Origin of the sequence: Thermoanaerobacterium thermosaccharolyticum DSM 571, from assembly GCF_000145615.1 — a bacterium.
Taxonomy (GTDB): Bacteria; Bacillota; Thermoanaerobacteria; order Thermoanaerobacterales; family Thermoanaerobacteraceae; genus Thermoanaerobacterium; species Thermoanaerobacterium thermosaccharolyticum.
Window position 1 is genome coordinate 2,402,572 of sequence record NC_014410.1, and the last position, 57,671, is coordinate 2,460,242.

At 34.8% G+C, this 57,671-nt stretch carries 59 protein-coding genes, 1 pseudogene and 1 other annotated feature (1 of these 61 running past the window's edge); of the genes and pseudogenes, 15 read left to right on the forward strand and 45 right to left on the reverse strand.

Going from position 1 to position 57,671, the window contains the following annotated elements; all coding sequences use genetic code 11:
• From TTHE_RS11920 to TTHE_RS11975, 12 genes are all read right to left on the reverse strand, one after another.
• On the reverse strand, positions 1-1,151 hold the 5' portion of the coding sequence (locus TTHE_RS11920; protein WP_013298818.1) for a tagaturonate reductase. 301 nt of this gene lie to the left of the window's left edge; 1,151 of the gene's 1,452 nt are visible here — the first part of the coding sequence; the start codon lies at positions 1,149-1,151; the stop codon falls past the left edge of the window.
• 100 nt (positions 1,152-1,251) lie between these two features.
• Positions 1,252-2,610, reverse strand: a complete 1,359-nt coding sequence (locus tag TTHE_RS11925) for a family 4 glycosyl hydrolase (RefSeq protein ID WP_013298819.1) — start codon at positions 2,608-2,610, stop codon at positions 1,252-1,254.
• Positions 2,611-2,634: 24 nt separating this feature from the next.
• Positions 2,635-4,194: a glycoside hydrolase family 28 protein gene (locus tag TTHE_RS11930; protein ID WP_013298820.1), complete on the reverse strand. Its 1,560-nt coding sequence runs from the start codon at positions 4,192-4,194 to the stop codon at positions 2,635-2,637.
• A 23-nt stretch (positions 4,195-4,217) separates the two neighbouring features.
• Positions 4,218-5,123 (reverse strand): carbohydrate ABC transporter permease, encoded by a 906-nt coding sequence (locus TTHE_RS11935; RefSeq protein WP_013298821.1) that lies wholly within the window; start codon positions 5,121-5,123, stop codon positions 4,218-4,220.
• The gene (locus tag TTHE_RS11940) at positions 5,123-6,004 is read right to left on the reverse strand and encodes a carbohydrate ABC transporter permease (protein WP_013298822.1); all 882 of its coding nucleotides are present in this window, start codon (positions 6,002-6,004) and stop codon (positions 5,123-5,125) included. Before TTHE_RS11940 ends, TTHE_RS11935 begins: the two co-directional genes overlap by 1 nt.
• Before the next feature lie 93 nt (positions 6,005-6,097).
• On the reverse strand, positions 6,098-6,277 hold the full coding sequence (locus TTHE_RS11945; RefSeq protein WP_013298823.1) for a hypothetical protein: 180 nt from the start codon (positions 6,275-6,277) through the stop codon (positions 6,098-6,100).
• Positions 6,278-6,315: 38 nt separating this feature from the next.
• Positions 6,316-7,401 carry a glycoside hydrolase family 88/105 protein gene (locus TTHE_RS11950; RefSeq protein ID WP_013298824.1) on the reverse strand — a complete coding sequence of 362 codons (1,086 nt, stop codon included), beginning with the start codon at positions 7,399-7,401 and terminating at the stop codon, positions 6,316-6,318.
• A gap of 125 nt (positions 7,402-7,526) precedes the next feature.
• Positions 7,527-8,528, reverse strand: coding sequence for a LacI family DNA-binding transcriptional regulator (locus TTHE_RS11955; RefSeq protein ID WP_013298825.1), 1,002 nt, complete (start codon positions 8,526-8,528; stop codon positions 7,527-7,529).
• A gap of 39 nt (positions 8,529-8,567) precedes the next feature.
• Positions 8,568-9,968, reverse strand: a complete 1,401-nt coding sequence (gene uxaC / locus TTHE_RS11960) for a glucuronate isomerase (RefSeq protein ID WP_013298826.1) — start codon at positions 9,966-9,968, stop codon at positions 8,568-8,570.
• A gap of 136 nt (positions 9,969-10,104) precedes the next feature.
• A complete protein-coding gene (locus TTHE_RS11965) occupies positions 10,105-10,545 on the reverse strand; it encodes a type II toxin-antitoxin system VapC family toxin (protein WP_041587482.1) in 441 nt (146 codons plus the stop codon).
• A 139-nt stretch (positions 10,546-10,684) separates the two neighbouring features.
• Positions 10,685-10,918 (reverse strand): type II toxin-antitoxin system Phd/YefM family antitoxin, encoded by a 234-nt coding sequence (locus tag TTHE_RS11970; RefSeq protein WP_013298828.1) that lies wholly within the window; start codon positions 10,916-10,918, stop codon positions 10,685-10,687.
• 152 nt (positions 10,919-11,070) lie between these two features.
• Positions 11,071-11,421: a LysM peptidoglycan-binding domain-containing protein gene (locus tag TTHE_RS11975; RefSeq protein ID WP_013298829.1), complete on the reverse strand. Its 351-nt coding sequence runs from the start codon at positions 11,419-11,421 to the stop codon at positions 11,071-11,073.
• 204 nt (positions 11,422-11,625) lie between these two features.
• On the opposite strand from TTHE_RS11975, the gene TTHE_RS11980 reads away from it, so the two are divergent.
• Positions 11,626-12,054 (forward strand): PPC domain-containing DNA-binding protein, encoded by a 429-nt coding sequence (locus tag TTHE_RS11980; RefSeq protein WP_013298830.1) that lies wholly within the window; start codon positions 11,626-11,628, stop codon positions 12,052-12,054.
• A 42-nt stretch (positions 12,055-12,096) separates the two neighbouring features.
• Here TTHE_RS11980 and TTHE_RS11985 read toward each other — a convergent pair whose 3' ends face one another.
• The 4 genes from TTHE_RS11985 to TTHE_RS12000 all read right to left on the reverse strand — a co-directional run bounded on the left by TTHE_RS11985 (position 12,097) and on the right by TTHE_RS12000 (position 15,759).
• Complete coding sequence (locus TTHE_RS11985; protein WP_013298831.1) at positions 12,097-13,152, reverse strand: NAD(P)/FAD-dependent oxidoreductase; 1,056 nt, start codon at positions 13,150-13,152, stop codon at positions 12,097-12,099.
• A 35-nt stretch (positions 13,153-13,187) separates the two neighbouring features.
• Complete coding sequence (locus tag TTHE_RS11990; RefSeq protein ID WP_013298832.1) at positions 13,188-14,264, reverse strand: FAD-dependent oxidoreductase; 1,077 nt, start codon at positions 14,262-14,264, stop codon at positions 13,188-13,190.
• Positions 14,261-14,722: a ferritin family protein gene (locus TTHE_RS11995; RefSeq protein WP_013298833.1), complete on the reverse strand. Its 462-nt coding sequence runs from the start codon at positions 14,720-14,722 to the stop codon at positions 14,261-14,263. Before TTHE_RS11995 ends, TTHE_RS11990 begins: the two co-directional genes overlap by 4 nt.
• A gap of 101 nt (positions 14,723-14,823) precedes the next feature.
• Positions 14,824-15,759, reverse strand: coding sequence for an L-lactate dehydrogenase (locus tag TTHE_RS12000; RefSeq protein ID WP_013298834.1), 936 nt, complete (start codon positions 15,757-15,759; stop codon positions 14,824-14,826).
• A gap of 186 nt (positions 15,760-15,945) precedes the next feature.
• On the opposite strand from TTHE_RS12000, the gene TTHE_RS12005 reads away from it, so the two are divergent.
• On the forward strand, positions 15,946-16,479 hold the full coding sequence (locus TTHE_RS12005) for a hypothetical protein (protein ID WP_196793684.1): 534 nt from the start codon (positions 15,946-15,948) through the stop codon (positions 16,477-16,479).
• A 154-nt stretch (positions 16,480-16,633) separates the two neighbouring features.
• Positions 16,634-17,368, forward strand: coding sequence for a DUF881 domain-containing protein (locus tag TTHE_RS12010; RefSeq protein ID WP_013298836.1), 735 nt, complete (start codon positions 16,634-16,636; stop codon positions 17,366-17,368).
• A gap of 39 nt (positions 17,369-17,407) precedes the next feature.
• Here the strand turns inward: TTHE_RS12010 and TTHE_RS12015 are convergent, their stop codons facing one another.
• The 5 genes from TTHE_RS12015 to galT all read right to left on the reverse strand — a co-directional run bounded on the left by TTHE_RS12015 (position 17,408) and on the right by galT (position 22,985).
• Positions 17,408-18,520 carry a GNAT family N-acetyltransferase gene (locus TTHE_RS12015; protein ID WP_013298837.1) on the reverse strand — a complete coding sequence of 371 codons (1,113 nt, stop codon included), beginning with the start codon at positions 18,518-18,520 and terminating at the stop codon, positions 17,408-17,410.
• Positions 18,493-19,113, reverse strand: a complete 621-nt coding sequence (locus TTHE_RS12020) for a DedA family protein (RefSeq protein ID WP_013298838.1) — start codon at positions 19,111-19,113, stop codon at positions 18,493-18,495. The genes TTHE_RS12015 and TTHE_RS12020 overlap by 28 nt, the downstream gene beginning before the upstream one ends.
• 136 nt (positions 19,114-19,249) lie before the next feature.
• Complete coding sequence (gene glgA, locus TTHE_RS12025) at positions 19,250-20,416, reverse strand: glycogen synthase (RefSeq protein WP_013298839.1); 1,167 nt, start codon at positions 20,414-20,416, stop codon at positions 19,250-19,252.
• On the reverse strand, positions 20,409-21,977 hold the full coding sequence (locus tag TTHE_RS12030; RefSeq protein WP_013298840.1) for a hypothetical protein: 1,569 nt from the start codon (positions 21,975-21,977) through the stop codon (positions 20,409-20,411). The genes glgA and TTHE_RS12030 overlap by 8 nt, the downstream gene beginning before the upstream one ends.
• Positions 21,978-21,995: 18 nt before the next feature.
• Complete coding sequence (galT, locus tag TTHE_RS12035; RefSeq protein ID WP_013298841.1) at positions 21,996-22,985, reverse strand: galactose-1-phosphate uridylyltransferase; 990 nt, start codon at positions 22,983-22,985, stop codon at positions 21,996-21,998.
• 449 nt (positions 22,986-23,434) lie between these two features.
• Here galT and TTHE_RS15035 point away from each other — a divergent pair, with 449 nt between their 5' ends.
• The gene (locus TTHE_RS15035) at positions 23,435-23,515 is read left to right on the forward strand and encodes a putative holin-like toxin (protein WP_223814574.1); all 81 of its coding nucleotides are present in this window, start codon (positions 23,435-23,437) and stop codon (positions 23,513-23,515) included.
• A gap of 452 nt (positions 23,516-23,967) precedes the next feature.
• Positions 23,968-24,951 carry a sodium:calcium antiporter gene (locus tag TTHE_RS12040; protein ID WP_196793685.1) on the forward strand — a complete coding sequence of 328 codons (984 nt, stop codon included), beginning with the start codon at positions 23,968-23,970 and terminating at the stop codon, positions 24,949-24,951.
• Here TTHE_RS12040 and TTHE_RS12045 read toward each other — a convergent pair whose 3' ends face one another.
• The 4 genes from TTHE_RS12045 to TTHE_RS12060 form a co-directional block, all read right to left on the reverse strand.
• Positions 24,952-25,455 carry a flavin reductase family protein gene (locus TTHE_RS12045; RefSeq protein WP_013298843.1) on the reverse strand — a complete coding sequence of 168 codons (504 nt, stop codon included), beginning with the start codon at positions 25,453-25,455 and terminating at the stop codon, positions 24,952-24,954.
• A gap of 107 nt (positions 25,456-25,562) precedes the next feature.
• A complete protein-coding gene (locus TTHE_RS12050; RefSeq protein WP_013298844.1) occupies positions 25,563-26,495 on the reverse strand; it encodes an SPFH domain-containing protein in 933 nt (310 codons plus the stop codon).
• Between the two features lie 2 nt (positions 26,496-26,497).
• Positions 26,498-26,911 carry an NfeD family protein gene (locus TTHE_RS12055; protein WP_041587483.1) on the reverse strand — a complete coding sequence of 138 codons (414 nt, stop codon included), beginning with the start codon at positions 26,909-26,911 and terminating at the stop codon, positions 26,498-26,500.
• A 220-nt stretch (positions 26,912-27,131) separates the two neighbouring features.
• Complete coding sequence (locus TTHE_RS12060; protein WP_013298846.1) at positions 27,132-28,529, reverse strand: family 4 glycosyl hydrolase; 1,398 nt, start codon at positions 28,527-28,529, stop codon at positions 27,132-27,134.
• 540 nt (positions 28,530-29,069) lie between these two features.
• On the opposite strand from TTHE_RS12060, the gene TTHE_RS14420 reads away from it, so the two are divergent.
• Both TTHE_RS14420 and TTHE_RS14425 read left to right on the forward strand, forming a co-directional pair.
• Entirely contained in the window at positions 29,070-29,807 is a 738-nt protein-coding gene (locus TTHE_RS14420) for a transposase (RefSeq protein ID WP_223814568.1), read from the forward strand.
• 79 nt (positions 29,808-29,886) lie between these two features.
• A complete protein-coding gene (locus TTHE_RS14425; protein ID WP_231292762.1) occupies positions 29,887-30,324 on the forward strand; it encodes a transposase in 438 nt (145 codons plus the stop codon).
• A 154-nt stretch (positions 30,325-30,478) separates the two neighbouring features.
• Here the strand turns inward: TTHE_RS14425 and TTHE_RS15040 are convergent.
• The 8 genes and pseudogenes from TTHE_RS15040 to TTHE_RS12110 form a co-directional block, all read right to left on the reverse strand.
• Positions 30,479-31,839: pseudogene (locus TTHE_RS15040) on the reverse strand (sigma-54-dependent transcriptional regulator).
• A 207-nt stretch (positions 31,840-32,046) separates the two neighbouring features.
• Positions 32,047-32,457, reverse strand: a complete 411-nt coding sequence (gene hepT / locus TTHE_RS12080) for a type VII toxin-antitoxin system HepT family RNase toxin (protein ID WP_013298847.1) — start codon at positions 32,455-32,457, stop codon at positions 32,047-32,049.
• A complete protein-coding gene (gene mntA, locus TTHE_RS12085; protein ID WP_013298848.1) occupies positions 32,450-32,860 on the reverse strand; it encodes a type VII toxin-antitoxin system MntA family adenylyltransferase antitoxin in 411 nt (136 codons plus the stop codon). The genes hepT and mntA overlap by 8 nt, the downstream gene beginning before the upstream one ends.
• Positions 32,861-33,082: 222 nt before the next feature.
• A complete protein-coding gene (locus TTHE_RS12090; RefSeq protein WP_041587484.1) occupies positions 33,083-34,660 on the reverse strand; it encodes an oleate hydratase in 1,578 nt (525 codons plus the stop codon).
• Between the two features lie 124 nt (positions 34,661-34,784).
• Positions 34,785-35,351 (reverse strand): dihydroxyacetone kinase transcriptional activator DhaS, encoded by a 567-nt coding sequence (dhaS, locus tag TTHE_RS12095; RefSeq protein WP_013298850.1) that lies wholly within the window; start codon positions 35,349-35,351, stop codon positions 34,785-34,787.
• Positions 35,352-35,356: 5 nt separating this feature from the next.
• A complete protein-coding gene (larAH6, locus tag TTHE_RS12100; RefSeq protein ID WP_013298851.1) occupies positions 35,357-36,610 on the reverse strand; it encodes a nickel-dependent malate racemase, LarAH6 family in 1,254 nt (417 codons plus the stop codon).
• Positions 36,611-36,635: 25 nt separating this feature from the next.
• Positions 36,636-39,098: an MBL fold metallo-hydrolase gene (locus tag TTHE_RS12105; RefSeq protein WP_013298852.1), complete on the reverse strand. Its 2,463-nt coding sequence runs from the start codon at positions 39,096-39,098 to the stop codon at positions 36,636-36,638.
• 11 nt (positions 39,099-39,109) lie between these two features.
• A complete protein-coding gene (locus TTHE_RS12110) occupies positions 39,110-39,838 on the reverse strand; it encodes a fumarylacetoacetate hydrolase family protein (RefSeq protein ID WP_013298853.1) in 729 nt (242 codons plus the stop codon).
• 140 nt (positions 39,839-39,978) lie between these two features.
• Positions 39,979-40,209 (forward strand) — a binding site (T-box leader).
• Positions 40,210-40,257: 48 nt separating this feature from the next.
• On the opposite strand from TTHE_RS12110, the gene aroF reads away from it, so the two are divergent.
• Positions 40,258-41,262, forward strand: coding sequence for a 3-deoxy-7-phosphoheptulonate synthase (gene aroF / locus TTHE_RS12115; protein WP_013298854.1), 1,005 nt, complete (start codon positions 40,258-40,260; stop codon positions 41,260-41,262).
• Between the two features lie 109 nt (positions 41,263-41,371).
• On the opposite strand, the gene TTHE_RS14255 is transcribed toward aroF, so the two are convergent.
• The 7 genes from TTHE_RS14255 to TTHE_RS12145 all read right to left on the reverse strand — a co-directional run bounded on the left by TTHE_RS14255 (position 41,372) and on the right by TTHE_RS12145 (position 46,053).
• A complete protein-coding gene (locus TTHE_RS14255) occupies positions 41,372-41,524 on the reverse strand; it encodes a hypothetical protein (protein ID WP_155812179.1) in 153 nt (50 codons plus the stop codon).
• 97 nt (positions 41,525-41,621) lie between these two features.
• Entirely contained in the window at positions 41,622-41,924 is a 303-nt protein-coding gene (locus TTHE_RS12120) for a type II toxin-antitoxin system RelE/ParE family toxin (RefSeq protein WP_013298855.1), read from the reverse strand.
• A complete protein-coding gene (locus TTHE_RS12125) occupies positions 41,914-42,201 on the reverse strand; it encodes a type II toxin-antitoxin system Phd/YefM family antitoxin (protein ID WP_013298856.1) in 288 nt (95 codons plus the stop codon). The genes TTHE_RS12120 and TTHE_RS12125 overlap by 11 nt, the downstream gene beginning before the upstream one ends.
• Before the next feature lie 245 nt (positions 42,202-42,446).
• Positions 42,447-42,917, reverse strand: coding sequence for a tRNA (cytidine(34)-2'-O)-methyltransferase (locus tag TTHE_RS12130; protein WP_013298857.1), 471 nt, complete (start codon positions 42,915-42,917; stop codon positions 42,447-42,449).
• Positions 42,918-42,932: 15 nt separating this feature from the next.
• Entirely contained in the window at positions 42,933-43,439 is a 507-nt protein-coding gene (locus tag TTHE_RS12135; RefSeq protein ID WP_013298858.1) for a DUF6106 family protein, read from the reverse strand.
• A gap of 96 nt (positions 43,440-43,535) precedes the next feature.
• The gene (locus TTHE_RS12140) at positions 43,536-44,903 is read right to left on the reverse strand and encodes an MATE family efflux transporter (protein ID WP_013298859.1); all 1,368 of its coding nucleotides are present in this window, start codon (positions 44,901-44,903) and stop codon (positions 43,536-43,538) included.
• A gap of 10 nt (positions 44,904-44,913) precedes the next feature.
• Complete coding sequence (locus TTHE_RS12145; RefSeq protein WP_041587485.1) at positions 44,914-46,053, reverse strand: DNA polymerase IV; 1,140 nt, start codon at positions 46,051-46,053, stop codon at positions 44,914-44,916.
• Between the two features lie 189 nt (positions 46,054-46,242).
• Between TTHE_RS12145 and TTHE_RS12150 the strand changes: the two genes are divergently transcribed.
• Complete coding sequence (locus TTHE_RS12150) at positions 46,243-46,608, forward strand: ArsR/SmtB family transcription factor (RefSeq protein WP_013298861.1); 366 nt, start codon at positions 46,243-46,245, stop codon at positions 46,606-46,608.
• 55 nt (positions 46,609-46,663) lie between these two features.
• Positions 46,664-48,757 carry a heavy metal translocating P-type ATPase gene (locus TTHE_RS12155; RefSeq protein WP_013298862.1) on the forward strand — a complete coding sequence of 698 codons (2,094 nt, stop codon included), beginning with the start codon at positions 46,664-46,666 and terminating at the stop codon, positions 48,755-48,757.
• 21 nt (positions 48,758-48,778) lie between these two features.
• On the opposite strand, the gene TTHE_RS14870 is transcribed toward TTHE_RS12155, so the two are convergent.
• The 4 genes from TTHE_RS14870 to TTHE_RS12165 all read right to left on the reverse strand — a co-directional run bounded on the left by TTHE_RS14870 (position 48,779) and on the right by TTHE_RS12165 (position 52,953).
• The gene (locus tag TTHE_RS14870) at positions 48,779-48,907 is read right to left on the reverse strand and encodes a hypothetical protein (RefSeq protein ID WP_013298863.1); all 129 of its coding nucleotides are present in this window, start codon (positions 48,905-48,907) and stop codon (positions 48,779-48,781) included.
• A gap of 107 nt (positions 48,908-49,014) precedes the next feature.
• Entirely contained in the window at positions 49,015-49,155 is a 141-nt protein-coding gene (locus TTHE_RS14430) for a hypothetical protein (RefSeq protein WP_013298864.1), read from the reverse strand.
• 122 nt (positions 49,156-49,277) lie between these two features.
• Positions 49,278-50,057 (reverse strand): serine hydrolase, encoded by a 780-nt coding sequence (locus tag TTHE_RS12160; protein ID WP_013298865.1) that lies wholly within the window; start codon positions 50,055-50,057, stop codon positions 49,278-49,280.
• A gap of 391 nt (positions 50,058-50,448) precedes the next feature.
• The gene (locus TTHE_RS12165; RefSeq protein ID WP_231292662.1) at positions 50,449-52,953 is read right to left on the reverse strand and encodes an ASKHA domain-containing protein; all 2,505 of its coding nucleotides are present in this window, start codon (positions 52,951-52,953) and stop codon (positions 50,449-50,451) included.
• A gap of 164 nt (positions 52,954-53,117) precedes the next feature.
• Between TTHE_RS12165 and nikR the strand changes: the two genes are divergently transcribed.
• From nikR to TTHE_RS12190, 5 genes are read left to right on the forward strand one after another with little or no spacing between them, the layout of a single operon-like run.
• Positions 53,118-53,534 (forward strand): nickel-responsive transcriptional regulator NikR, encoded by a 417-nt coding sequence (gene nikR / locus TTHE_RS12170; RefSeq protein ID WP_013298867.1) that lies wholly within the window; start codon positions 53,118-53,120, stop codon positions 53,532-53,534.
• A 13-nt stretch (positions 53,535-53,547) separates the two neighbouring features.
• A complete protein-coding gene (gene cbiM / locus TTHE_RS12175) occupies positions 53,548-54,240 on the forward strand; it encodes a cobalt transporter CbiM (protein ID WP_013298868.1) in 693 nt (230 codons plus the stop codon).
• Positions 54,237-54,554, forward strand: a complete 318-nt coding sequence (locus TTHE_RS12180) for a PDGLE domain-containing protein (RefSeq protein WP_013298869.1) — start codon at positions 54,237-54,239, stop codon at positions 54,552-54,554. Before cbiM ends, TTHE_RS12180 begins: the two co-directional genes overlap by 4 nt.
• The gene (gene cbiQ / locus TTHE_RS12185; RefSeq protein WP_013298870.1) at positions 54,547-55,377 is read left to right on the forward strand and encodes a cobalt ECF transporter T component CbiQ; all 831 of its coding nucleotides are present in this window, start codon (positions 54,547-54,549) and stop codon (positions 55,375-55,377) included. Before TTHE_RS12180 ends, cbiQ begins: the two co-directional genes overlap by 8 nt.
• Positions 55,368-56,096: an energy-coupling factor ABC transporter ATP-binding protein gene (locus TTHE_RS12190; protein ID WP_013298871.1), complete on the forward strand. Its 729-nt coding sequence runs from the start codon at positions 55,368-55,370 to the stop codon at positions 56,094-56,096. The genes cbiQ and TTHE_RS12190 overlap by 10 nt, the downstream gene beginning before the upstream one ends.
• Positions 56,097-56,124: 28 nt before the next feature.
• Here TTHE_RS12190 and TTHE_RS12195 read toward each other — a convergent pair whose 3' ends face one another.
• On the reverse strand, positions 56,125-57,270 hold the full coding sequence (locus TTHE_RS12195; RefSeq protein ID WP_013298872.1) for an MFS transporter: 1,146 nt from the start codon (positions 57,268-57,270) through the stop codon (positions 56,125-56,127).
• Positions 57,271-57,671 lie beyond the last annotated feature (401 nt).

Below are 57,671 nucleotides of genomic sequence, written 5' to 3' on the forward strand. Positions count from 1 at the left end.
AGCTTTCCAAATCTATTTATATATTCTAAAAGCGATGGCAACACTCTCGTCTCATATTTTGACATTGCATTAAGGGCTATGCTTGTCAGGTAGTGTTTTACGTATGGATTCTTAAACCTGTCAAAGACTTCTTTGACAAACTCTTTAATCTCATCTTCCGGCAAGTCTAAAGTTGGCATTATCTCCTCATATGCAGCATCTCTTATGAATTTGCCTACCACTTCGTCTTCTACAGCTTCCTTAACTGTATCTATACCATATAGATAAGCAACAGGTACCATTGTCGTATGAATCCCATTTAAGATTCTTACTTTTCTATCCCTGTATGGTGTTATATCATCTACAAATTTAACATTCAAGCCGATCTTGCTTGCAGGAAACTCTTCTTCAATCCATTTCGGTCCTTCAATAACCCATAAGTGGAATATTTCTCCTACATCTACCAGGCTATCTTCGTACCCTATCTCCTCCTGTATCTTGTCGATATCCTCTCTTGGATATCCTGTTACAATCCTGTCAACCAAAGTCGAGCAAAATACATTGTCATTTTCTACCCAGTCAACAAACCCTTTTTCTAGATTCCAGTAATCTGCGTATTTTAAAATCATTTCTTTAAGCTTCAAACCATTTTTGTCAATAAGTTCACACGGAATTACAATAAGACCTCTGTCACTTCTTCCATTAAAGTGCTTATACCTTCTATACATAAAGGCAGTCAATTTTGCCGGGAAACTATTATGAGGTGTAATGTCAAACCTGTCATTTTCATCAAATGCAATGCCTGCTTCAGTAGTATTTGACACCACAAACCTTATACTATCGCTTTCAGCTACAGAAAGAAAGGTTTCGTAATCGCTGTATGGATTTATTCCTCTGCTAATGCTGTTTACAACTTTATACGTCCTCTCAGCTTTTCCATCCCTTATCCCTTGAAGAATTAATGTATATAATCCATCTTGTTCATTTAATGCATTAACTAAGCCATTTTGAATAGGTTGGACGACAACGACACTTCCATTAAAAACGCCTTTTTCATTCATCTCATTAATCATCCAGTCGACAAATGCCCTTAGAAAGTTCCCTTCTCCAAACTGTACAACTTTTTCTGGGTATTTCTTATAATCCTTATAAATCTTTGACGATAACTTCATCAATTTCATCCTCCTTAGTACGATTTGTTTTAGCACACGTGAACATTTTATTTTAAAAAAAATATACTGTCGTGTATGCTATGAAAATTCTAATATTATATCAATGCCAATCCTTTAAATATTCCCTCGTGTTATCCATCATCTCATCAAACAACTTTTTACCATCTTCATATGTTAAATTGACAATAGGATCATTTAGCATAGCCTGAAGCGCCAAATCTTTATCTTTCTTTACTGCCGCTTCAAAAATCATCTTTTGATTCAATATATGAGGTCCCATGAGTAGTTTTACTCTATCGGGAATATTCCCAGCAAATATAGGGTATACTCCGTCTTTCGTAAACAAAGAGTTTGTCTCTACAACTGTATTAAAATCGACATTTCCAATCTGTCCTCTATTAGGAATATTTACATTTGTAATAAGGTCGCCTAGCCCTAAAAGTGCTTTTATTTGTTTCACTCCTTCTTCACCTGAAGGAACAGCCTTAAATTCTTCTTCCCCTTTCGCAATTCTTCTACTTTTTTCTATAAGATTTTCTCTATTCTTTATCCTCCATGATACAGGTGTCAAGTGAAATTTCCACTTTTCCACTGTCTCTGGATCTTTTAAATAGTCCTTAGGAGTAAATTCTGCAAGGTGCCTGTCACCTGCAGCTGCTATAAAACCGTATTTATCAAACAAATCAAATTTAACTAAATTTGCTGAATTAAAATAGCTGTCTTGCCAATCGCCCCTGTCTTCATATCCATCGTCTTTATGCTTTTCCACAAACTTCATATATACAGGAAATAAATCTATCTCTTTATAATGGGCCTTTGTTATCCAAGTAAAGTGATTAATTCCTAATACATTTGTATAGATGTCATCTCTTTTGCACTCTATTCCTTCCATTTCCTTAAGAGCCTTAGTAATAAGAGACTGTGTTGAAAAAACTTCATGACAGCAACCAAAAGCTTTTATGTCTGGGAAAGTCTCATAAAGTGTTCTGACGCACAACGCCATTGGATTTGTATAGTTAATTACCCAAGCATTTGGACAATACTCCTTGATTTTGTTAGCAAAATCAACATATATAGGTATCGTTCTTAAAGCCCTAAACAATCCACCTGGACCAGTTGTATCTCCAACAGATTGATATATTCCATATTTCTCAGGTGCATGAACATCTGACATCATTTCGTTAAATGTACCAGGAAGTATTGATATGACTACAAAGTCAGCATCTTTCAGAGCTTCTTCGATGCTTAAAACGCATTTATATTTCCACTGGCTGTTTAGCTTGTTTCCAATAGCCTCATTCAATCTGGCTGATTCCACATCTATATCATATAAATACACTGTTCCTTCCAAAGACTCCTCAAGTGCAAGGTCAGACATTAATTTTCTAGCCCATTCTTTAGAACCACCGCCAATGTATGCTATCTTTAAATCTACTGCTTTATCATCAACATACCTCATCAAAATGCCCCTTTTCTTTGATATTTACTCTACATATTCTTCATCGATATTTAACTTTATAAAAGGCTCTGTCGACGCATTTTCTACTATTACATTTTTTAATTTCAACTTTTTAATATTGTTTAAGTAAAAGCCATTTCTGCACATTTCATCTACAAAACTAAGCATCTCCGGATAATCAGGCTTTGCATTTAAATCAAATTTAATATAAATATTCTCCATCGTTACTTTCTCAATCTTTCTTTCTGGAAGTCCATACATGTATCCAGCAGCCACCTGCGTATCGTTGCACGTTATATCTTTTAGATATATATTGCCAATATAAGGCGTCCTGTCATCTACAGGGAGTTTTTCTTTGCTCCACACATATTCAGTCTTTCCATCCTCATCACAGAAGTAAAAGCTATTTATAGTAAACGGAGTCAATACCTTATCCATCTTTATATTTGACGCATGTATCTCATCAATAATGCCTGTACTCCCTCTTCCTCTTCTAGTCTTTATGCGTATTCCTCTATCTGTTTTTCTGAATACGCATCTATCTACATGCACATTTTTTACACCGCCAGACATTTCACTTCCTATTACAACTGCTCCATGACCATATTCCATCAGACAATTTCTGATGTATAAATTCTCAGATGAAACTGGCAGTTTTCGACTGGTCGCTAATTTCCCCGATTTTATGGCAATGCAATCATCGCCTACTGAAAATCTGGTTCCTAAGATGACAACATCTTTGCATGACTCTGGATCTAGTCCATCAGTATTTGGTGCATCTTTTGGATTTTCTATATTTAGATTGATAAACTTCAAATTTTGAGAAAGCAGAGGATGTATCGTCCAAGAAGGCGAATTTTTTATTGTAATACCTTCTATTAACACATTCTTGCACTTGTTTAAGAATATAGTTCTAGGTCTCCATGCGATTCTTTTGACCTTTGCGTCGTGCCACCATGTATCAAAGCTGGAATTGCCGTCAATTGTGCCTTCTCCAATAATATTCACATTTTCTACGCCAATTCCTGTTATTAAACTTGCAAAAATCTCTTTTGCTTCACCTTCCCATGAGCCTAAATAGCTGTCCTCAATCTTTTTGCAATCTATTTCTCCAGGAAGGATAGGGTACATCTCCCTCTCTTTTGCTCCTAATAAAACTGCGCCTTTTCCTAATTCCAACGTTATATTGCTTTTTAAAAAAAGTGGATAAGTCAAGTAGATACCTTCGGGGAAAAAAACCCTTCCTCCATCCGGGCAGGATATTATAGCCGCTTGTATGGAAAAAGTATCAATTCTCTTTCCATCACCATTTGCACCAAAATCCCTGACATTAATATATGCTGTCTCAGGTTTTGTCCTCAAAACAATTTCGTCCGCATCTCCAGTCTCAATATTTTTAATTGATACGCTATACTCTTTATCAGGATCTAAATTTTTAATCGTAAAAACATTTTTATCAACTTTACCTAAATCTGTAGAATTTAAATATAAAAGATATTTATTGCCGGTATAATAGGGCTCCCTTGTATTAATCTCAAATGATATGGTTCTCGATGTAACAGATACAACATTTAATTTTACCATTTAGCTCACTTCTCTCTATAATACTAACCTTTCAAACCGCTTGTAGATATGCCTTCAACAAAATACTTCTGCGCTGAGAAAAATACCACTATTGAAGGTATAAGAGCAATTACTGACATCGCTATAATCTTATTCCACTCAAAGTTACCTGATGTAGCATCCATTGCCATTTTTAATGCTATCGAAACAGGATATTTGCTGACAGAAGATATATAGATAAGTGGACCCATAAAGTCATTCATAGACCACATAAACTGGAATATTGTAACAGATACTATTGCTGGCGTTATGACAGGCAATAATATCCTTGTCAATATAGTGAATGAATTGCATCCATCGATCTTTGCCGCTTCATCAAGCTCTTTTGGTATACCTCTCATAAACTGTATAATCATAAATACGAAAAATGCTTCTGCTGCAAATATATCATTGGCGTACAGTGGAATGAACGTATCAAGTAAGTGCAATTGCTTCCAAAATAGATAAAGCGGTATTCTCAATACAATCTGTGGCAAAAACATAGTAGAAATCAGTATAGCAAATAACGGCTTTTTAAATGGAAAATTAAATCTTGAAAACCCATAAGCAGTCAAAACAGATGAAATGACCGTAAAAATTACTTTAGGAATCACATATTTAAAAGTATTTAAATAATACGTAGCAAATGTGTATTGGGTACCTGTTATCCATCCTTTTATATACGGTGTAAAGTCAATCCTTTTTGGTATAAAGCTAATTGAAGAAAATATTTCGCTATTTGTTTTAAACGATGCTCCTATAAGCCAAATAATTGGATATAGCATTATAAGTGCACCAACAGTCAAAATGGTATACCTTATTGCTAAGTTTACCCTCCTCCTAAGCTCTCTTTTTCTGTACCCTTTATCCATCTTAAGCTGCGTATTGTTTAAAGCAGTTTCACTATTCATTATGACTCTCCTCCTCCTTCATCTGAATAGAATACCCAGTACTTAGACGACGAGAATACAAACATCGTAAATATCATTATTATTATGAAGAGGAACCATGATATAGCACTGCCATAGCCCATGTTAAAGAACTTAAATGAATTATCGTATATCATCATAGGTAAAAGATAAGTCTTATAAAGTGGTCCACCTTGTGTTATCATGTAAGGCCCATTGAATTCTTGGAATGCTTGTATAAGCTGCATTACAAGGTTGAAGAATATAATAGGCGTTAAAAGTGGAATAGTAACTTTAAAGAAAGTTTTAATCTTTCCTGCACCGTCAACTGCTGCAGCTTCATAAAGCTCCTGCGGTATATCTTTTAATCCTGCAAGGAATATTACCATTGTTGAGCCAAACTCCCACACTCTTAAAGCACTTATAGTAAATATTGCACCTAAACCTGTTGAAAACCATCCTACTGGTTTAATCCCAAATAAGCCTAAGAACTGATTAACAAGTCCAGTATTTGCAAAGACAAACTTCCACAAAACTGCTATAGCTATATTACCGCCTAAAATTGATGGTACGTAATATGCTGTGCGGTAAAAATTTATACCTTTTAATTTATAGTTTAAAATAAAAGCTATAAAAAGTGAGAAAGTCAACTTAAGTGGAACAGTAATAACAACATACTCTAATGTTGCAGTAAATGACGTCCAGAATGTGCTGTCACGAAACATATTTACATAATTTTGAATACCAATAAATTTTGGCGCATTAATAATATTATAATTTGTAAAACTCAATATTAAAGAAGTTACAAAAGGATATATTGTAAATATCAAAAGACCAATTAGCCACGGCAGTATATACAATAACCCTATACGCTTATTTTCCATTTAAACCCTCCTATCAAAACACAATGAGAATTAATTAATGTGTGGAACTACAAATAATAATCTGTAGTTCCACATTGTTATCATCATTCGGTTTTATTTTGTTATCTGGCTCAGCACATTCTGAAGATTTGTGTACATCTCTTTTGCTGCCTGATCAACAGTCTGTTGGTTGTAAGATATCTTATCTATTGTCTGATCATATACTTGTTGTAACTTTGGATCTTCTAGATATGGACTTAATTCTAATCCAGGTTTTGATTCTAATATTTGCAATCCTTCATATTCAAGTCCTGATATTTTGCCATCTTTATTTATTTGAAATTTAGAACTTCACTGTACGCCATCATCAATGCTCCTACACCTTTAGGATCATCATACACAACTTTTTCTGATATATAATAATCGTAACTTCCATCTCTATAAGGGTTATTTCCTAATCCAGCAACACCGCATATGCCACCAAGTCTTAATTTTCCTTCATCTTCTACAAGGTATTTCCCTACAGTGCCGTCAAAAGCCCTAATTCCAAATTCCTTATATCCTAATGGCAGGATGTGGAGTCTTACTCCCTTTAATATGCTGTAAGATATCATAAGAGTTGCAGAAGTCTCCAGGTAATTTCCTTTTTCATTTCCTTTGTCTAAAACTTGATACCACATACCACTATTTTTATCCTGATACATTAAAAGTCCGTCAATAGCCTCTTTAAGAATTCTTGCAAGTGTATTTTTTTCAGATTCCATTTTTTCGTTCATTTCTTCCAGTACATCTACAAGGGCCATTACAAACCAACCTTCTGCTCTTCCCCAAAAATTCGGAGAAACACCAGTTTTTTTATCTGCCCATGCTTCTTTTTTGCTTTCATCGTATCCATGGTAGTAAAGTCTTTTCTCTTCATTCCACATGCGTCTTCTTACATTTAAGAATTGATTTAAAATATCATTAACTTCATCAATATTGCCAAAATCCTTGATATACTTAACATAGAAGGGCATTACCATATACAACCCATCAAGCCACACTTGATACGGATATATATCTTTGTGCCAGAAATTTCCTTCATTAGTCCTGGGCTGCATTTTAATTTGATTAAAAATACTTTCTATAGCCTTTCTATACTTTTCTTCATTGGTCAATTCAAGAACGTCAAATAATATCTTCCCCGAATTTATGTCATCTAAATGGTGATTATATGGCTTGTAGCCTTTAATGTTGCCATCTTCACTGATAAATTCATCAAGATAATTCAAAACGAATAATTTGAATTTTTCATTGCCTGTAGCCTTATATAAATCCCATGCACCTTTCAAAACGCATCCGTCTTCATAATTCCATGATTCCTTATAGCTATGATAATTTTTTATATAATTATCAATAAATTTATCAATCGTTTTCAAAACCTTCAATCCTCCAAATAAAACTATATAGTTTATGCTATAAAAAACTTATTTTATTTACATTGTCTAAAGATTTTAAAATTAATATAGGTGCACACGTTAACTATATACGCAAGTTAATTTTGTCATTTTAATTCTGCAACAGAATCCCTTATTTTTAGTATTGTAGGTATATATATTCTCTCTCCATCATTTTCATTGTTTTCCAGCATATTCATCAACTTCTCAGCACCTTTTTGGCTTACTTCCTTTATAGGTTTCCTTACCGTCGTCAAGGCAGGAATTATATATCTGCAAAATTCGCTATCATCAAACCCAATCACAGATATATCATTAGGTACTCTAAGGCCTTTTTCGTAAATAGCTTTTATCGCACCAACTGCCATATCATCATTGGAGCAAAATACGGCTGTAGGTATTTTAGGCAATTTCAATAACTTATTCATGGCGCTGTATCCACTTTCTATGTCGTATTCACCGCTTACAATATAATCATTGTTTATTAGAATTTTGCTCTCGATAAGCGCCTTTAAGAAACCGTCTTTTCTATCTATAGTAGATTTAAATCCTTCTTTACCTTCTATTATAGCTATATCTTTGTGGCCTTTTTCTATTAGAAATTTAACTGCATTGTACGCACCTGTTTTTTCTTCGCTTAGTATGTTTACAACCGACTTTTCGTTAACTTCTCTATTCAAAACGACTAAAGGTATATTTTTTCGCAATACATAATACATAAATTCATTATCACTTTCACTTTGACTTGTGAGAATGATTCCATCAAAACGGTTTTTTTCAATAGACGAGTAATCTTTGTACTCGTCTATTCCTCTTATTATCAAATTGTAGTTTTTCTTAATTACGCTATTAACACCTCGAACAGTCTCATAGAAAAAGCTAGGAGAAGTTCCTTTGAAAATCGTAGAAAAGAACAGCCCTATGTTGTAAGACTTATTAAGCACCAAACTTTTAGCATTGTAATTTGGAACATAATTAAGCTTCCTCGCAATTTCTTTGATCTTAGCCTTTGTCTCTTCTTTTATCTGTGGGCTGTCATTTAATGCTCTGGACACTGTAGTATGTGAAACATTTGCAAGTTTTGCTATATCTTTTATTGTAACGCTCATTTCCTGCACCTTCCAAATTGAATGTATAAATGTAATGAACTAAACTCCAAAATAATTTACTGCATTATTAAATGATATATCTTGAACTATCTTACCCAATAAACCTATGTCATCAGGCACTTCTCCTTTTTCTACCCATTCGCCAATCAAATTGCACAATATTCTTCTGAAATATTCATGTCTTGGATAAGATAGAAAACTTCTTGAATCAGTAACCATTCCAACAAACTTGCTTAGAAGCCCTACATTAGCAAGTGTCTTCATCTGCTCTGTCATTCCATCTATGTTGTCATTAAACCACCATGCAGAGCCAAACTGCATCTTACCCGGAATACCTTCACCTTGAAAACTGCCCATCAAAGCTGCTAAAACATAATTATCTTTAGGATTCAATGTATATAAAATAACTTTAGGAAGAGATCCTGTACTCTCCAATGAATCTAGAAGCTTCGAAAGTGGATATGCAATATTTACGTCATTTATGGAATCATAGCCAGTATCAGGACCTAACTTTTTAAACATTCTCGTATTTGTATTTCTCAGTGCTGCTATGTGAAGCTGCATCGCCCAGCCCAGCTCTTTATATCTCTTTCCTAAGAACTGAAGAACACTTGTCTTGTATTTATCTACTTCAATCTGAGACAACTTCTCGCCTTTTAATGCCTTTTTGAATATTTCATCGACTTCTTCCTTTGTACTTTCTTCATAAGCCACAAAGTCCAATGCATGGTCTGACAATCTGCATCCATAGCTATCAAAAAACTCCAATCTGCTGTTTAAAGCATCTAAGTAATCATCATAACTTTCAATAGCTTTGCCACATACTTCACCAAGCTTCTTAACCCAATCTTTAAAATCATCTTTATCAATATTTATACCTTTATCAGGTCTAAATGCAGGCAAAACCTTTACGTCAAAGTTATCATCTTCTTTTAAAAGCTTATGATACTCGAGGCTATCTGTTGGGTCATCTGTTGTACACAATATCTTTACATTGGATTTTTTTATAATATTTTTTACGCTGAATTCACTGCTGTTTAACATAGAATTAACTTTTTCCCATATCACTGGAGCCGTTTTCTCATTTAAAAGCTCATTTATACCAAAGTACCTTTGAAGCTCTAAATGTGTCCAATGATAAACAGGATTGCCAATAGCCATAGGTATCGTTTTAGCAAATTCTAAAAATTTGCTATAATCATCTGCATCACCTGTAATATACCTTTCATCTACTCCATTGCTTCTCATAAGTCTCCATTTGTAGTGATCGCCATATAGCCAAACTTCAGTAATATTTTTAAACCTTATGTCTTCATAGATATCTTTAGGATTCAGGTGGCAATGAAAATCAAAAATAGGCGATTTTGATGCATAATCATGAAATAGTTTAACAGCAGTTTCATTATTTAGAAGGAAATCTTCATCCATAAACTTTTTCATATAATCAGCTCTCTCCCATGAAAATTTGTTCACGTTAACATTAGATTTAATTTTATTATAGTACTGATGATTTTAAATGTCAAGTTAATGTTAAAAATTTTTTTGCTTAAATTTATCCTCTTTGAAATTTGAAAATTTATTTTGGCAGGCTTTCATCTTTAAAACTTTTTAGTACCCTTTGTACAAAATCTCTTGGTGAAATTGCCTTATCAGTCAACCTTTGAAATTTTTCATCTCTCGTTATTATAAAATTGCCTTTAACCTTTTTTAACGATTGCAGTTGTAAGGCATCTTCTAAATCATTAAATTCTGAAAAGGTCATTGCTTTTTCAATGTCTTGCTTTGTTACACTCACGACATTCATAATATTAAATAATGCTTTAATAGCCTTTAAACAAGTGTCATGATTAAGATTTTTATTAATAAAATAATATATGTCTGTAACCGCAAAAGCAGATATATAAGCCATTATAGTTTTTTCATCTGCCATCTTAAATATAGCATATGCATCCTCAGCAAAAGGCTCTCTTTTTAGTAGTACATCAAGTATAACGTTTGTGTCAATCAATATTTTCATCAGTTTGCACATTCATCTCCATAGATAGTATTGCATGATTGGAGATGAATGTGCTTTACCCCCTCTCTTTGTTTATCTATACAACAAAACTTGTGTTTTTTCACAAATTCACTTACAGCGGCTCGCCCTTTAGGTAAGGTTATTTGTATTTCTCATTTACCCTTTTATCTCGAATTTGTTCTTTTGTTACATCTTTATTTTCAAAATTTGATAATAAGCCATACAAAAAATCAGCATTTGGAGTGCCTTCTTTTCTTATAGGCACTAATTTTGCTACTTCTTTACCATTTCGTGTTATTATTATCTCCTCTTTTTCCACAATATCCAAGTATTTTCCTGCTCTTGTTTTGAATTCTGTGGCATTAACTATCATATAAAGCACCTCCTCTAATTACATTATACAATTATTAATTAATTTATACAATTATGCATTGATTAATTTTAAAATTTATATAATAGTTAAAATTTAATCTTGCAACTTAAATAAATTTTTGTCATATACATACTACCTTGACCATATTAATTTTATCCTGGTGAAGGCAAGCATATCACCTGACCTACCATAAGATTGTCAGGATCAATGTAAGGATTTAGCGCCAATATTTTATCGACAGTCGTACCTACAGTTTTTGCAATTTTATAAAGTGTATCACCTGGTGCTACTTCCCAGTATATCCCTGTTGGACATTCAGTGGTTTTGCCATAAGGAATTATGGGTGGCAGACATATTACTTGCCCCACCATTAGCCTATTAGGATCTATGCCTGGATTCTCTTTTATTATGTCTTCTACAGGCCTATTTATTTTTTGCGATATAAGCCACAGCGTATCTCCTGGCGCAATTGTGTAATACCTTCCTGATGGACAATATGGCATAGTATGACCTCCTCTCAATTTTTGATATTATTATATTCAAGAGAAATCTTATTGCCATATTTTTTCAAGGATTCCTGTGGTATAATTATATATAAGGTTATCTAAATTGATACAATAACAACGCTCACATAAATATGTGCGCTTATGTTATTGTATTAATCAACAATTATCTCTACATAAATTCAAGTTAAGGAGGTTTTTAATATGGGATATATCAACATAGATGTCAAAAGAAGATTTATGGGGCGCTTTAAATACGATAATGATCTTCTACAAGAGATAAATACTTTTATAACAAGCGAAAATATCAGATCGGGAGAAATAAGGATAATTGGAGCAGTCAAAAAAGCCAGATTCGGCTATTTCAACCAATCTACAAAAGAATACAAATTCATCGAAAAAAACGAACACATGGAAATATTAAGTGCCATAGGAAATATTTCTTTAAAAAATGGCAAACCTTTTCCGCATGTACATATAACATTGGCAGACAAAGACGGAAATGTGTTTGGTGGACACCTGATGGAAGGTACAAAAATATTCGCTGCTGAATTTGTAATAGTTGACTACGGTGAAAATAGCCTTGAGAGAGTAGACGACGAGTTTACCGGACTTCAGCTCTGGAATCTCTAATATAAAAAAGATTAAAAGACAAGCAATGCCTTTTAATCTTTTTTACTTGAAAAAGCGGATGATTGGATGTGCATATTTTATCACATCGATGTTTGTATCGTAAATTACATGCCTTATAATAGGCATGCCTAATATTTTCACCATTCTATCGTAGTCGCTGTTTTTAAACTTATCCAGTTTATCTCTGTAATCCGAAAGCACATTCAGCTTATCCGTAATCACTTTAACCATTTTTTCATAATCTTTGCCGGTCGCAATAGACCTAGCCGCAAAAATACCGCTTTCCAATGCGTGAAATGCTCCAAGCCCTAAAAGAGGATCGATAAATCCTGCGGCATTTCCTACAAAATACAAGTTGTCAATCTTATGCTCTTTTGCTATGCCTGTGTTAAGATCAAACTCATATGTTTCCACAATCTCATAATTTAATCCTTCATTGTGTAGAAATAGCTGCCATAAATCATCAAGTTCACCATGCTGTGTATATGTCGTTATAAGTACCAACGAAGCTCTGCTTTTATCAAACGGCATAAGATAGCCATACCCTGAACGGGCATAATCTGTATTAAACCAAAGTTCTGCTGTGTGTGGTTCGAAATTTCCCAATACAGTTGCACCTTTAATCCACGTTGTCACTGTTGTCCTCCACTCTGTAAGTTTCTCTAATACACTTGAATTGCCAGTTGCAACGACAACATAATCATATTCCCTTGAAAGTTCTTTAAAGTCTGGATCAGAGTTAAAGTTTATCTTTGACTTTACGTCTCTTGCTAACTGATTATCAAGTGAATTCATATCTTTGCTTCTTAAAAAAAAATATCCATGATTGCCTTTGACTACCGATTTGTATTTAGGAGAGTGCATGATGATCGTAGTCATCCTTTCTACAGGAGTTAACAAAATACCATGTGTATGTCTGAAATAATTTATAGGGTCTTTAATTGGCCTATCTTCCATATTAAAAAAAGAACCTATATTTGGCTGTATTGTACCTATCATGTTTTTTCTCTCAAACAATATGCACGTTATACCCAATCTTTCAAGCTCATGGGCACATGCAAGACCTGCTATCCCAGCTCCTATTATGGCAACCTTCATATCAATAATTTCCTTTCGTGTAATTTTAACTGCCTTTAAAATCTAAATAACTCATTTACAGCATATCGTATTAAAAATGAAGAGTATTTAATTATATTAAAATTTGTATCATAAATTAACTGCTTTATTAAAGGTGTAGTCAAAAACTTTACAAGCCTATCAATTTTATCATTATCTACAGTATCAATAGCTTTTCTAAACTCCAATAGCTTTATATTAGCATTCGTCAAATAAGCCATTTCATTCTCAAAATTGCAGCCTGTGGCAATGCTTTTGGCAGCCAATGCTCCACCTAAAATTGATGCAAACTGTCCGAATCCTAAAAATGGTTCAATCGCCCCACCTGCATTTCCTATAAAATACAAATTTTCATATGTGTGTGGAAAGCTATTCCCAGATATATGCTCATAATCGCATACACTTATAATATCATAGCCTATTTTCTCTATCTTTAAGAAATTTTCCCAATATTTGTCTATCTCTTCTTTTGTAATGTACGGCACAATCAATGCAAGAACGGCCCTTCTATCGTCGAACGGTGCCAAATACACGTAACCACTTTTGCAGTAGGCTGTATTCATCCACATTGTAAGAGCATTGGGATCGAATTTGCCTATAACTTCCGCTATTTTAAGCCTTGTCTTGACAAGCGTATGCCAGCAGCCTAATTCATTTGGTATCTGATGATTCCCTGTTGCTACTATAACATAATCATATGCTTCTTTTAAATTTTTATAATCCGCATGAACATTAAAATTTACATTTGTCTTCAATTTTTTATAAAGCTGGCTTTCTACAGATGTGGCACCCTGCCCCTTCAACAAAAAATAGCCCAATCTTCTACTGGTTACTGTGCGTGTAACTGTTGGTCCATGCATCACAATCCTGTTTATGTTGTTTAATGGTTCAATGTTTACGTCAAAATTATTTTTTAAATAATCCAGCGGATCATTTATTGGTCTATTTATTACATTTAAAAGTCCTGCAACATGATTGAATGTATCGCCGACTTTCGATTTTCTCTCAAATATATCCGGCTTAATACCATATGATTCAAGCCTTATGGCTGCGGTTAAACCTGCTGAGCCTGCTCCTATTATAGCTACTCTCATGCATTTTCCCTCGGTGTCGTATATACAACACTATTAGGCTCAGTCGGCTTAGACTTTAATGACTCTATACTCTGCTGAATCATGGTGATAAACCTCATTTCATCATCCCTCATTTGCGTAAATATCTGCCTTACGTATGGATTCGTAATAATTATAAGATTTTCATTGTAAAATATCTGCTGATTAATCAAATCTTTCACCAAATCTTGCAGCGCGTCGATTATATCTCTTGACATATTCTTTTTGACAAGAGAATTAATATGCATCGTCTTCTCAGCCGTCACTATTTTGTCCACATGGTTTAAAGCCGTTATCTCTATTTGCTTCAATATCGCTTGCATCTGGCTATCTGATATATTTTTCCCGTAATCTTTTGCCTTATTATGTATAATATTCTCAGATTTTTTTGCTTTTATAAAAGCACTTGATATAATTTCTTGAGGACTCATATTCTGCATATTGCATCACCTTTATTTAGATTTTCCACTTTGTATTTTTTATATTCATAAAAAAGCGGCCTTTACCATTCAGATAAAAGCCGCTTTAGTTTTTGAAGAATTTATATATCCAGTTGTTTTATTACATCTGCCATTACACTTGCCGAACGTCTAAATTTCTCAACTTCGTAATCAGCCAAAGGCAAATCCAGAATCCTTGCAACACCATTTTTGCCCACAATTGATGGCAAGCTTAAAGATACATCTCTTACACCGTATTGACCGTTTAATGGAGATGAAACTGTAAGAATTGAATTTTCATCCCTTATGATACACTCAACTATTCTTCTTACTGCTACAGCCACAGCATAATACGTGGCACCCTTTTTATCTATAATTTTATAAGCCGCATTAACAACTTCATTTTCCACTTCTTCTCTAAAATTTGTATTGCAAGCTTGTCCGCACAAATTGCAGTACTCATTAAATGTTATTCCTGAAATATTTGTTATACTCCACGCCGCAAATTCCGTATCGCCGTGTTCTCCAATTATCCTTCCATGTACATTTCTAGGATCAATATTGCAATGTTTACTTAAAAGATACCTAAATCGAGAACTGTCAAGGACAGTACCTGAACCGAATACACGTCCCCACGGAAGTTTCGCTATTTTGTATGTAACATACGTTAATATATCAACAGGATTTGTTACAATCAGGTATATAGCTTTATCATTGTATTTTAAAAGTTCAGGTATCATGGACTTGAATATAGATGTGTTCTTTTTTACAAGGTCCAGCCTAGTCTCTCCTGGCTTTTGAGCCGCACCTGCTGTTACAACTACTACGTCAGAGCCCTCAATATCCTTGTAGTCGCCAGCATACACATTTACAGGCTGTATAAGCGGTATACCGTGGCTTATGTCCAGTGCATCGCCTATCGCCTTGTCCTTGTTTAAATCTACTAAAACAATGTCTGTCACAGTCCCACTTAGAGCCAATGTAAATGCAGATGTAGCACCTACAAATCCTGAACCTATTATGGCCACTTTACTCATAACATTACCTCCTAAATAATATAAATTTTCTCTTAATAATATTATAACATTTTCTAATAAAAGTGTCTAAAAGTTTAATCTTATTTTATCCTTCTTGCTTTGAAATATATACGTTTAAAAATAAATACAAGTGGAATATTAGAAATGAAAGATATTAATGATCTTTTGAAAGGATTGATATTTAAAATGAGCGATATTGAAGAAATAAAAAAATTGATGGATAGACTATCTGAAAGCGAAAGGGATAAGGAAAATGCCAGTAAAAAAATGCAGGAAGTCTTATGTAAATCAATAAGAGAGATAAAAAACATTCTGCTGTCGCTTAAAAAATACATAGCAAATGAAAATGTAACGCTGAGAAGCTACAGCGGCAAGACATTTGCGACAGGAGAAGGCATCGTAATTTTTGACAGGGGCATAGATGAGAAGATAGTCCTTAAACCGGATAATGCTTTTTACCTTCTTAAAGTAGAAAATGACCAATTAGTGACAGTACAGATAGATGACCTAGATATACACGACTATATGAGTTATGATACTCTTTTTGACAGCGTAAAAAAATCGCTTATAAAATGCATACAAAAAAATGAAGAGGATATTTTGGCGTATAGAAGTACTATGCTTAAAATAGACAAGTACAATAAGGATTTAGAGGAAATACTTTCCCTAAAGAAAGCAACAGATGAAAAAAATGGTGGTGATAAAAACAAAATAAATTAAAATTTAATAAGAAAATGAATTCATTACTAATTTGTAATATAATATTAATATTTTTTTAATAAATTTTATCTTTAAGCATGTTATTATTATATATAGAAAATGAAAATGAAATTTTTAAGTAGATATTGTTTGCCCATGGGGAGGATGGATAAATATGAAGGGTAAGGTTTTTCAAGTTGTCTCATTTGTTATTGTATTTTTAATAATGGGCTTCATGATATCAATGGAATTTAAAACTATCCAAGGCAGTGTAAAAACAGCTGCAGCTTCGACCCGCAACAGCAGTGCAAATGTAGATGAACTAAGCAGTGAACTACAAAATATGACAGATGAAAGAAATGTTTTAAAACAGCAAGTGGCAGAGCTAAATCAAAAGCTCAGCGCTTTAAACAGCTCATCTTCAAAATATGAAGCAACGTTAAACGCCCTGTCTCAGGATGTAGAAAAATACAAGGAGTTGGCAGGTTTCACTGCTTTGTCAGGACCTGGTGTAATAGTTACCCTTAACGACAGCGATTTACAGCCAAAAGATGGTGAAGATCCAAATATGTTTTTAGTTCACGATGAAGACTTGCTTAAAGTCGTAAATGAGCTTAAAGCTGGCGGAGCTGAAGCAATCTCCATAAATGACCAAAGGCTTATAGCCACATCTGAAATAAGATGTGTAGGTCCAACTATAAACATAAATTCTACAAGGTATGCACCGCCGTACGTCATAAAGGCAATAGGAAATCCTGACACACTTCAGGCATCATTAAACCTTAAAGGCGGCATTGTAGATACTCTTAAATATTACGGTATAAAAGTGAACATAGAAGCATCCAAAAATATCGTAGTCCCTGCCTACACAGATCCAGTCAGCTTAAAATATGCAAAAGCAGCTAACTAACTTTGCCTCTTACCTTAATACATTTTTATTAAGATAGGTTCAGTCATGACTGAACCTATCTTTTATCTTGTTTATTATTTTATTTTCAGCAATAATGTAGTAAAGGTAAAACCTTCCTGCAATAGATGGATATGAAGCTACTAGCCTCATGTTTCTTTTTTTGTGCTTAGTCCAATCTTCTTTGTACTTTTCATCTCCCCTTAAAAAATCGTAAACTTCATCTCCCACTTCAATTGAGCGCTTTATAGAAAGCCCCAAAGTAACAGCGCCAACGCTTAATCTGCTGTAATTCAAATCATAACCGCTTATATAATAATACCTTTTACCACCAATATGGTAGCTTAATAAACTTGCCACAGTCTTGTTTTTGTCTCTCAGTTCAAATAAGCTCAATATCCCACGCTCAAGAAAGTCAAATGCAACATCCTTGTGAAAATTTCTAATCCTCTTAGTATAAAATGCGCCAGGCATATGTCTTTTTCTCCATCTTGCCTGATGCATTTCAATAAGCCTATCCATTGAATCGTCAATCTCATTCTCATCTGTAACGCACATAAAGTTACCATCATGCTTACTAAAATATCTCTTTATCTCATACTTTATATTTCTTCTGAATTTTCCATCAAGGGAATCCAAATATTCATCCCATGTAGAAGGAAGCTCTATATAAGGACATATATCCTGTACATCATAATCATAGTAAAGGCCACTTCCCATTATGTAAGGATATATACCGCTGTCCTCAGGAAGATGCTCGAGATCTAAAACTGTAAATTGATCTATGACAGTCTCCAAATATTTTATCAGCGAACGATAAAATATATCCTCACAACCATGCCTTACTACAAAATCAAGGTAATCACTGTTATTGGAACCAATAAATTTTATCCTTCTTACAGGTAATCCCATCTCGCCGAATGTAATCATGAATGGCGCTATTCCAATCGGTCCGTAGTCATCAACTACTAGAAGAACCCATAGCTTTTTACCGCTTCCAAAGTATTTCCACCAATTTACGACCCACTCAAAAGTATTGAAAGGATACATCTTTGAATTATCCTCAAGCTCATGCCATATGTCTTTAATGCTTAAAAGAGTCTTTACATCTGAAATGATCTTTATTTCTATGTCAAGTATTTTTCCTTCATCCATAAAAATATCCTCCATACAACGTACATAAATAAGACAAAGCCAATCAACATCACAAAGTACATCCACCATGGGTATGTCTTTCCTATTAAATCGATCTTCAAGATCTGCATTGATACCAAATATGATACAGATGTCCAAAAGAGTGACCACAAAAGGTCTCCAATAGCTGAAAATATAAAAAACGATTTGAAATCCATGCGTGTTATGCCTGAAGCCCAAATAGCAGGTGTCCTGGGCAATCCAATAAGACGGCTTATGAGGTTAGTCATGCCACCATACTTCGAAAACCAGCGGTCCATGCCCTCCAAGTCTTTTACAGTTATCTTTAAAAAGCGACCATATTTCTCTACAAATACTCTGCCGGATCTGGCGCCTATTATGTACGCTAAAGTATTCCCTGTTACATTGCCTAAAGCTGCTATAAGCGCAACAGCTAGAAAGTTCATCTGTCCTTTTGATATAAGGTAACCTGCAGCAAGAAATAGTATCTCAACAGGCCCAGGCATGCCGGTTCCTTCCACAACCAATGCTAAAAATAAGGCTAAATATCCATAATCTATTACTAAACTGTATAAAATATTCGTATTTTCCATAATTACCTTCCAACAAAAATTTTCTAATAATAGTATACATCTTTATCGTAAAATTTAAAAGTCTAAACGACAAATAAAAAAAAGAGCCTATTAAGCTCACTAGAAAATAAAATAAAATTTGAAATTGATTTACCGTTCATTTTTTATAATTTTCAATCACATCTTCGTACATGTCATAAGTTTTCTTCGCAATTGATTCCCAGCTAAACATCTCTTCAACTCTTTTTCTGCCGTTTGCGCCAAATGTTGCTGCAAGTTCTCTATCGTCAAGTAGCTTTTTAATATGCTCCGCCAAATCTTCAGGATTACCGGGTTCTACTAAAAATCCGGTTTCTCCGTCTACCACAACTTCCTTTATGCCTCCAGTTGCGCTAGCAACTACGGGAGTATTGCATGCCATCGCTTCTAGGTTTATGATTCCAAACGGCTCATAAATAGATGGACATACGAATACTTCTGCATTGCTGTAAAGCTCAATAATCTCTTCTTTAGTCACCATTTTATCAATCCAAATTATATTTGGATAAAGCTTCACCTTCTCCTCCATCTCCATTTTTATTTCCTCTGTATCAGGAGTTGAAGCACACAATACAACTTTTACATCTTGGGGCAAATATTTTACAGCATCTATAAGATGGATTATCCCCTTTTGCCTCGATATCCTTCCGACAAATAAAATGTACCTTCCGTCTATACCGTATTTTTTTCTGGCAACATTGACACCAGTCTTTTTATACTGGTTCAAATCAATGCCGTTATATATAACCTCGATTTTATCTTCTGGCACATTGTAGCACTTCATAATATCTTTTTTAGAATCATTTGATACGGCAATGATCCTGTCAGCCGCTTCAATCCCGGTTTTTTCCATCCAAGTGCTTAAGTGATACCCATTCCCAAGCTGCTCTTCTTTCCAAGGTCTTAAAGGCTCCAAGCTGTGGATTGTCACAACAAGCGGTATATCATAAAGCATCTTGGCAAGAAAACCGGCCATAAATGTATACCACGTGTGGCAGTGGACAATATTTGACGTAATTGGATCCTTTACCATTGCTACATCAATAGATAATGGTCCCAGCACCTTTTGCAATTTATCTAAAGAATTTTTCTTTATTATATCCCATTCCTTGTATCCTTTAACAATCATATTGCCTGATGAAGAATCTTGATCCCCAAAGCATCTTACATCTACAGCCATCAGCTTAGATAACTCTTTAGTCAAATAATCAACATGTACACCAGCTCCACCATAAATATTGGGTGGAAATTCATTTGTAAATATCGTCACCTTTAAATTATCCATAGTATACCTCCAAATAAGATTTCTTCTTGAATTCTTCTATGCATTCAATGATACCTTTAAGTGGAATCTTAAACCACGATGGTCTGTTGTTGACTTCGTAAATTGCTTCAAATATAGCTTTATCCAATTTAAATAAAGCCAAAATAGCACTTAAATGGTCTAAATCCGGTATCAAGTCTTTTTTATTTGAATTTATAATATTTACATAATTTTCTATGAATGATTTAGTAATAACGGTTGCCCATACCGATAAAAGATTTTCTATCTTTTCTATATCTAGATCTCCTTTCCCGCTTTCCTTGTATTCAAAATATTGAGAGTATGCAGCATAATTAAACGACCTTATCATACCTGCTACATCTTTTAACGGCGATATGTGCCTGCTTCTTTCAGATATTGATTTTGTCGGTTCTCCTTCAAAATCAATCAAAATGTACCCATTTTCCGTTTTTAATAGCTGCTCTAAGTGTAAATCGCCGTGGCATCTTAAATATTTGCCGAAATATGGCACTAAGTCTTTAATATTGCTTATACTATCAAATAAGAAGTCTTTATTTTCAAGAATGTCTCTTATCATATACTCTATTTCGCCGCTGTATTCACCGCTACTTATATATTTAAAAAGAAGATTAAGATTTGATATTATCTGGTTTACTAAGTCATTTACATCGGATTCCTTTGGACTTATGACACCAAAATTCTCCTCTGCAATTGAAGACAATTTAATATGCATATTGGCGATTAAATCTGATATGTTTTTTACTTCATCGATGTAATCACTGCAATTTTTATATATATAGCTTGAACAATCACTTCCATCGTATTTCGATATAAATTCTCTCAAGTAGTCCTGCGTATACTGCCACATATCTGCAATATTGTCTATATATTGTGAAAACATTGAAAGAGTATATATATTATTGTCATTATCCTCGTACAAAAAATATCCTCTTATATCCTGAACATTTAAAAAGCCATATTTTCTCAGCATATAAGTCATTTCAAGATCAGGATTCATTCCATTAACCATTCTCCTAAAAGTCTTTACTATCTCATTTTTGTTAAGCAGCGTCAAGCTATTGCTGGATTTGTTGTTAAGCCTTTCAGAGCTGTAAATATCATGACTTAGAAGCATATATGGCTTAAGCCGCCCGCCAGATTTAAACTCCACATCTTTTCCATCTCTTAATATCCTATCTAAGCATCTAATGTATTCCACATCATCAACCGCATCATATATGACTGCTAAATAATTGCTTTCCTGGTAAGTTGTTAAATAGTCATCACTTAATATATTTTTTCTCACAATTAGTGGAAAATAATAGCGAGATTTTTTTTCTTCGCCATTTATAGTATTAAAAATAAAATCTATTAGTGCGGCAATAATAATAATTGATTTGTCTATATGCAATATAGCATAGTCGAAAAGCCTCTTATTTTTTATATTAAGTGCTTTCTCTTGAAACCACCTGAACTTCTGTATTTTTTCATCTTTGATACTTTTTATTACAGAATCAAGATTTGATATAAGGCCGTCAAATTCCCCTTCTTCTAATGCCACGTAAATCATTCCTTTCAATTAATCTAGCCGCAAAATAGACGCAGCCTGTTCTGGCGGCGTCGGATTTATATATGCACCTGTTGCAAGCTCAAATCCAGCGAAAGTAGTAAGCCTTGGCAATATCTCTATATGCCAGTGAAAGTCTCGTTCATCTTGATGAGGGAGCGTGTGAATCACTATGTTGTACGGCGGATAGTCAAATAAATCTTCATATCTATTTATAATATATTTTAGCAATGATGATAAGCTTTTAATGTCATCACTGTCTATCTTGTTAAATGCTTTCTTATGTTCTTTAGGCAGTATCCATGATTCATACGCAAACCGCGATGCAAAAGGACAAATCACAATAAATCTGTCATTTTCAGCCACAACTCTTGTCTTTTCAGTCAATTCATCATTGACAATGTCACAGTAAGGACATGTTCCTTTCCCATTTTTATATTTTTCTACTCCTTGCAACTCCCTTTCTACTGCTTCTGGTATAAATGTAACAGCCATAATCTGCCAATGCCCATGCTCCAACGAAGCACCACCGTTTGCACCAAAGTTTTTAAACATCTGAACATATTTAATATTTTTATCTTTTACTATTTCATCATACCTTAAAATCAGTGCCTTTATAATATTTTGGATCTCATCTATCTCCATCTGACCCAACGTCTTGTCATGATGGTTGCTTTCGACAATAATCTCAGCAACACCGTAGCCATCATTTGCTTTGTGTAATTCATTGTGCAATTCATTGTCGCCTTCCACCATTGAACTATTTGTATCTTTGCTAAAAGCAGCAAATTTGTTGTTGAAGCCTCTCAATTTCCACGTCCCTTTTTCATCACAAAACTCAACAAGCGTTGGTGGCGTCATGTTTTCATTTCCTGGGCAAAAGGGGCAAGGACCATCGTTCTTTACCACATCTGTCTTTTTAAAATCGTGAGGCCTTTTCCCTCTCTCCGTCGATATAACTGCGATTTTTCCTGTCACCACATCGTATCTTATTTCAGACATGCTATCACCCTTATCTTAAAAAAAGTAACTCTGATGCAAGCGGTTGCTATTAAATAAATAAAAACCTGCTTTTGAATATAATTCTAAAACCAAAATTCATTTTGTGTGCAACCGAGTGCACTCCTTAAATATATAATATACTCTTTTAGAAAAAATGTCAATCTAATTTTTATAATCTGGCACCTATATATGCTTTTCTTGAGCATTAATTATAAACTCCACCATTCCTTATTCTTATTCAACGGAAGAAATTCTATTGTAAAGTGGTAATTTTTCAACTGAAATACTGAACGCTTTTAGTAAAACATAAGCATTCAATGTTACCACATTTAAAAAAGCACTCAAATTGATGAGTGCCTAATGCATTTATATATGCTATAATTATACTTGAGGCAGTCGGATAAGCAGGGTGCAGTTGCCACTCTCCTTATAAGGAGGTGGTTGCTATGATGAATACATATCAAACGTTGTCTTTAATGATAATGTTTGGAATGTTAATTATAGCAGTCCTCGATTTTAAGAGGAAATAACCGCCCTGCTGATACCAGGACGGTTTAAGATTTTTAAAACCGCTTCTTGGGCAACCGCATTTTGCGGACGGCTGCCTCTTTATTTATATTATAGCATATTTTTTAAAAAAATAAACAAAAATTTAGCTGTCTTAAATCTATTATTAAACTAATATTCCATTAACCAATAAACATTGTTATGAAAATATTATTAAAAGCGAACGATTAATGAAGCTTACGTAATATATCACGATGAACGAAGCGCAGTTTGGCGTATGAGCGAAAGCGAAAGCCGTCACAACGCATAGACGGCGTTAGCCAAACAAGCGAAGAGAATCGATGATATATAGTAAGCGGAATTTGTGAGCGTTAATAATATTTTCCATGAATATAATCTCTTATTCCAAATTATAATTTAGTATGGTCTTCCATATATTCTTAGAAATGAGAAGGAGCTGTTTATATTGGCTTTTATGATAGCTATGTTTTCTTTAAGCTTAATCCTTATATTGGCATCGTGCATATACTTTACAAATGCTGTGGAATGGTTAGGTAAAAAACTCAATTTAAGCCAGGGTGTCATTGGAAGTATTTTTGCCGCAGTAGGTACTGCAATGCCAGAAACAATAATACCTATAATAGCAATTGTTTTTCACAAGGGCCAAGCATCAGAAGAAATAGGAGTCGGAGCCATAGTTGGTGCTCCTTTCATGCTGTCGACACTTGGCTTTTTTGTTACAGGTGCTTCAGCAATAGTATACGCTTTATTTCGCAAAAGACCATTTAAAATCACCCCTTCATTGACTGGATTTCAAAGGGACATGTCGTATTTTATTATCATATATTCTGTAGCCGTCATTACCTCATTCATAAATAGATACTTAAATATCAAAACAGCAATATCAATATTCATTTTGCTTTCATATTTTATTTATGTAGCCCACACATTTTCTTCAAAAGAAGACAGCTTAAAAGATGTAGATAATCTGTTTTTTTCAAAGCACTTCCATTTAGATACAACTTTATATATTATAATTCTGCAGCTTGTCTTTTCACTTTTTGGAATCTCTTACGGTGCCCATATTTTTATCAAATATACAGAACAACTGTCAGCATTATTGGGAGTACCGCCTGCAATCTTATCCCTTATAATCACGCCTATAGCAACTGAGCTACCGGAAAAGCTTAATTCAATCCTTTGGATAGGGCAAAAAAAAGATACCCTTGCACTTTTAAATATCACAGGTGCAATGGTATTTCAATCATCTGTGCCTGTTGCCATAGGCATGATGTTTACAGAATGGAATTTAACAGGTCTGACAATGCTGACGACTGTGCTAGCGCTTATCTCATCGTATATAAGCCTTATATATGCAGCCAGCAAAAAAAGCTTAAGCCCATTTATTTTAATGGCAGGCAGCATATTCTACTGTATATTTTTGCTACAGCTTCTTTGACTATTCTTTTATATATGACGCCACAATTTCACCGAAGTAGAATGTATGGTAGTCTGGATACCACCTTTTATCAATATCAGCATTAAGATTTTCCTTTAACATTTCCTGCTTATACACGACTTTACATTCGTAGTGCAGTGAACATTCTCCAATTATAGGTGTCTCAATTTTTTGAGATGGAATTGGGGTGAGATTGCACTCCTTAAACTTGTCAAAGTCCCTCCCCGATTTTGTACCGCAAAACGCAATAGCTTTATTTAGGTCCTCATTTAGAGGTACGCTAATCGTAAATTCACCTGATTTTTCGATTTGATTGTATGTAAAGCGTGACTTTCTGACTGCAACGAGAAATACAGGCTTACCCCAAAAATACGTTATTCCTCCCCATCCGATTACCATAGTATTTAGCTTATTCTCTTTAGTAGTTAAAAATATACCCCTTGATGTAAGCTTTTGATTTACTTCTTTCATGTACATATCATAAGGCACTTCTTTAATATTCATTAAAATCCCTCCATTAATATTTTATTCATTATACATTTTATAGCTTAACCTTAAAAAAACCAAATCATATGAAAAAACCCCGAGCAAACTCGAGGTATAATACATATTTATTGCTTTTTTATTAGATCCGCTATGGCTGATATGCTTCCTAAAGTATCGACTAATTTGTCTGGAATTATAAGTTTATTTGCAGGGTTTTTCGCCATCTCCTGCAGTGCTTCTATCTGCTTCAATGCTATGACAGTCTCATTCGTTCCTGACTCTAATATTGCCTTATTTACCAATTCGATAGCTTTAGCCTGTGCCTCAGCAATTGCTTCAATAGCTTTTGCTTTGCCTTCTGCCTCTAATATCTGTGACTGCCTTAAGCCTTCAGCTTTTCTTATATTAGCTTCTTTTTCAGCCTCTGCCTGTAAGATTTTTGCCTGCTTTTGTCCTTCAGCAACAGCTATAGCGCTCTGCTTCTCGCCCTCTGCTTGAAGTATAGTAGCCCGCTTATCCCTTTCTGCCTTCATCTGCTTCTCCATCGCTTGCCTTATTTCATCTGGAGGAGTGATGTCCTTTATCTCTACAGACAGTATCTTTATACCATATGCATCTGTAAGCTGATCTATCACTTTGAGAAGCTCTGCGTTTATCTTGTCCCTGCCTGATAAAACCTCATCAAGTGTCATTTCACCAATGATGTTTCTCATGTTTGTTATTGTAGAATAAACTATACCTGATTTGTAATTTTCTATATTGTATATTGCATCTTTTGCATTCATTACTTTATAAAATATTACATTATCAACAGATATCTTGACATTGTCCTTCGTAATAACATTCTGCGGTTCAATATCTAGAATCTGCTGCTTGATAGATACTTTTGCCCGTACATAATCAACAAAAGGTATCACAAAATGCCAGCCCGGCTCCAATACCTTGTAAAACTGTCCTAACCTCTCAATTACATATACATATCCCGTTTGAACAACTTTTATGGATGCTAAAACTGCGATTAATATAAGCAGAAGTAAGATAAGAAACAATATCAACAACTTTATTCCTCCAATCTCTTAACAACTAATTTATTTCCTGATATTCCAGTTATTAAAGCGGTGTCACCATTTTTCAAAGGTTCATCAGACTGAACGGTCCAATATATTCCCTCGAAAAAGACTTGGCCCTCTCTACCTACGTCACTTTTTATCTCAATCGTCTTTCCTATATATTCGCTTTCATACGGGTACGTCTTTGGTATATTTTTAAATCTTTTTCTTAGATATTTGAAAGAGAAAATGAGTGATACAATTCCTATCGCGAGAAAAATAAAAATCTGAATTAGTGTATTAAGCCCCAGTAGATCTGCACATATTGCGAAAAAAGCTCCGATAGAAAAATTAAAAAATATGAAATTGCTGGTTATAAGGTCAATAACTATGCCTACTACCATTACTGCCAACCATAATGTCAATATGCCGTTCGTATTTTGTATCCCCCTTTCAATGTTAAAAAATTGATATTTATCTTAGTATACCACAGTATGTGTCCAACATAAAGTAGTCAGACAAGGCATTTTATAAATTTTCTATAAATTTTTTAGGCAATATATTAGAGCCGATCGCAAAGTATCGGCTCTTTTAAGGAGGATCATCATTTTTAGTTTACAATAAATGTTCGTAATTATAAAGACATTAAACTTTTAATTCCCATCCATCTAAGTATTTTTTCGTATTTTCAAGCATTTCATTAAATAATTTTTTTACATCTTTTAAAGATATTGTAACAAGTGGATCATTTACAAAAGCGCTGAAAGCTAAGTCGTAATCCTTCTTTAAAGCAGCTTTTAGGGTCGTTTCTTGGTTGTATACTTGCCTTAGCACAAGGCTATTTACATTATCAGGCAATTTCCCTGATAATATAGGTTTTAATTTATTTCCTGAAAATAAAGCATTTGTTTCAACTACCGCACCATAAGGTATTCCCTCAATCTGACCATAGTTTGGTATATTTACATTTGTAACTAAATCACCTAAACCTAATAACGCTTTAATTTGTCTAACGCCTTCTTCTCCTGTCTCCTTTAACTCAAATTTTTCTTCACCTATTTTAAGTCTTTTACTTCTTTCAAGCCTGCGTTTTAAGTCCTCTTTCCGCCAGCTTACAGTTGTTAAACCAAACATCCATTCTTTAACTGTCTCTGGATCTTTTAAATACCAATACCCTGGCACAAATTCCGCCAGATGCCTATCACCTGCTGCAGCAATTATTCCGTATCTTAAAAACAAGTCGAATTTTACTCTCTCTGCAGATACAAACGAGTTATTCATCCAATTGTCATTATCATCACTGATAAATCCAGTTTCGTAATACTTATTCACAAATTGCTTATAGACATGCATTAAATCTATGTCTTTGTATCTTGCATTGTCAATCCATGTAAAATGATTTATCCCTAAGACGTTTATCTTTATCTCTTCCCTTGGAACATCATTAATACCCTCTACATCTTGCAACGCCTTGGATAATAGCTTTTGTGTGCCAAAAACCTCATGACAGCATCCAAATGCTTTAATTTGAGGGAAAATTTCATATAATGTCCTGACACAAAGTGTCATAGGATTGGTATAATTTATGACCCATGCATCTGGACAATGCTCTTTAATCGCATTGGCAATATCCGCAAACATCGGAATTGTCCTTAAAGCTCTTACTATTCCTCCTGGTCCTACAGTATCACCTACAGATTGATAAATACCATACTTTTCAGGTGTATGAACATCAGATTCCATCTCGTTAAACGTTCCAGGTAAAATAGATATTATGACAAAATCAGCACCTTTTAGTGACTCTTCTAACGTCTCACAAGCTTTATAAAGCCATTTACCTTTAACATCCTGCCTCATTGATAGAGAATTACCTATTATCTCGTTGTCACGTGCCGCATCATAATCTATGTCATATAACTTTACCGTACCAGAAATGCTCTCTTCCTTCGCCAAATCAGTCATTAAGTTCCATGCCCATCCTCTTGAGCCACCTCCGACATAAGCAATAGTAATGTCATGCACCTTCCCATCTGTATACCTCATAAAGCTCAGCCTCCTGACATAAAATATGTTATTTTATTGAGTAAACTTATACTTAGTTTAGTTCTTCAACCCGGTTGTTGCAATACCTTCAACGAAATATTTTTTGATCTATTTAGAAGAAAAAAATATCCTTTTTTGCAACGATTAAGCGTCACTAAAAGGATATTTCTGCTATTTATGATTAATATTAAACCATTATATTTTTTCCCATTGTCTTTTTAACCAATTCGTAGCCAATTCAAGCCAAATACTGCAGTCAAGATTTATATGCTCTGAATGACTATCTGCTGTTGTCTCATCACATAGCGATAATCCATGAGTACCACTTTCAAATATGTGTAATTCATAAGGTACCAGAAATTTCGCATCTAAAAATTTTTAGAGCCATAAATCAATTGATTTATATAGTTTAACGAATTGTAACTAGAAATATGTTCTTTTCCGTTTTTTTCTGGAAATTGAAAGAAAAAATTTGCAAAATAAAAGCATCCCTTCTATAATATGTTTTGCTAGAAACCAAATAGAAAGGATGCTGATAAAGTGAGCAAAAGTTATTTAAAACAAATGCTTACCTACTTCTCTAAGGTATACCATCTTGGAGAAAAAATCAATACCCTAAAAGATAAAAGAGTAAAATCTTCAGTAAAAATTTCAACAATTACCTTTGTAGTATTGTTCGGATTTATGCTTCAAATAAGAAGTTTTAATAGGTTGGAACATTGGCTTAAAAAAGGTAAATTTAAAAAAGCATTACCCAAAAAAACTAAAATGCCTCGCATTGATACTATTAGGCGGGTTTTAAGTAATTTTGATTTAGATGGTTTAAATGAACTTAATAATAGTATAATCAAGACAAGCATAAAAAATAAGGTTTTTAGAAGGGGAACTATAGATGGACTAAAAGTTGTTGCAATAGATGGTGTAGAGCTATTTGAAAGCACTAAAAAATGTTGTGGTAATTGTCTCACACGAGTCCAAAAGGATGGAATTACTCATTACTTTCACAGAACTGTAGTATGCTCAACAATAGGTTCTGATTCACACCTTATCTTAGGCCAGGAAATATTAGAACCCAAAAAAGATGGTTCAGATAAAGATGAAGGAGAAATTACAGCAGGCAAGCGTTTAATTAGGAAATTGCATAGAGAATTTCATCATTTCGCAGACATCATAGTAGCTGATGCATTATATTGTAAATCCACTTGGGTTAAAGAAGTTTTATCAATAGGGATGGATGCAGTAGTAAGAGTTAAAGATGAAAGACTTAATTATAGTTAAAGATGCACTTGGTTTATTCAAGTGTCGAAAAGCAAATAAAGAATGGACTGTTAAGAAAAAAAGTAACAATTATATTAAAATTAAAGCTTGGGACGAAGACAATTTTCAAATGCCTAGTTTGGACATAGAAGTAAGATTTATAAAATTTATAGAAGAGATACATTGCTCAGGCAAAGTAGAAATAAAAGAATCATGGATAATAACTACATCTAAAGTTACTTCAGTAGAAACTCTATGGAAGATAATGCATAGTAGATGGGAAATTGAAAACAATGCTTTTCATCAATTAAAAACAGAATGGCACTTAAATCACTGTTTTCTGCACAGTTCTGAAGGTGTAGAAACTGTATTAATGTTTATAATAATAGCATTTAATTTGATGCAATTATATTTCTTTAGGTGTATAAGAAATTTTAGGGAAAAGCATATGTTACAAATAGATATTATTGAAGATATAAAAGATGAGATATTTATCATAGAAATTGGATGGAATAACCCACTGTTTGTGATGACGTAACTTAAAAATAAAACTGGAAATTCATTATTAAAATTCGTGGGGGTAAGGGGAAAGTGTAACTATTTTTGGCATCCAAGCGAATTTGTTATTACCATATATTCAATTAGATGTAAAATATAAAAATTCTTGCAAAAACAAATTTTTTACTGGAATTTTATTGCGAAATCTCTGTAATCTCTTCTACTGTTTGGACGATTTCAACGCCAACGACATTTTCGATGTCAGAAACGTCAATAATCTTATTGACTTTGTGAAAATACTTTTCAAAGTAATCATTTATATCTTTCTCCATCTCTTTATCAAGTTCTTCACCAGTAAGTCCCATGCTTTTAAGCTCATGCATCCTAGAATCTATCATTTCATAAATATTATCTTTGCGGCTATCTTTCTCAAACAAGATGTTTTCTTCATTTTTGTCAAATACGTAGTACCTTTTATTTATCTCTAAAAACTTATTCCAAAGTTGACGGTGTTCCGTTTCCATATAAAGGCCATTTCTTATATACTGTGGCAAATCAATGCTATTTATTTTTATTTCTTCTTTTTTATTTGAAACAAAATCTGCATAAGCTTTTGCACACGCAAGCTGAATATCTGTTTTCAACTGCCCAATGTTATTTGGACAGTTATAGCTTAGAAAAGCTTTCATTGAATTTACCGACACAATAATTTGCCTACCGAGTTTATTCGATTCTTCCCTTATAAATTGGCAGATAAGGTTGAATCTCTCATCAATGCTTCTCTCTCGAAGACTTGGCAGACGTATGATCATCGGAATTCTTCTTGTAAATGTCTTAAGAAGGATAGAATCTGGATTCTCTGTAGTAGCAGAAATTATCAATACATTGGATTTTCTCTCTAAATCGGTTTCACCAAGCCTTCTAAATATACCCTTATCCATAAAGGTAAAAAACATTTCCTGCCCCTCTGGTGGAAGCCTATGAACCTCATCTAGGAAAAGTATTCCTCCATCAGCTTTTTCTATAAGTCCCACTTTATCATAATCCGCCCCTGTTAAGCACCCTTTTTAGAACCAAACAACTGACTTACAAGAAGCTGTGGATTATTGGCATAATCTGCGCAGTTAAAAACTATAAACGGAGAATTTTCATCCATTCTATTCATTTCAATTGCATATTTGTGTATGAGTTCTGCAAACATTGATTTTCCAACGCCTGTCTCTCCCAAAATTAATATGTGCATTCCATTGGGAGGATACAGTATCGCTGCTTTAGCCTGCTCCACTGCAGAAAATAGGCTTGGATTTTTTTCTAAAAATTTATCAAGAGACGTTTCTTCTCTTTTATTTGAAATTTCCTCAACATATCTAAAAAGTACCGGCTTTGTACCTACTTTAACTGCTTTCCCTTCATCACATAGTCTATTTAGATCGCTACTGACATTAGCTCTGCTAAGCCCAAGAGAGTCAGCTATATCAGAAGCACTTACGCCTATTCCTCTATCCAGTTCTTTTAGTTTCTGATAAACAATATCGATTCTCTTCAAAGTTACCACCTCAAGTAAAACAATATAACATAAATCAATTTTAAATCAAATTACGCGCAATATTCTCTTTTATTTATTATACATTAACTAAATCTTAATATAAATGAAAAACTTTGCACTTGCTTATTTATTTTTGACAAAAAAATAAGGCGGCTTAAAAGACCACCTTTGCAATCCCAAACATCTTTCTTCCATCCCTCGTCAATAATCCCATATCTAATTATTGTATTTTTGCAGTATTATTCTTGAAAAGACTATCAAATCATTTAAGCCATTTTCAATCAAATCCTGGACAACTTTCAAATCTATCAATTGATAATTATGCACAGCGATATTTCTAAAACCAACCATGGATTTTAATTTCTTCTCTAATGCATCATCTATGACACTATTCTTACGAAGCAGTTCAAATGCATCTCTACTATTTTGAGGAATACCAAAAGATTTCTCTGCTACAACATGCATCGCTAGATCTATACAAGCTTCACAAGCCCTTTGTATATTTAACAATATTGAATCCTGCTTTGTATAATTTTTGAGATTCATCGGATTCCCTTCATATTCTTCTTTAATTCTCTTTATGCATCTTTCAATAATTTCAGCTTTATTAATTACAACATCACTCATTGTAAATCCGTCCCCTTTTTAATATTTTATCAATTATTTCAACTCTTTCCTCATTTAATTTCGCATAATCTTTCAATGCATACATTTCGAAATTCATTCGCCTTAAATCATCATTACAATAAATTATTTTTTTCGTTCCTACCACCTGAGCTTTGAATACAGTTGATGCTTTTCGCAAATCTATTAAATCCACATCCCGTTTTAGTAAATCCGCTAATTCCTGCGAAATCATAAATAAATCATAACCGCTAATATCTTTATCGCTTAAATACGCAATATCAATATCACTATCGCTTCTAAATATACCATTTACAGCCGAACCAAACAGATATATTACATACGGCTCTACTTTATTTATAAGAAAATTCTTTATTACATCGACTTGTTCATCGTTAATATTCATCGTCATCACCACCATTCATTATGATACATATGATATTAATCAAAAAACGATTGTATAAAAAGACCTTAACTTTTCTTGATAAAATCTTTCAAGATTATTATGCCATATTGTTCTATCGCATACAATAGAAATTCATATCCCACCTATAGAGGATGGGAGACTTCTTTCAAGCCTCTGTTAAAAAATCTCCCCTTCTAAAAGAAGGAGAGATTTTTAATCATATCATTTGAACATCGTCACAAATGACTTAAATAACGTTCTTACATCATACTGATATTGATTTATTGGTTCCACTGGTCTAGTTATTCCGAAAAGTTTATATACAGCAATTCTTGCAGATCTAACTGAATATTCTTCTGTGAATACTACGTCATCAGGTATTTCACAAAATTGTCCAATAAATGCTAAATTAGTTGAGCCTTCCGGTACAACTTGAGGTCTATCTCCTATCGACCTTGGCATAAACTGTGCTGTAATAAATGGCATCATGCATGGAATGCAATTTGCCGATTTTATTATATCGTCCATTTCTTTTTCAAATTTTAAATGATGCAAAAGTTCAATTAATATTTCTTCTCCTACACATTCTGACATTTTCTTTTTAACATAATTACCCGGATTATCAGGAAATAATCCATACCCCCAAAATACTTTCACATTATCAGGTTGATTTCTAAAGTGTGGTTGATGTGCCAAAACAATTGACATAAACCAATTAGAATCCTTAAATGTAACAAGAGCACCTGTCCCAGCTTTATTACGCGAAAATTTTTCCATTAGGTCAAAAAACTTTGAATTATGACAAGTTACAGTAAATGATTCCCACTTTGATCCTTGTATATTATCGTCAAATACAGTAGGATTTCCTAAACCTTGTTTTTTCTTTGAAATCTTATCCCATAATTTCCACGATGCACCTTTATCATTTAAAACAGGTGGCTTTGTCATTGATCCCAAACTGTAGCCCTCTGTCATTGAACCATTCGTGACAAATACAACGTCGCTTTCATTTACCTCAATTGTTTTTTCCATACCTTCTTCTTTATAGTATATCCTTGTAACCGTTATTTTATCTGTATCCTTAAAGTCTAGATCTGTTACGGCACATTTCAGTTTGAAATCAACATTGTGATTTTCCAAGAACTTCTTTATTGGTAAAATTAAAGAATCGTATTGATTATAAGGTGTTCTTGTCACACCTTCTAATGTATGTATTCTTGGAAACTCATGCATAAATCTTATCATATATCTTCTTAATTCTGCTAAGCTATGCCAAGGTTGAAATGCAAAAGTCGTTGCCCACATGTACCAAAAATTGGTCTCAAAAAAGTGTGGTTTAAACCAATCACTAATTTTTAACATATTAAGCTTCTCTTCAGGTGTTACAATGAGCTTTGCCAAAGCAATCCTGTCATCATTGTCAAAACCCATAGATGATACATCTACGACTTCACCGTTATTATTAACAAGTCTTGCATTTGAATGGGTTGGATGTTGAGTGTCAAATTCAATTATTTCTTCTCTGACGGATTTCTCTGGATTGTCAATAGATGGTATTGACAATAAAAGCTCCCAAGTATTTTCATAAGTTTCGTCATTCAACATCCTACCGCCTCTTATTACATACCCAGTTTCAGGATTACCCGCACCGTCATTGCTTCCACCTAAGACATTCAATTCTTCAAAAATATGAATATGATCACCTGGAAAGCTGCAGTCCCTAATCAAATAGCACGCTCCTGCAAGTGAAGCTATTCCTCCTCCTACAAAATAAGCGTGAGTGTTTTTATAATCTCTCATAAAAATCAGCTCCTTGATTATCAAATATTTCTAAAAACAATATAGCTTTATAACACTGATTTTGAAATAATCAAAGAGCTTAAACTGTATAAAATTTTGACATTTGATAGAATTTGTATATTTTTTAATCACACAGCTCGTATTTTTGCAGGGCTTTCATGAAATTGCTTTCAATAAGTTCATTTAAATCTTTAATTAGTTTTTCCGGTTTTTCTTTCATACCTTTTTTCATCCATTGTATGATTAATCCTATAAATGCCAGGGTATAAAAATTCGCAATAAATTCCTTGTATTTCTCCTTCACTTTCATATTTCTGGATATTTCATAAACAACCCCAATAACAAGGTCATATGTCACAGAATAAAGATAATTCTCCAAGTGTTCTCTTCCCAATGAGTTTAATGTATTGATACAGAATAATTTGTTATCCTCAATATATTTAAATACTTGATAAAATCCCTCTGTCCAATGTTCATAATTTTTATATTGAGAGATTTTTTCAATAGCTTCTTTTTTATAAATCCACTCAAGCAGTTCAAAAATATCGTGAAAATGATAATAAAAAGTCTGCCTATTGAGGCCACATTTATTTACGATATCCTGTACGGAGATTTTATTTAATGGCTTTGTTTTCATCAATTCTTTAAGCGCATCAGCCATTGCTTTTTTCGTTATTTGAGAATTTGCCATAAATTTTACTCCTCCACATATGGCAGCGTCGAATTTGCGTATGGAAGAACAAGTATCTTAGGATCGTGATATTTTTTAATAGCTTCATCAAGTGCATCCTGCGGAGTCTTTGCATATTTAAAGAATATCTTTTCAGTTAGACTGCGGTCAAAAGATGATATAAGGTAGATATCAGCCCTTTTCAATACTTCACAGATTACAGCAGCTTTATGTGCTCCAAGCCTGAATTCTTCTTTTATCCACTTTAATGGCTCATCTACAGATGATGAATTTACCATCCAGTCTGAAAAAAGCTTCTCTCCCAAACCTTCTCTGCATTCCGCCACTAATATTATTGTTCCACCGTCTTTTACAGAATATTGGGCATTGTCAAGCCCTTTTTGAGCTTGATAAAGGTTAATGTCTTTTGGGTATCCTCCACAAGATGCCACCACAATATCAGCTTTCTCCGGTATAACTCTTTTGTACATCTTATCGATGTATTTTGCACCTTCTCTGTGAGCTTTTATGGGGTCCCCTGATACTACTTTAACTATCTCTTTGTGGCTGTTTAAGACTGCATTTACTATGAAATCGACTCTTGCCAGCTTACCTCCTTCTTCGATATCCTCTCTCATTGGATTTCCATCGATTTTGCCTGGCATTGCTCCTTCTGAAAACATAAGGGCGTGATTTTTTTCTATGGTATTTTTGCTGCAAACACCTGGAAGCAGTGCTTTGTGGCCTCCACTGTACCCTGCCTTATAGTGAAGTTCTAAGTTACCTGTAGCTATGATAAAATCTGCATTGTATACTTCACGAAAGACTTCTACTGGCGTACCTCTTTTTGTAGTACCAACGTATACGCAGTCATCTATATCATGGTCGATACACTTTATCCTATTAAACACTTCTTCACCAACAAGCGTCTTCTTTTCATCATCTGTATGCTTTCTGTGGTATCCAAGCCCAAATACGATTTTTATGCTATCATCGCTTATACCTGCCCTGTTTAATTCATCTGTTATAGGCGGTATTAAAATGTGAGATGGCGACGGGCGAGTTATATCGCTGGCTAATATTACGACATCTTTTTTGCCCTTGACCAAATCAGATAAAGGCGCTTTACCAATTGGATCTTTAAGCGATCTTGATACTTCCGCCATAGGGTCTTCAACACCAGGCAAATCTTCAGGATAAAGCACTGTACACATATTCTCATCTATTTTTACATCTACCGCACCTTTTCCGTATTTTAAGGAAATCTCTTTATAACCCATCGCAAACCTTCCTTTCCACGAATATTCATCTCAGCCTTAAGCCTGTCATGTCGTACAACGTGTCATCTATCTTTTTAATAATCTCATCATCTGCATCGCCATCTATTGATATGCCAACTGTCATATCATCTAAATATACGCTTGGATTTTTCTTAAGTTTAACTCCCATTTCCCCAAATACTCTCTTTGCAATATTTATGACTTCTATCTGATTGCAACCGCTTCCTACCACAATCGTCCAACCAGTCTTCTTTATAAGCTCATCTATTTTTTCTTTGTACCTTTCGCCAACTACCTTAGATATAAATGATAGTTCAATATACTTGATGCCGTTTGATGTCTTTATGCTCTTTTTATAAGGCTTATGAGGCAAATCCTTAAACGCCTCATCTATGATCGTAAGTGCCTCATTCTGCTCAAGTTTATCAGAACCTTTATCAACAACACCAATTGTATCAACCGACGCGTCTTTCCCATTAACTATAAGCTTAAGTCCAGTCTCATTGTAAAATTTATCTTTTACTTCTTGGATGTCTTCAATTTCTCCGTCAATCTTTACAGATACTAATTTGTCAAAGCTTTTGTAAGATATTTTGCTAATAGCAGCATCTGGCAACAGCTTATATATGACGTCATTTATGGCTGATGTGTTTATATTTTCGTTTATTTCAACTTTCCATCCTGTTCTTTCTTCAAATTCTTTAAATAGATGGGAATATCTATATTTTGCTACATCTGGAAAATCAAAGTACAAAATAGCTATCTTCTCATCAAATCTGGCACCCTTTTTGTATAGTCCTGACTCTCTGCTGAAGTATTCATCAACTAATGAAAGCATCTTGTTCACTTCCATAGGGCCTTTATCTTCTTCTGACTTCAGTTCTTCTTCTGATACAGGGCGATATAAAAACATCCTCTTTTTATCAGGCTGAAAGTATACTGAGTTATTCAGCAAATCTTTTAAAGCATCAGTATCTTCCACGCAACCCCATATTTCCCCTATATCTTCTACAGACAGTCCTATGTCTACGCCAATTTTATCCAGCACAAATCTCCAAAGCTTCTCTATGTTGCCTTCATTTAAAGCATCTTTCATTTTCATTGAAGGAAACGGCTCTCTTTTAAGCTGTTTTCGCGGATTTTGTATATCAATATCGTGCACATCGCCATTTTGTGGTACATACACATCTGTCCTAATGTCCCTCTGCACTTCTCTTCCTAAAAAATCTATCACATCTGGATCGCCATGGATTAAAAACACTTTTTTAGGATAAAGGAAATTTACAAACGACAGTATCTCGCTCATGTCGGCATGTGCCGAAAGTCCAAACTTGTCAACTGCACATTTTACTTGTATTTCTTTATCCCCCAATTTAAGCTTTTTATCATCGTCTTTTTCATCTGTAAGCTCCAAAAGCCTTCTTCCTGGAGACTCCTCGTCTTGATACCCTGTTATGGCTATCAGGTTTTTTTCGTCTCCTGCCAGCTTTTCAGCATACCACTGGCTGGGACCGCCTGTAAGCATTCCTGAGCTTGATACTATCACGCATGGCTCTTTTATGATTTCTTCCCTCATTTCAGGTATGTCAACTGGCATCACATTGTCATCAAAGAATATTTCTCCGCCTTTAAAAATCTTCTTAGCCAGATTTTCCCTTAGGTAGTTTGGATTTAACTTGTATATCCTGCATATATCTTTTACCATGCCATCTACGTAAACCTTTGTATTTATCATGCCTTTATTTATAGCCTTTTTTAGTATGAGGATTATTTCCTGCGCTCTCCCAAGTGCAAAAGCAGGTATCAGAACCTTTCCGCCATTTTTTACTACAGAGCCTATCTTCTCAACAAGCCTTGATTCTTCTAATTCTCTATTTGCATGAAGCTTATCGCCATACGTGGATTCAAAAAAGGCTACATCTGGTCTTAATTTAGGTATTGAGGCACCTTCTATCGTATTCTGCCTAAATCTCGAGAAATCGCCTGAGTAAAAAAAGCTTCCCTCATTTCCGACTATGTATATTGACGCTGCACCTGCTATATGACCGGCGCTGTAGAAAGTAACCTTTAAATCAGCGTCTAAAAAAGGTGAAAATGTATGCCCAGGCGTATGGCATATAATCCTGTTTAGCATTTCCTTTACATGTATCTCAGCATAAGCGGGTATCTCCGCTTCTCTTTCCATTATCTTTAAGCTGTCGTACAAAAGTACCCTTGTCAAATCTTTTGCAGCATGTGTCATATATATTTTAGCATCAGGGTATATTCTTGATATTATCGGAAGAGCACCTATATGATCCATGTGTGCATGGCTTATTACTATGACATCTACTCCACCATTTTCCTGAATATGCTGAAAATCCGGAAGATTGTCCTTGCTTGATGACATCCTTATTCCACAATCTAGTAAAATATTTTTCCCGTCTATATTCACCAAGTAGCATGATGCACCTACTTCGCTTGCTCCACCGCAAAAATAAAACTTCATGTGTATCCCCTTTACTTGACTTTATTTGTCAGCTTCCCTATTCCTTCGATCTCGATTGTTACAACATCGCCTGAATTAAGCGGTCCTACTCCCGATGGGGTTCCTGTAAGTATTACATCGCCGGGATTTAATGTCATGATATGCGATATGAATGATACAAGCTTTGGTACACTGAATATAAGGTGCTTTGTGTTGCTGTGCTGCTTTAATTTGCCATTTACATATGTTTTTATCTCTAAGTTTGAAGGGTCTAAATCTGTTTCAATCCATGGCCCCAATGGCAAAAATGTGTCAAATGATTTTGCCCTCGTCCACTGCCCGTCTTTTGACTGCAGATCTCTTGCTGTGACATCATTTGCAATCGTATATCCCAGCACATAATTTATTGCCTCATCTTCTGAAACATCCTTTGCCGTATTCTTAATGACAACGGCCAATTCTCCTTCGTAGTCAACCCTTTCTGACATTTTAGGAATTACTATGTAATCATCAGGTCCTATCGCTGCAGTTGCAGGCTTTATAAACAGCGTAGGCTCATCAGGGCGCTTGTCTCCCATCTCCTCAATATGATCACCGTAATTCAATCCAACGCATACGGCCTTTGTCATGTCGCATGGCGGCAAAAGCTTCACATCGTCAATCTTTAAACTTTTCATCAAGCCTCCATCCATTGTGAAAATATTTTCACCATCTACTACTCCATACTTCTTTCCTTCATCGTCGATTCTTACAATTCTCATGTATACCGCTCCTTTTTATATCTTTTTATAGATATTTTAGCATAATATAAAAGAGGTGTAAAAACATTTTAGCAATTTAAAGTAAAAAATTTTATTGACACAAGGGTCTTTTTGTTGTATTATTATTACAATAATTTGAGTGAAAGACGATGAAAGAGGAAAGTAGGTATGCGGAGGATTAAAGAGAGTCCGGGACGGTGGAAGCCGGATATCTTAAGCATATTGAAGTTCCCTCTTAAGTTGCGATCTGAAACTAAAGTAGGTGATGCCGGAGTCTTCTACCGTTAAAAAGAAGGGAGTATGATTGTACTCTTAGAGTGAACCTTTCATGGTTAATAAAGGTGGTACCGCGGAAAATCTCCGTCCTTTGGGATGAGAGATTTTTTTTATCAGAAAATATGTTAAAAGGGGCTGATTACATGGTCATTATAATGAAAGAAAATGCTACAGAAGAAAATATAAGAAATGTTTGTGAATACGTAAGGAAATTCAATCTATCTACACATGTAGTAAATGGTGCCGAAAGGTCAATAATCGGTGTCATCGGAAATGTAGAAGTTCTAGAAGATAAGCCTATATCATCAATGGAAGGTGTATACGACGTAGTGAGAATTTCATCACCGTATAAGCTTGTATCAAGATCAGCAAAACCTGACAATACCGTTGTAAGAGTCAAAGATGTAGATATCGGCGGCAATTTTGTCATGATGGCAGGCCCGTGTGCAGTAGAAAGCTATGAGCAGATGATTGAGGCGGCTAAAGCAGTCAAAAAATCAGGTGCAAAGGTCTTAAGGGGCGGAGCATACAAACCAAGGTCGTCACCATACTCTTTTCAGGGATTAGAAGAAGAAGGACTGAAGATACTAAATGCCGTTGGACGGGAAACAGGCATGGTTACTATCACAGAGATAGTCAGCAGCTCCCACATCGATAAAGTATCCCAGTACGCAGATATACTGCAAGTTGGTTCAAGAAACATGCAGAATTTCGAGCTTCTAAAAGAAATAGGTAAGTCAAACATGCCAGTTTTACTGAAGCGAGGCTTGTCATCGACTATAGAAGAATGGCTTAATGCAGCGGAATACATCATGAAAGAGGGAAACCCAAATGTCATACTTTGTGAAAGAGGCATACGCACATTTGAGACGTACACAAGAAACACTCTTGACTTAAACGCTGTAGCTGCAGTAAAAAATTTATCCCATCTTCCTGTAATAGTCGATCCAAGTCACGGCACAGGAAGGCGTGACCTTATAGCGCCGCTATCAAGGGCTGCCGTGGCAGTAGGAGCAGATGGGCTCATCATAGAAGTACATCCGCATCCGGATATGGCCCTTTCAGACGGTGCACAGTCGCTTACGCCTGAAGAATTTGATAAAGTCTCGAAAGAGGTTAATAAAATACTTTTAGCTTTAAAAGACTGAGTCAATCAAGATATAACATTTATAGCTATCGCTCATGTCGAGCACACAATAGCTGGATTATCATACGATAACCCAGCTATTTTTATGAACATACATAATTCCATTTTCATTAAGATATTTTTTTCGCATCATCTTCAAAACCATTAAGCGAATAGTATATAAAGTAACCTTTTATACCTAAAGTCTTCATATCTTCTACCGTTTTTACAAATTTCTCAGCATCACTTTTGCTAATAGGTCTCTCCCAACTTTTTACTTCCATGAAAAGGTCTTTACCTTATTAGGATAAAATTTGAAGAAAAAAATTTGCCAATAACTACTTGACACAAACTTATCAACATTGACAATTGACGTACGTTTTAAAGTTTGCTTAAATCCATTTTAGCATATATAACCCTGTGAATCTCAACAACCTGTCCTTTAACTACATAGAACACTAAATAGTTTTTTACAGGTAATATTCTATATTCATTATCAAGAGATTTTTCAGGCTGATATACTCTGCATGAAAATGGAAACTGTGCAAGCCTTGATATAGAAGTATCCAATGCGTCAATTAAATCCATTGCTGCCTTTGGTGCTTTTAATTCATCTGCAATATAAGATACAATATTAGATAAATCTTTATTTGCCAAAGGTAGGTATCTAATTTCATACTTCATCAGATTCCAACTTATCCGCAAGCCTTGCTCTTAATTCATCAAATACTTCTTTATGGGAATATCTCGTATCAGTTGTTTTGGCTTCCAGTTCCGCTTCCTTCAGCTTAAAGTAAATTTCACTTTTAAACAGTTTGCGTTCATAAGCTTCCATACTCATTACAACCATATCCCCATAACCATTCTTGGTCAAAAATACAGGTTCTTGAGTTTCGTGGACTATCCTTGATATATCTGCAAAATTGTTTCTCAAATCAGATACTGGTCTGATATGTGGCATACAAATATCACCCCTTTATTAGTTTAGCATAATTTTATCATAATTATGCTAAAACATCAATAAAGATATAAATGCAATTTTTTCTCACTAAATAGCAGCAGGAATATTATGACAAACTTGAATTCGCAAGTGATAATTCTATTATCCATAAATGAAAAGTATAAAAAATAAATAGCAGCTAAAACATTTCTTTCAGTATTTTGCGGACGCTTACCAAGAAATGCTGATTTTAGCTGCACTCTATATTAATACATGTTAGGAAAGCCCAGTTGTTTTAAAGCTTCATAGACTAAGATTGCTACAGAATTTGATAAGTTTAAAGATCTCTCCGCCTTTACCTCGTTCATAGGTATCCTTATACAGTCATCTTCGTACATTTCCCTAAGCCACTGAGGAAGCCCTGCTGATTCTTTTCCAAAAAGTATGTATGAATCATCTTCGTACTTTACTTCATGATAAAAATGCTTGCCTTTTGTAGTAGCCAAATAATACTTACTGCCTTTTGTGGACTCTAAAAATTCTTCTATGTTTTCGTATACCTTTAAGTCGAGGTAAGGCCAATAATCAAGTCCAGACCTTTTTAAATACTTCTCACTTAAAGAAAATCCAAGAGGTTTAACTAGGTGAAGCTTAGATCCTGTCAAGACACAAGTCCGCGCTATATTCCCTGTATTTTGCGGTATCTCCGGTTCAACTAATACTACATTGATGGGCATCTGCATTCCTCCAGTTTATTTAAAAAACTTCCTCGGTATGTACTTCCACATGGCTTCTATCATCTTTTCATCAGGTTCAAAGTAGAGAATTGTCCTTTTACCTCCATTCTCAAATACAGCAAAGTAGACATCTGGCGATGTCATAGAGCTTACTGCTTCTATCCGATTTGGGATATTTTTATACTCTTCCAAATATTTGTCGCTTGATAACTTTGCTACAATTTCAAAGTCTTTGCAGTCGACACTTAAAAGCCTCTTTCTTCTGCTCTCTGCAACTATCTTGTCCACATCCAGTTCGCCATTAGTATATGCGTACTCATATTCTATGTTTTGCGATCTTATAACGTAATACGCAAAAAAAGGTATGGCGATGATGAAAAAGATAAGAAATCCCTTAACAAAAGGTATCATAGGTATTATGAAAAAAACAACTACCAATGAAGCCACAATAAGTCCAATTGCCGTCAATGTATCCTTAGGGGTCTTTTGTTTTTTTACAAGCTTTTCTATAAATACATCCACAAGATCAACTCCCAGCTTAATTATACTTCTATAATAAATTTATTTTTGCCAATTTGCAACTATTTCATAAAAAATGAACAATAGAATCCCCATGTTTCACACCATCAGATACTTCCACTTTCCTTGCTTGAATCTGTACGTGTACATGAAAGAACGGACGACAAAATCAAAGCATATGCCTATCCATATACCATATATGCCCATGCCCATCGTTTTGCCCAGCACATAGCCTATAGCGATTCTAAAAAGCCATAAGCCTACAAATGCGGTTATAACTATATACATTAAATCACCGGCTGCTCTTAAGACTCCTGATAAAACGTTCATTATAGCAAGCATTGGCTCTATAGCAGCAAATATCCTTATTACGACTGCCCCCATCCTTATGACTTCAGGATCTGTTGAATAAAGTGCAGCAAGCTGACGTGCAAAGATAAACATGATAATTCCTATAACCGTTATAACCCTTACGGCTATTTTATTTGATAGTTTCCCGTATGTCTCCGCCAGCATTATTTTTCTAGCGCCGAGGCTTCTTCCTACAAGGGACGTTGCAGCAAGCTGAAACCCAAATATAGGCATAAATGCAAGGCTGTTGGCATTCATACCTATTTGGTACACTGCAATAGACGCTGTACCCATTGTAGAGACAATAACCTGCAGTATTAAAAATCCGCCCTGCATTATCAGTTGTTCCAGCGATGCAGGTACACCCACTCTTACGATTCTAAACATCATCGGTAAGTCTAATCTAATCTTGTCATGTACACTTAAATTTATCTTCCTCTTTCCAAAGTAAAGAACGTAAAGCTGTATAAATCCGCCTATCACCCTCGCTATAGTGACAGACATAGCAGAACCTTTTACGCCGTATGCAGGTATAAATTGATGTCCTCCTATGTTTACGCCAAATACCGTAAGTGAATTTAAAATGAAGCTTATCAAGTTTATTGTTGCAGTAATGTACATTGGCGTCCTGGTATCTCCAGCACCTCTTAACGCTCCGCCTAAAACAATGTCTATTATGACAAAAGGCATTCCTAAAAGTATTATCTTATAGTACATTAGGCCTAGTTCGAAAACATCTTTTGCAACTGTACCAAAAAATGTTTTTATGATGGGAACTGCAAATATATATCCAAAAACAGTAAAAGCTATAAATATTATGATGCACATTACAAGCGCCTGCATGACTGCAAGTCGTGCATTGTCTTCGTCCTCTTCACCTATAAGCCTCGCCACGATTACTGTACATCCAGTAGAAAGCCCTGCAAAGATCGATTGAAAGAAAAACACCAGCGTGTTAATCATGCCTACTGCTGCTATAGCTGCAGTGCTGATGTGTCCTACAAATATTGTAGATACCATACCTACCATCATTATAAGCATCTGCTCAGTAATAGAAGGCCAAGCCAGCTCTAATATTTCCTTTTGAAGACTAAATTTATGTTCGCTTTTTTCCATTTTGACCCCCCTATATATCGCTTCCTTTTTTTACAAAATACCCTCCAAGCTTTTTATTTACCTCATAAACTATCTTATCGATCTTAATATTTTTTCTAATTTCTGAATCAAAAAGCGACAACTGCTTTATCTTATTTCTACTCAAATTTGAGACAGATAGTCCAATAAGCCTTACAGGCTGACTAATCTTTGATTCTTTTAAAATAGCAGTTGCTACATTGTAAATATCCTCAGGTGAATCTATATATTCATTTAATGTTCTGCTTTTCGTGTGGACTGTAAAATGTGACGTCTTGATTTTTACTGTAACAGTCCTGCAATAGAGCCTCTCTTCTTTAAGCTCCGATGATATTATCTTAGAAAATCTCTTTAGATACTTTGACAGCAAATCAATATCATCAGTGTCTTTTTTAAGTGTAGTCTCTTTGCCGATTGATTTCGTCTCCCTGTATGTTTCGACAGGCCTTAAGTCGATCCCTCTTATCCTGTCGTATATCTCTTTGCCATACTTTCCAAATATATTCGTAAGTTCTTCTTCACTTAGTTTCAGTAAATCATCGACTTTCTCTATGCCGATCTTTTTTAGCCTTTCAGAAGATTTCTCGCCGATGCCGTACACCTTTGACACACTAAGAGGTCTTAAAATATCAGGCACCATGTCTTCACTTATAACCATAAGCCCATCCGGCTTATTCCAGTCTGATGCTATCTTTGCAAGGAATTTATTGTATGAAACACCTGCAGACACAGTAAGCCCTGTCGTCATATACACTTTTTCTTTTATTTCCTTGGCAATATCTTCTGGATTTTTGTCGATATCTGTTACATCGAGATAAGCTTCATCAATCGACAACGGCTCCACAATATTAGTTATTTCATACAAAATATCAAATACTTTTTTAGACACTTCCCTGTACCGCTCAAATCTTACAGGCAAAAAAACACCATGTGGACATAAAGTCTTTGCCATGTACATCGGCATTGCTGAGTGAATTCCATATTTTCTGGCTTCATAAGAGCATGTAGACACAACACCTCTCCCAGATAATCCGCCTACTATGACAGGTTTTCCTTTGAGCTTAGGGTTATCATGCTGCTCTACAGATGCAAAAAAAGCATCCATATCGACATGGATTATCTTGCGCATCATCTTTATCCCTCATAACTGAATTACTAAAATATATTATAGCACAGCATCGCATTAAACCATAATGAGCATATGACACTCTCCTATTTGATTCTCACCTACTACTGAATAAAACGCAGTTGACATATGCTGAAATAAATTATAAAATATATATGAACAAATATTCATATATTCAATCATCGAGGTGTTTTTATGAAAGACAATAAGAGCAACAATGACGTATGTGAAATAACTGTAATACACGAAGATGTTGTTGACAAAGTAAAAAAATTAATGCCTGAAGAAGAAAAATTGTACGACCTTGCTGAGCTTTTTAAGATATTCGGCGACACAACAAGGATCAAAATTTTATGTGCTTTATTTGAGTCTGAAATGTGCGTATGCGATATTGCCGCGACACTTGGCATGAATCAATCTGCAGTATCTCATCAGCTAAGGATATTGAAGCAAAGCAAACTTGTAAAATACAGAAAAGAAGGCAAAGTCGTATACTATTCTCTTGCAGACGACCACGTCATAAAGATATTTGACCAGGGATTCAGCCATATAGAAGAATAGCCTTTATTTGGCTTAAATTTATATGAAAGAAGGGATAGTTTTGGAGGCAAATAACATGAAAGGCTCAAAGCAGACATTTCTGTTAGAAGGATTAGACTGTGCTGTATGTGCAGCAAAAATAGAAGACAATGTGAAAAAAATAGATGGTATATGCAATGCCAATGTAGATCTTATAAATACAAAATTGACTGTTGAATTAAAAGATATAAATAAGATAAATGATATAAATAAAACTATAAAGAAAGTTGTAAAAGATGTGGAGCCAAATATTCATATTTCTGATTCTGAAGTCAAGATCGTAAAAGACAAAGACAGCCGCTTTAAGTGGAAAATCATGCAATTATTATCTGCAGCAGCTTTATTTATTCTGCCTGTTATTTTTAAACTTCCGGAATACGCAAAGTTCTCCTTTTTCTTCATAAGCTACATTATTTCAGGTGGAGAGATAATTGCACTGTCCATCAAAAAAATCTTGAAAGGTCAATTGTTTGATGAGAATTTTCTCATGAGCATATCCACAATAGGTGCCTTTGCAATCGGCAAATATGAAGAAGGCGTATCCGTCATGCTTTTCTATCAAATAGGCACACTTATTGAGGATTACGCTGTAGACAATTCTAGAAAATCAATAAAAGATTTGATGGATATAAGGCCTGACTACGCAAACTTAAAGATTGAAAATAATATAAAAAAGGTACCGCCAGAAGCAGTAAATATAGGCGATATCATCTTAGTAAAACCAGGTGAAAAAATACCGCTGGATGGAAAAGTAATAGATGGCAAATCATTTGTGGATACATCATCACTGACAGGAGAATATTTGCCAATGGAAGTTGGCATCGGTTCTAATGTATTAAGCGGCTTTATAAACAAAAACGGCCTTCTCACCGTTAAAGTCGAAAAGAACTTTAAAGAATCAACCGTATCAAAGATTCTTGATTTGATAGAAAATGCCGGCAATAAAAAAGCACAAGCCGAAAATTTTATAACGAAATTTGCAAAATACTATACACCAATCGTAACACTATCTGCATTATTTATAGCTACAATCCCTCCTCTACTTTTAAATGAGAACTTCTCAAATTGGATCTACAGAGCGCTGGTATTCCTAGTCATATCATGTCCATGTGCCCTTGTTATATCGATACCGTTAAGCTTCTTCAGCGGCATCGGAGCTGCGTCAAAAAGCGGCATCCTTATAAAAGGCAGCAATTACTTAGAAGCTTTAAATGATGTTAAAACAATAGTTTTCGACAAAACCGGCACATTGACAGAAGGTACCTTCAAAGTGACAGAAATCAATGCAGAAAATCCTTTAAAAAGCGATGAGCTGCTTAAATATGCTGCATACGGAGAATACTACTCAAATCATCCTATAGCATCATCTATCGTAAATGCTTACGGCAGCAAAATTGACGCAGGAAAAATAAAAGATTATGTTGAGCTTGCCGGCAATGGCATAAAAGCTATTATCGATGATAAGGAAATCCTTATAGGAAATTCAAAATTGATGAAAAGTCATAATATAGCATTTAAGAATGTCAGACCGTACAGTGCTGTCCATATAGCAGTAGACGGAAAATATGCAGGATACATCGTCATATCTGATACAATAAAAAAAGACTCCAAAGATACTGTAAAAGCACTTAAAAGCTTAGGTGTAGAAAGACTCATAATGCTTACCGGAGATAAAAAAGAAATAAGCGAATATATATCAAATGAGTTAGGACTTGATGATGTTTACTCAGAGCTTCTGCCTGATGAAAAAGTTAATGTCGTCGACGAACTGTGCAGCAATACTGATTTAAAAGGCAAAGTAGCTTTTGTTGGAGATGGAATAAATGATGCTCCTGCTTTAACAAGAGCAGACGTCGGAATTGCAATGGGGAAAATCGGCACTGATGCTGCTATAGAAGCGGCAGACGTGGTGCTGATGACAGACGAGCCTTATAAATTGGTTGACGCCATAAAAATAGCAAAGAAAACTCATAAAATTGTTTTAGAAAATATAATTTTTGCATTAGGCGTTAAATTATCTGTCCTCACTTTAGGAGCATTGGGTCTTGCAACAATGTGGGAAGCAGTATTTGCAGATGTGGGTGTAACTGTACTGGCGGTGCTTAACTCCCTTAGAATCTTGACAAAATAAACTTACACGCTTTTTCCTAGATTATTGCTCTTTTTCTGTTCTTACTGATATGCACAAAAATCTATTTTTATAATCAAATTTAGCATCTAATAATACCAAAAAATCAATGAGCCATATAATTGAAACTAAAATAATTAAAAATATCGTCAAATATAATCCCTCCTATTTTATTTTTTTTATTATATGTTATAATATAAGTAAAGGGACACTTCGGTGTTTGAGATATGTCGGATATTGGAGTAGGTAGCTGCAACTACCTATTCTTTTTTTGTATTTATTTCTATTTTTAAACTTTTAAATTCAATTTTAATTATTATGGATTTAGGAGCATTAACTATAATATATAATCCAAAAACTGTAACAACAGCAAGTATCAGATTGATTATGTCCTTCTCCAAATTGGCATTCCCCCTTATCTTTTGCAATATTTCCCGAAGTGTCCCACATTTGGGGAACGCCTATCTATGATTCTTACACATATATTATAACATAAATGCAGGCAACTACTATTAAAAAGACTTTATAGTTTTACATATTCATCGTAAACCAACTTTGATATTTTCCCTATGGCCCTTCTACCATCTAAATTTGTACTCAAATTATTCGTCATTACGCTTATTATGTATTGACAATTTTCAAGAAACACTATCCCTACATCATGCTCTAAAAGCTTTAGCTCCCCTGGCTTATGTGCAATTAAGACGTCTTCTGGTAGATACAAATCAAGCCTTCCTAAATCCTGTTGCTTCTTTAATATATCAAGCATCATGTTGCTGTACTCTTCATCTACAACTTTTCCATCATGTATAAGCTCTAGAAGATGCGTCATATCTTTCGGGCATGTGTAATTATCTTTCCCGGATTTTGCTGCTTCAAAATCCATCATCTTTCTCTGTATCTTTGTATGTAACATTCCAAGATCCTCTGCCATCTTATTTATATTTTTCATGTCTGCTATGTCAATCAGGACATTTGCAGCTGTATTGTCGCTTATAATGATCATCAATGTTATAAGTTCTTCTATAGTAAATTTATGCTTACTGTTAAGCTGATAAAGAATCCCGCTACCATTTGTTTTCATAAAGTCAGATAGAATGATATTATCAGTTAACCTTATGTAACCCTCTTTAGCCATTTTATAAATCTGTGCCATTATAACTATTTTTATTGTGCTGGCCGATGGAAACATCATCTCTTCATTTATGTCTATTCTTTCCCCTGTCTTCAGATTTTTTATTGAAACACCTATGTTTCCATCTGTATTATTGATAAACCTTTTGATGTCATCATACAAGCTCATGATCCAACACTTCCTTCTATATAAATTCATACGTTTTAATAATATCATTTTTTAAGAAAAAATCCAGTGGCATAAATTGATATTAATTGTTTTTAATAAGCACTATTGTATAATCAAATTAAATGTTAAATAAAAAGAGGGTTTCATCTTGAAAAATGTAAAAATTAGAAATGGAGAGATTCAAGCTTTAGAAATAGCTCTTTGGTGCATGAGAATGCAGACCTTTCAATAGATGACATTTCAAACCTTATAGTAACTACATGCACTCGAAGGTGGTATAAACTATGAACCTGCTAATATATACGCCGAACGTACTTCTTCTTCACCACACAAATGTGTTAGTCGAGCCTAAAATGGATATAAAAAATATAACATAAATTTTGTAAAACAATTATGTAAAATACATAGATTTAATAAATTCATCCTGAAATGTCGGCACATTTGAAAGCTCAATGTACTTTATCTTATCCCTTACAATTCTTGCCTTATTTAGCTCATCGTCTGAAAGAAGCGCTAAAGATGCGCCTGAACCTGCAGCATTTCCTATCTGCATCGTTCTATCTTTTAATTCACTTGGTATAAGCCCTATTGTAGCAGCGCTCTCTATGCTTATGTAGCTGCCAAACCCACCTGCTAAGTAAACTCTTTTTATATTACTTTCGGAAATATTCATCTCATTTATAAGTATATTGATTCCTGCCCTTATAGCTGCCTTCGCCAATTGCACCTGCCTTATATCCTTCTGAGTCAAGTAAATTCCATTCTCATCATCTATCAAAAATGCTGGCATTTCATTGTATTGTACAATGCGATCTAAAAACTTTTTACCAACTGCGCTTGTCACTTCATCTTTATCCAATATCCTTCCAGTATTATCAACTATGCCATGCTTGAAAAGCTCTGCCACAGCATCTACGATGCCAGAACCGCATATGCCTTTTGCTTTCTTCCTTCCAACTGTTGTAAATATAGGATCTCTTTTTAAATCAACATGGTCAATGGCGCCTTCTACACCGCTCATACCAAACGTTATATTAGCACCCTCAAAAGCAGGTCCTGCTGCAGCGGAGCAGGATATAAGAAATTCTTTATTCCCCAAGACTATCTCGCCGTTTGTCCCTATGTCCACAAGCAAAGTAATATCGTCGCCTTTATACATGCGGCTATGTAAGACTGCTGCCACCGTATCAGCTCCAACGTACGATGCAACCATAGGAAGTGTAACGACATACCCTTCTTTATTTATGTCTATCCCTAATGTATTAGCTTTTAGCTCCATCGTATATGTAAAGGCTGGTATGTAAGGCGAATTAGCAATATTTTTGACCGGTACACCTAAAGCTAAGTGAATCATGACAGTATTGCCAACTATGACAATTTCATATATATTTTCCTTAGATATAGCGTTATTCTCACAAAAAGCATTTACAATCTTATTTATTTCGTCAACTATAATTCTGTGCAATCTAAAAAGCCCGTCATCTTCATTGATTGTATAGTTTATCCTTGATATAACATCTGCTCCAAATGATTTCTGAGGGTTCATATCAGAAAAAACATCTATCCTTGCACCTGTCTTAATGTTATATAGGTATGCCGCAATTGTCGTAGTGCCTATATCGATAGATATGCCGTAAACACTGTCAATCGAATCTGCGCCTTCTACTGAGATTACCTCATTATTTCTTAACGTAATAGCAACATTGTAATCGTGACTTTCTAATATGTCAGGAAGTGCACTTAATACGCTTAAAGGCATCTTGACATCAGATCCTAATGAATCACTTACTCTCCTAAAGTCATCCCTCTGGTCATCCAGTGTAGGTATATCCAGCTTTAATGCTACCTTTTTAACTCTTGGGCTTATATCACTAAGCTTAAATGCACCAATACCTTCAGTAAAAACAGATACCTCTCCTTCATCTAAAACTGTAACATCAAGGTCTCTTTCCACATTTAAAAAGCACGAAAGCCTTACGCTTTTTTCTAACTCAATATTACTAAGGTGCTGCCTTTCTTCATCAGTTATCGGAAGTCTTTCCTTAACAATGACTTTACACTTTCCGCATGTGTGATAACCGCCGCACGAATTAGGAACGTGTACACCATTTTCTATCAAGGTTTTAAATAGATTTGCTCCATCGTAGACCTCAATTTCCTTGTATCTTCCGCCGTAGTTGACTTTTACGATGTGCTTCTTTTTTCTAGCCATGCGGTAGATGCATTGAGAAAAATCGCATTTGCTGCAGTCGTGATGCGATTCATTTGATCTTAAACCTTTGCCAACTCCTAAAACAAAGGAAAGAGACTTCATAGGGTGCATCGTGTGATTCTCATCCAGCGTCACGCCGATTATTGACGCATCAATGTTTTTAAATATGACCTCCTGCGCCTTTATACCCCACTTACTATCTCCGGGGAATATCATCTCAGTTGCACCAAGTCCTTCTTTTTCCAGCTCATCTATCATATCGCAATAGAATTTCTGGCATAAATTCTCTAACGCTGCATTTCCTACAGCATCAAATATCATGCCTCTTAAATACTTTCCTTCATCAAAAAAGCGGGACGACACACTTTCAATCCTGTCTTTTATTGTTGCAATAGCCATAACCACATATTCTGCACCTTTTAATTTATCCACTATATAATCATCATTTAATGTGTCTTTAGAAGATACAATTATCTCGTCCTTTACTTCATCGTACTTTGTGGGAAATCTATAGAAGCATACGCAGGGATCCATCAATTCATACGATTCATCTATGGCTTTTCTGATATCTTTTATTAAATCTTCATTCTCTCCTCTGTCTCTATATCCCAAATATCTCATTACAGACTTTTCATCTATCTCTACATCGTAAGATTTTATATCCATCTTCTTCTCCTTTTTCATCAATACAAGACTGATAAAATCCTTTTCCTATATAATATATTACAGCACAATAAATTTCAATAATTTAAATTAATACAGTATTCTGAATTTTTATTGTACTATTGATTATTAATCTGTTTAGTGCTATTATTTTTATAAAAGTAACACACAAGGAGGTAATTGCTCTGGAAGAAATCACCCGCTTCGGAGTCTCAATGGAAGCAAATCTGCTTTCACAGTTTGATAAATTGATCGAATCAAAAAACTACAAAAACAGGTCTGAAGCTATAAGGGACTTAATTAGAGATTACATAGTCGAAAACCAGTGCAAGTCAGATGAGGCCGAATCAATTGGTACAGTTACGTATGTTTACAACCATGAAGTAAGGGAGATAAGCGATAAACTTGTTGACATACAGCATAGACACCATGAAAACATAATATCCAGCATGCACGTACACCTTGATGAGCACAACTGCCTTGAAGTAATGGTTGTAAAAGGCACTTCAAAGACTATATCAGCTATTGCCGACGAGATAATAAGCACAAAAGGCGTAAAGCATGGAAAGCTTGTCATGACGACGACAGGCAAAAACTTATAAAGGGGGAGTTTTTATGCATATACCAGATGGATATTTAAGTCCTTCCACATGTGCTGTAATGGGTGCTGCAATGGTGCCTGTACTAGCTGTGGCAACAAAGAAAGTAAATAAAACTTTTGACAAAAAAGATGTCTCTACAATGGCAATAGGCTCAGCCTTTGCTTTTACAATAATGATGTTTAACGTGCCAATACCTGGTGGCACAACAGCACACGCAGTAGGTGCAACGCTTTTAGCCATTGCTTTAGGTCCATGGGGTGCCAGCATTTCACTGACGATTGCCCTTTTAATACAGTCGCTGTTTTTTGGCGATGGAGGAATTCTAGCTCTTGGAGCAAACAGTTTCAACATGGCTTTTTTAGCGCCTTTCGCAGGATACGGTGTATACGCGCTGCTTCAAAAGCTAAAGGTTGGAAAAGTCATATCATCTGCTGTCGGTGCATACATAGGCATAAATGCAGCAGCACTTGCAACTGCAATAGAATTAGGTCTGCAACCTGTGCTATTTCATGCAGCAGACGGCCGTGCCTTGTACTTTCCCTACGGGCTCAGTCAATCGATACCTGCTATGATGATAGCGCATCTAACAGTGGCAGGATTAGTAGAAGCAGTTATAACTGGACTTGTAGTGTACTACTTAATGAGAGCCGGTGAAGGCAACATACTTTACAAATTCTCTTATAGATTAAGAGGTGAAGCTAAGTGAAAAAATTTTTGATAGCTGCAATAGTTTTGATACTGCTTACACCAATAGGACTTTTGGCACCTGGATCTGCATGGGGCGAATGGGGCTTAGACGAGATAAAAAGCATGGTAGGATATATACCAAGCGGAATGAAGCATTTCTCAGATACAATAAAGGCTTTATTTCCTGATTACAGCATACCAGGCTTTGATAAGAACTTCCTTCAATTATCAATAGGGTATATATTTTCGGCTGTGGTAGGAATAGCCGTAATTGCTTTAGTATTCTTTATACTTAGCAAAATAATGGGTAAATCAGAGGAGAAAAATGAGTAATTTTATTGAGAAGACAGTTTTAGGTATACAAAGTACATTTGAAGACATGTTTGCATCAGATGAAATTGCAAACAAAAAAGGGTTGATGCAGTCACTTGACTCAAGAGTCAGACTTCTTTCTATCATACTCCTAATAGTAATAGCCAATTTAGGCAACTCATTGTACTATATGGCAATAATGCTGGTGTACTCACTTATACTAGCTGTGCTTTCAAAGATTCCTATGAAATCTTACATAGCAAGGATTTCAGCAGTGTCTATAGTATTTACAGGCATTGTCCTAATCCCTTCATTGTTTAACGTAGTAAGGCCTGGCAAACCGCTTATTTATATAACCGGAAGTCTCTACATCACAAGGGGTGGTGCTTTAAGCGCATTAATTTTCATTATGCGCTCTTTTATTTCGCTGTCTTTTATATACATCTTAACTTTATCTACAAAATGGATCGAAATATTGAAAGCCCTAAGATATTTTAAGCTTCCAAAGGTATTTTCCGCTACACTTGATATATCACTAAGGTATATAACGCTGTTTCTTGATGTAGCATCAAATATGTTTCTGGCTAGAAAAAGCAGAAATGTAGGAAAGTCTAAAGGCAAAAGCGAAAGAAAATTCGTAGCATCGTCAATGGGAAATCTCTTAATAATGTCGGATCATTTAAGCAGCGAGATCTACAGCGCCATGATTTCTCGCGGATACAAAGGCGAATACAAGACAATAAGCAACTTCAAATTCGACATTTTTGACGCAGTCTGGATATTGTTCAACATATCATTTTTCACGGCAACTTTTCTTGTAAAAGGAGGCAAACTTTGGATATAATATTTGAACTTAAGAACGTCTCTTACTCATACATAAAGTCGATACCAGCACTTATTGATGTAAGTTTTAACGTAAATAAAGGCGAGAAGCTCATCATCTTAGGTGCAAATGGTTCAGGAAAGTCTACACTTTTAAAATTGATGGATGGCCTTATGAAACCTGATAGTGGTCACATCCTAGCTTTTGGCAGATCAATATTAAACATGAAAAATGATGAGGAATACGAATTTAGAAGAAAAGTCGGCTATCTGTTTCAAGACTCTGATGTTCAGCTTTTTAATACAAGCGTATTTGATGAAGTGGCATTTGCACCGCTTCAAATGGGACTAGAGATAAAATACGTAAAATCGATGGTAGACAAAGCATTGGAATCATTTGGACTTGAAAAATTGCGGGATAGACCTCCCCATAGACTAAGCGGCGGCGAAAAAAAGAAAGTCGCTCTGGCATCTATAATGGTCATAAATCCTGAAGTACTGCTTCTTGATGAGCCTACAAACGGACTTGACCCAAGATCTAGAAAGTGGCTTATTAATATGTTAATTAATTTAGGCAATAGAGGCAAGACACTGATAATATCAACACATGATTTGGATTTGGCAAAAAGCCTTGCTGATAGAATAGTCATAATGAATGAATCTCACACGATAGAAACTATTGGAAAACCTCATGAAATACTTGATAATAGCAAACTGCTTGAAAGTGTAAACTTAATATAGAGGCAAAACTCCCAAATACGGGAGTTTTTTATTGCGAATACGACTTTAAAGATGACGACAATACCTTCAGCATTACAATTACAAGCACCATAAAGACTACGATAAAAGAAAAACCTATAAAGACACCGAATATATCGCTTAGTTTTCCTATTATAAAATTAGCCAGCATATTAATAGATGAGCTTACAGTCACTATGACACTTATGGCAACACCTGTGTTTTCTTTAAAGTTCTTCATCGCCAAAGCCATTGTTGTGGGATATATTATGGAGTAGAATAAACCCGCAATCGACAATAAAATAGACAAATTTTGATTTATCATGCTTCCAGCGACAAAAATCGATGCTAATGAGGCAAATATGAAAATGCTTTTTACATAACCTATCCTTTCAACAGCAAATCCGCCTAAAAGCCTGCCTATCGTAAACGCAGCAAAAAATAGAGATAAGTACATAGAGCTTTTTACGCTGTTCATGCCGTAAGCTCCTTTAAGATAAGTGACAGCCCAGTTTCCTATGCCAACCTCAGATGAAATGTAAAACCCCAACATAATTGAAAACAAAATAACATACTTATCTTTTAAAACATCTATAAACCTAACTTTATCTCTGTTTAAATACCTTGCGGCACCAGGAAATCTCGTTAAAAGCACCACAACCAACATTGCTGCAGTTATCATTCCGCCTAAAAGATATATATTTTGCCAAGGATATCTCATCTCAATAAGCCTTCCTACTGCGTTTGGTGAAATCGTGGCGCCAGCTCCATAAAAAAAATGTAAAAGGTTCATCATTATCGCCTGATTTACAACAAACGTTACCGCGGCAGTGGCATTAATGCCTATCTCCAACATCCCTAAACCAAAATTCATAATGAAGAAGAAGACTGCAAAAACGAAGAAAAACGGCGACACAAAGTACCCAAGTATACCTAATATGATAAAAATGAGGCCTCCCGATAAAGCTGCCTTACTGCCGTACCTATTTACTATTATTCCGCCAATAAAAGAAGCTGTGATAAAGCCGAGGCTTCCGATAAATAGCAAAAGACCTATATAAGTGTAATCAATGTGGTAAAAAGATTTTATCGGCGCTATTACAGGGCCTTTTATGTTGTCTATAAGGCCAATAAGTAACATTAAAAGATAGTTGAGTACAACTATGAATATCTGCATTTTTACCTCCCTTATCAATATGTCATATTTCATTATATAGCATTAAAAAGAATAATACAATGAAATATCAGCTTACACTGTTAATATCGTAGATATACTAAAACTTAATAAGCATTAAAAAGCGGGTGTTAAGCCTGCTCTTATGCACAACTTAAAGGTTATATCATCCTTATACAATTACTTTTATGATATAATAGTTATAGCCTCCAAAGGAAAGGAGGTGAAACTAATGTCCACCAACAAAAAAGGCGGAAACAAAACCGCCAAGTAGATTTGTACAAAATTTTTGAATTGCTGCTTAAACTGTTAGAAATAATAGTCAAGTGGTACTCGAAATAAGTACATATCTACGGAAAAAGACGGGAAATGCGCTCCCGTCTTTTTCTATTACTAATGTCCAC

What these genes read in the sequence shown, in the direction of transcription:
- TTHE_RS11925 (WP_013298819.1), bottom strand. Translation starts at nt 2,610, where the DNA reads ATGAGGTATGTTGATGATAAAGCAGTAGATTTAAAGATAGCATACATT.
- TTHE_RS11930 (WP_013298820.1), bottom strand. Translation starts at nt 4,194, where the DNA reads ATGGTAAAATTAAATGTTGTATCTGTTACATCGAGAACCATATCATTT.
- TTHE_RS11935 (WP_013298821.1), bottom strand. Translation starts at nt 5,123, where the DNA reads ATGAATAGTGAAACTGCTTTAAACAATACGCAGCTTAAGATGGATAAA.
- TTHE_RS11940 (WP_013298822.1), bottom strand. Translation starts at nt 6,004, where the DNA reads ATGGAAAATAAGCGTATAGGGTTATTGTATATACTGCCGTGGCTAATT.
- TTHE_RS11955 (WP_013298825.1), bottom strand. Translation starts at nt 8,528, where the DNA reads ATGAGCGTTACAATAAAAGATATAGCAAAACTTGCAAATGTTTCACAT.
- uxaC (WP_013298826.1), bottom strand. Translation starts at nt 9,968, where the DNA reads ATGAAAAAGTTTATGGATGAAGATTTCCTTCTAAATAATGAAACTGCT.
- TTHE_RS11965 (WP_041587482.1), bottom strand. Translation starts at nt 10,545, where the DNA reads ATGAAAATATTGATTGACACAAACGTTATACTTGATGTACTACTAAAA.
- TTHE_RS11970 (WP_013298828.1), bottom strand. Translation starts at nt 10,918, where the DNA reads ATGATAGTTAATGCCACAGAATTCAAAACAAGAGCAGGAAAATACTTG.
- TTHE_RS11975 (WP_013298829.1), bottom strand. Translation starts at nt 11,421, where the DNA reads ATGCCATATTGTCCATCAGGAAGGTATTACACAATTGCGCCAGGAGAT.
- TTHE_RS11980 (WP_013298830.1), top strand. Translation starts at nt 11,626, where the DNA reads ATGGGATATATCAACATAGATGTCAAAAGAAGATTTATGGGGCGCTTT.
- TTHE_RS11985 (WP_013298831.1), bottom strand. Translation starts at nt 13,152, where the DNA reads ATGAAGGTTGCCATAATAGGAGCTGGGATAGCAGGTCTTGCATGTGCC.
- TTHE_RS11990 (WP_013298832.1), bottom strand. Translation starts at nt 14,264, where the DNA reads ATGAGAGTAGCTATAATAGGAGCAGGCTCAGCAGGTTTAACCGCAGCC.
- TTHE_RS11995 (WP_013298833.1), bottom strand. Translation starts at nt 14,722, where the DNA reads ATGCAGAATATGAGTCCTCAAGAAATTATATCAAGTGCTTTTATAAAA.
- TTHE_RS12000 (WP_013298834.1), bottom strand. Translation starts at nt 15,759, where the DNA reads ATGAGTAAAGTGGCCATAATAGGTTCAGGATTTGTAGGTGCTACATCT.
- TTHE_RS12005 (WP_196793684.1), top strand. Translation starts at nt 15,946, where the DNA reads ATGAGCGATATTGAAGAAATAAAAAAATTGATGGATAGACTATCTGAA.
- TTHE_RS12010 (WP_013298836.1), top strand. Translation starts at nt 16,634, where the DNA reads ATGAAGGGTAAGGTTTTTCAAGTTGTCTCATTTGTTATTGTATTTTTA.
- TTHE_RS12015 (WP_013298837.1), bottom strand. Translation starts at nt 18,520, where the DNA reads ATGGATGAAGGAAAAATACTTGACATAGAAATAAAGATCATTTCAGAT.
- TTHE_RS12020 (WP_013298838.1), bottom strand. Translation starts at nt 19,113, where the DNA reads ATGGAAAATACGAATATTTTATACAGTTTAGTAATAGATTATGGATAT.
- glgA (WP_013298839.1), bottom strand. Translation starts at nt 20,416, where the DNA reads ATGGATAATTTAAAGGTGACGATATTTACAAATGAATTTCCACCCAAT.
- galT (WP_013298841.1), bottom strand. Translation starts at nt 22,985, where the DNA reads ATGTCTGAAATAAGATACGATGTGGTGACAGGAAAAATCGCAGTTATA.
- TTHE_RS15035 (WP_223814574.1), top strand. Translation starts at nt 23,435, where the DNA reads ATGAATACATATCAAACGTTGTCTTTAATGATAATGTTTGGAATGTTA.
- TTHE_RS12040 (WP_196793685.1), top strand. Translation starts at nt 23,968, where the DNA reads ATGATAGCTATGTTTTCTTTAAGCTTAATCCTTATATTGGCATCGTGC.
- TTHE_RS12045 (WP_013298843.1), bottom strand. Translation starts at nt 25,455, where the DNA reads ATGAATATTAAAGAAGTGCCTTATGATATGTACATGAAAGAAGTAAAT.
- TTHE_RS12060 (WP_013298846.1), bottom strand. Translation starts at nt 28,529, where the DNA reads ATGAGGTATACAGATGGGAAGGTGCATGACATTACTATTGCTTATGTC.
- hepT (WP_013298847.1), bottom strand. Translation starts at nt 32,457, where the DNA reads ATGAGTGATGTTGTAATTAATAAAGCTGAAATTATTGAAAGATGCATA.
- mntA (WP_013298848.1), bottom strand. Translation starts at nt 32,860, where the DNA reads ATGAATATTAACGATGAACAAGTCGATGTAATAAAGAATTTTCTTATA.
- TTHE_RS12090 (WP_041587484.1), bottom strand. Translation starts at nt 34,660, where the DNA reads ATGAGAGATTATAAAAACACTCACGCTTATTTTGTAGGAGGAGGAATA.
- dhaS (WP_013298850.1), bottom strand. Translation starts at nt 35,351, where the DNA reads ATGGCAAATTCTCAAATAACGAAAAAAGCAATGGCTGATGCGCTTAAA.
- larAH6 (WP_013298851.1), bottom strand. Translation starts at nt 36,610, where the DNA reads ATGGGTTATAAAGAGATTTCCTTAAAATACGGAAAAGGTGCGGTAGAT.
- TTHE_RS12105 (WP_013298852.1), bottom strand. Translation starts at nt 39,098, where the DNA reads ATGAAGTTTTATTTTTGCGGTGGAGCAAGCGAAGTAGGTGCATCATGC.
- TTHE_RS12110 (WP_013298853.1), bottom strand. Translation starts at nt 39,838, where the DNA reads ATGAGAATTGTAAGAATCGACGATGAAGGAAAGAAGTATGGAGTAGTA.
- aroF (WP_013298854.1), top strand. Translation starts at nt 40,258, where the DNA reads ATGGTCATTATAATGAAAGAAAATGCTACAGAAGAAAATATAAGAAAT.
- TTHE_RS14255 (WP_155812179.1), bottom strand. Translation starts at nt 41,524, where the DNA reads ATGGAAGTAAAAAGTTGGGAGAGACCTATTAGCAAAAGTGATGCTGAG.
- TTHE_RS12120 (WP_013298855.1), bottom strand. Translation starts at nt 41,924, where the DNA reads ATGAAGTATGAAATTAGATACCTACCTTTGGCAAATAAAGATTTATCT.
- TTHE_RS12125 (WP_013298856.1), bottom strand. Translation starts at nt 42,201, where the DNA reads ATGCCACATATCAGACCAGTATCTGATTTGAGAAACAATTTTGCAGAT.
- TTHE_RS12130 (WP_013298857.1), bottom strand. Translation starts at nt 42,917, where the DNA reads ATGCCCATCAATGTAGTATTAGTTGAACCGGAGATACCGCAAAATACA.
- TTHE_RS12140 (WP_013298859.1), bottom strand. Translation starts at nt 44,903, where the DNA reads ATGGAAAAAAGCGAACATAAATTTAGTCTTCAAAAGGAAATATTAGAG.
- TTHE_RS12145 (WP_041587485.1), bottom strand. Translation starts at nt 46,053, where the DNA reads ATGATGCGCAAGATAATCCATGTCGATATGGATGCTTTTTTTGCATCT.
- TTHE_RS12150 (WP_013298861.1), top strand. Translation starts at nt 46,243, where the DNA reads ATGAAAGACAATAAGAGCAACAATGACGTATGTGAAATAACTGTAATA.
- TTHE_RS12155 (WP_013298862.1), top strand. Translation starts at nt 46,664, where the DNA reads ATGAAAGGCTCAAAGCAGACATTTCTGTTAGAAGGATTAGACTGTGCT.
- TTHE_RS12160 (WP_013298865.1), bottom strand. Translation starts at nt 50,057, where the DNA reads ATGAGCTTGTATGATGACATCAAAAGGTTTATCAATAATACAGATGGA.
- TTHE_RS12165 (WP_231292662.1), bottom strand. Translation starts at nt 52,953, where the DNA reads ATGAAAAAGGAGAAGAAGATGGATATAAAATCTTACGATGTAGAGATA.
- cbiM (WP_013298868.1), top strand. Translation starts at nt 53,548, where the DNA reads ATGCATATACCAGATGGATATTTAAGTCCTTCCACATGTGCTGTAATG.
- cbiQ (WP_013298870.1), top strand. Translation starts at nt 54,547, where the DNA reads ATGAGTAATTTTATTGAGAAGACAGTTTTAGGTATACAAAGTACATTT.
- TTHE_RS12195 (WP_013298872.1), bottom strand. Translation starts at nt 57,270, where the DNA reads ATGCAGATATTCATAGTTGTACTCAACTATCTTTTAATGTTACTTATT.